Source organism: Rubritalea spongiae, from assembly GCF_042652385.1.
Classification (GTDB): Bacteria; Verrucomicrobiota; Verrucomicrobiia; order Verrucomicrobiales; family Akkermansiaceae; genus Rubritalea; species Rubritalea spongiae.
The window spans coordinates 111,513-169,183 of the sequence record NZ_JBHSJM010000001.1 but is presented as its reverse complement, the minus strand read 5'-3'; the positions used below and the strand labels follow the sequence as shown (position 1 = coordinate 169,183).

The 57,671-nt window shown below is 47.1% G+C and carries 43 protein-coding genes (2 of these 43 cut by a window edge); 21 read left to right on the top strand and 22 right to left on the bottom strand.

Annotation, left to right across the window (positions count from 1 at the left end):
* On the bottom strand, window positions 1-2,520 hold the 5' portion of the coding sequence (locus ACFPK9_RS00940; protein WP_377092632.1) for a pentapeptide repeat-containing protein. Its footprint begins 1,200 nt before the window's first position; the window shows 2,520 of its 3,720 coding nt (coding positions 1-2,520); its start codon is at window positions 2,518-2,520; its stop codon lies beyond the left edge, outside the window.
* Between the two features lie 232 nt (window positions 2,521-2,752).
* Here ACFPK9_RS00940 and ACFPK9_RS00935 point away from each other — a divergent pair, with 232 nt between their 5' ends.
* The 14 genes from ACFPK9_RS00935 (at window position 2,753) to ACFPK9_RS00870 (ending at window position 29,146) form a co-directional block, all read left to right on the top strand.
* Window positions 2,753-5,257 carry a hypothetical protein gene (locus ACFPK9_RS00935; protein WP_377092631.1) on the top strand — a complete coding sequence of 835 codons (2,505 nt, stop codon included), beginning with the start codon at window positions 2,753-2,755 and terminating at the stop codon, window positions 5,255-5,257.
* Between the two features lie 33 nt (window positions 5,258-5,290).
* The gene (locus ACFPK9_RS00930; protein WP_377092630.1) at window positions 5,291-6,139 is read left to right on the top strand and encodes a hypothetical protein; all 849 of its coding nucleotides are present in this window, start codon (window positions 5,291-5,293) and stop codon (window positions 6,137-6,139) included.
* Between the two features lie 128 nt (window positions 6,140-6,267).
* Window positions 6,268-8,403, top strand: a complete 2,136-nt coding sequence (locus ACFPK9_RS00925) for a phage tail sheath C-terminal domain-containing protein (protein WP_377092629.1) — start codon at window positions 6,268-6,270, stop codon at window positions 8,401-8,403.
* A gap of 49 nt (window positions 8,404-8,452) precedes the next feature.
* On the top strand, window positions 8,453-8,920 hold the full coding sequence (locus ACFPK9_RS00920; RefSeq protein ID WP_377092628.1) for a phage tail protein: 468 nt from the start codon (window positions 8,453-8,455) through the stop codon (window positions 8,918-8,920).
* A gap of 11 nt (window positions 8,921-8,931) precedes the next feature.
* The gene (locus tag ACFPK9_RS00915) at window positions 8,932-9,396 is read left to right on the top strand and encodes a phage tail protein (RefSeq protein ID WP_377092627.1); all 465 of its coding nucleotides are present in this window, start codon (window positions 8,932-8,934) and stop codon (window positions 9,394-9,396) included.
* Between the two features lie 20 nt (window positions 9,397-9,416).
* Window positions 9,417-9,611, top strand: coding sequence for a DUF5908 family protein (locus ACFPK9_RS00910; RefSeq protein WP_377092626.1), 195 nt, complete (start codon window positions 9,417-9,419; stop codon window positions 9,609-9,611).
* Window positions 9,612-9,616: 5 nt separating this feature from the next.
* Window positions 9,617-10,288, top strand: coding sequence for a CIS tube protein (locus ACFPK9_RS00905; protein ID WP_377092625.1), 672 nt, complete (start codon window positions 9,617-9,619; stop codon window positions 10,286-10,288).
* A gap of 2 nt (window positions 10,289-10,290) precedes the next feature.
* Window positions 10,291-12,087 carry a type VI secretion system tip protein VgrG gene (gene vgrG / locus ACFPK9_RS00900; protein ID WP_377092624.1) on the top strand — a complete coding sequence of 599 codons (1,797 nt, stop codon included), beginning with the start codon at window positions 10,291-10,293 and terminating at the stop codon, window positions 12,085-12,087.
* 22 nt (window positions 12,088-12,109) lie between these two features.
* Window positions 12,110-12,409, top strand: coding sequence for a PAAR domain-containing protein (locus ACFPK9_RS00895; protein WP_377092623.1), 300 nt, complete (start codon window positions 12,110-12,112; stop codon window positions 12,407-12,409).
* The gene (locus ACFPK9_RS00890; protein ID WP_377092622.1) at window positions 12,406-12,831 is read left to right on the top strand and encodes a GPW/gp25 family protein; all 426 of its coding nucleotides are present in this window, start codon (window positions 12,406-12,408) and stop codon (window positions 12,829-12,831) included. The genes ACFPK9_RS00895 and ACFPK9_RS00890 overlap by 4 nt, the downstream gene beginning before the upstream one ends.
* A gap of 33 nt (window positions 12,832-12,864) precedes the next feature.
* Window positions 12,865-19,398, top strand: a complete 6,534-nt coding sequence (locus tag ACFPK9_RS00885) for a hypothetical protein (RefSeq protein WP_377092621.1) — start codon at window positions 12,865-12,867, stop codon at window positions 19,396-19,398.
* 1 nt (window position 19,399) lies between these two features.
* Window positions 19,400-22,936: a hypothetical protein gene (locus ACFPK9_RS00880; RefSeq protein ID WP_377092620.1), complete on the top strand. Its 3,537-nt coding sequence runs from the start codon at window positions 19,400-19,402 to the stop codon at window positions 22,934-22,936.
* Window positions 22,929-27,602 carry a contractile injection system tape measure protein gene (locus tag ACFPK9_RS00875; RefSeq protein ID WP_377092619.1) on the top strand — a complete coding sequence of 1,558 codons (4,674 nt, stop codon included), beginning with the start codon at window positions 22,929-22,931 and terminating at the stop codon, window positions 27,600-27,602. Before ACFPK9_RS00880 ends, ACFPK9_RS00875 begins: the two co-directional genes overlap by 8 nt.
* A 191-nt stretch (window positions 27,603-27,793) precedes the next feature.
* Window positions 27,794-29,146, top strand: coding sequence for an IS5 family transposase (locus ACFPK9_RS00870; protein ID WP_377096525.1), 1,353 nt, complete (start codon window positions 27,794-27,796; stop codon window positions 29,144-29,146).
* A 24-nt stretch (window positions 29,147-29,170) separates the two neighbouring features.
* On the opposite strand, the gene ACFPK9_RS00865 is transcribed toward ACFPK9_RS00870, so the two are convergent.
* From ACFPK9_RS00865 to ACFPK9_RS00840, 6 genes are all read right to left on the bottom strand, one after another.
* The gene (locus ACFPK9_RS00865) at window positions 29,171-29,338 is read right to left on the bottom strand and encodes a hypothetical protein (RefSeq protein ID WP_377092618.1); all 168 of its coding nucleotides are present in this window, start codon (window positions 29,336-29,338) and stop codon (window positions 29,171-29,173) included.
* Window positions 29,339-29,341: 3 nt separating this feature from the next.
* Window positions 29,342-31,303 carry a hypothetical protein gene (locus ACFPK9_RS00860; protein WP_377092617.1) on the bottom strand — a complete coding sequence of 654 codons (1,962 nt, stop codon included), beginning with the start codon at window positions 31,301-31,303 and terminating at the stop codon, window positions 29,342-29,344.
* Between the two features lie 106 nt (window positions 31,304-31,409).
* Window positions 31,410-32,270: a hypothetical protein gene (locus ACFPK9_RS00855; RefSeq protein WP_377092616.1), complete on the bottom strand. Its 861-nt coding sequence runs from the start codon at window positions 32,268-32,270 to the stop codon at window positions 31,410-31,412.
* 4 nt (window positions 32,271-32,274) lie between these two features.
* On the bottom strand, window positions 32,275-32,439 hold the full coding sequence (locus ACFPK9_RS00850; RefSeq protein WP_377092615.1) for a hypothetical protein: 165 nt from the start codon (window positions 32,437-32,439) through the stop codon (window positions 32,275-32,277).
* A gap of 56 nt (window positions 32,440-32,495) precedes the next feature.
* Entirely contained in the window at window positions 32,496-33,854 is a 1,359-nt protein-coding gene (locus tag ACFPK9_RS00845; RefSeq protein ID WP_377092614.1) for a glycoside hydrolase family protein, read from the bottom strand.
* A gap of 89 nt (window positions 33,855-33,943) precedes the next feature.
* Window positions 33,944-35,164 carry a glycoside hydrolase family 75 protein gene (locus ACFPK9_RS00840; RefSeq protein ID WP_377092613.1) on the bottom strand — a complete coding sequence of 407 codons (1,221 nt, stop codon included), beginning with the start codon at window positions 35,162-35,164 and terminating at the stop codon, window positions 33,944-33,946.
* Window positions 35,165-35,342: 178 nt separating this feature from the next.
* Between ACFPK9_RS00840 and ACFPK9_RS00835 the strand changes: the two genes are divergently transcribed.
* A complete protein-coding gene (locus ACFPK9_RS00835; protein ID WP_377092612.1) occupies window positions 35,343-35,843 on the top strand; it encodes an eCIS core domain-containing protein in 501 nt (166 codons plus the stop codon).
* Window positions 35,844-35,862: 19 nt separating this feature from the next.
* Here ACFPK9_RS00835 and ACFPK9_RS00830 read toward each other — a convergent pair whose 3' ends face one another.
* The 3 genes from ACFPK9_RS00830 to trxB all read right to left on the bottom strand — a co-directional run bounded on the left by ACFPK9_RS00830 (window position 35,863) and on the right by trxB (window position 39,888).
* The gene (locus tag ACFPK9_RS00830; RefSeq protein ID WP_377092611.1) at window positions 35,863-37,203 is read right to left on the bottom strand and encodes an ATP-binding protein; all 1,341 of its coding nucleotides are present in this window, start codon (window positions 37,201-37,203) and stop codon (window positions 35,863-35,865) included.
* 78 nt (window positions 37,204-37,281) lie between these two features.
* Entirely contained in the window at window positions 37,282-38,814 is a 1,533-nt protein-coding gene (locus tag ACFPK9_RS00825) for a YifB family Mg chelatase-like AAA ATPase (protein ID WP_377092610.1), read from the bottom strand.
* A 120-nt stretch (window positions 38,815-38,934) separates the two neighbouring features.
* On the bottom strand, window positions 38,935-39,888 hold the full coding sequence (gene trxB / locus ACFPK9_RS00820) for a thioredoxin-disulfide reductase (RefSeq protein WP_377092609.1): 954 nt from the start codon (window positions 39,886-39,888) through the stop codon (window positions 38,935-38,937).
* Window positions 39,889-40,051: 163 nt separating this feature from the next.
* On the opposite strand from trxB, the gene dnaG reads away from it, so the two are divergent.
* The 3 genes from dnaG to ACFPK9_RS00805 all read left to right on the top strand — a co-directional run bounded on the left by dnaG (window position 40,052) and on the right by ACFPK9_RS00805 (window position 43,789).
* Window positions 40,052-41,884, top strand: coding sequence for a DNA primase (gene dnaG, locus ACFPK9_RS00815; protein ID WP_377092608.1), 1,833 nt, complete (start codon window positions 40,052-40,054; stop codon window positions 41,882-41,884).
* 62 nt (window positions 41,885-41,946) lie between these two features.
* Window positions 41,947-42,570, top strand: a complete 624-nt coding sequence (locus tag ACFPK9_RS00810; RefSeq protein WP_377092607.1) for an RNA polymerase sigma factor — start codon at window positions 41,947-41,949, stop codon at window positions 42,568-42,570.
* Window positions 42,571-42,607: 37 nt separating this feature from the next.
* Window positions 42,608-43,789, top strand: coding sequence for a PQQ-dependent sugar dehydrogenase (locus tag ACFPK9_RS00805; RefSeq protein WP_377092606.1), 1,182 nt, complete (start codon window positions 42,608-42,610; stop codon window positions 43,787-43,789).
* On the opposite strand, the gene ACFPK9_RS00800 is transcribed toward ACFPK9_RS00805, so the two are convergent.
* The 12 genes from ACFPK9_RS00800 to ACFPK9_RS00745 form a co-directional block, all read right to left on the bottom strand.
* Window positions 43,779-44,246, bottom strand: coding sequence for a rhodanese-like domain-containing protein (locus ACFPK9_RS00800; protein WP_377092605.1), 468 nt, complete (start codon window positions 44,244-44,246; stop codon window positions 43,779-43,781). The genes ACFPK9_RS00805 and ACFPK9_RS00800 overlap by 11 nt on opposite strands.
* Window positions 44,246-44,941: a DUF1573 domain-containing protein gene (locus tag ACFPK9_RS00795; protein WP_377092604.1), complete on the bottom strand. Its 696-nt coding sequence runs from the start codon at window positions 44,939-44,941 to the stop codon at window positions 44,246-44,248. The genes ACFPK9_RS00800 and ACFPK9_RS00795 overlap by 1 nt, the downstream gene beginning before the upstream one ends.
* 3 nt (window positions 44,942-44,944) lie before the next feature.
* Window positions 44,945-45,433 carry a hypothetical protein gene (locus ACFPK9_RS00790; RefSeq protein ID WP_377092603.1) on the bottom strand — a complete coding sequence of 163 codons (489 nt, stop codon included), beginning with the start codon at window positions 45,431-45,433 and terminating at the stop codon, window positions 44,945-44,947.
* 7 nt (window positions 45,434-45,440) lie between these two features.
* Entirely contained in the window at window positions 45,441-46,010 is a 570-nt protein-coding gene (locus ACFPK9_RS00785; protein ID WP_377092602.1) for a hypothetical protein, read from the bottom strand.
* A complete protein-coding gene (locus ACFPK9_RS00780) occupies window positions 46,007-46,657 on the bottom strand; it encodes an RNA polymerase sigma factor (RefSeq protein ID WP_377092601.1) in 651 nt (216 codons plus the stop codon). The genes ACFPK9_RS00785 and ACFPK9_RS00780 overlap by 4 nt, the downstream gene beginning before the upstream one ends.
* Before the next feature lie 294 nt (window positions 46,658-46,951).
* Window positions 46,952-47,935 (bottom strand): hypothetical protein, encoded by a 984-nt coding sequence (locus tag ACFPK9_RS00775; protein WP_377092600.1) that lies wholly within the window; start codon window positions 47,933-47,935, stop codon window positions 46,952-46,954.
* 19 nt (window positions 47,936-47,954) lie between these two features.
* Complete coding sequence (locus tag ACFPK9_RS00770) at window positions 47,955-48,539, bottom strand: hypothetical protein (RefSeq protein ID WP_377092599.1); 585 nt, start codon at window positions 48,537-48,539, stop codon at window positions 47,955-47,957.
* A gap of 442 nt (window positions 48,540-48,981) precedes the next feature.
* On the bottom strand, window positions 48,982-50,229 hold the full coding sequence (fabF, locus tag ACFPK9_RS00765; RefSeq protein ID WP_377092598.1) for a beta-ketoacyl-ACP synthase II: 1,248 nt from the start codon (window positions 50,227-50,229) through the stop codon (window positions 48,982-48,984).
* 367 nt (window positions 50,230-50,596) lie between these two features.
* Entirely contained in the window at window positions 50,597-51,382 is a 786-nt protein-coding gene (locus ACFPK9_RS00760; protein ID WP_377092597.1) for a hypothetical protein, read from the bottom strand.
* Entirely contained in the window at window positions 51,382-51,798 is a 417-nt protein-coding gene (locus tag ACFPK9_RS00755) for an ExbD/TolR family protein (RefSeq protein ID WP_377092596.1), read from the bottom strand. Before ACFPK9_RS00755 ends, ACFPK9_RS00760 begins: the two co-directional genes overlap by 1 nt.
* A 6-nt stretch (window positions 51,799-51,804) precedes the next feature.
* Window positions 51,805-52,497, bottom strand: coding sequence for a MotA/TolQ/ExbB proton channel family protein (locus tag ACFPK9_RS00750; RefSeq protein ID WP_377092595.1), 693 nt, complete (start codon window positions 52,495-52,497; stop codon window positions 51,805-51,807).
* 429 nt (window positions 52,498-52,926) lie between these two features.
* A complete protein-coding gene (locus tag ACFPK9_RS00745; RefSeq protein WP_377092594.1) occupies window positions 52,927-54,246 on the bottom strand; it encodes an integron integrase in 1,320 nt (439 codons plus the stop codon).
* A gap of 775 nt (window positions 54,247-55,021) precedes the next feature.
* Here ACFPK9_RS00745 and ACFPK9_RS00740 point away from each other — a divergent pair.
* The 3 genes from ACFPK9_RS00740 to ACFPK9_RS00730 all read left to right on the top strand — a co-directional run.
* Complete coding sequence (locus ACFPK9_RS00740; RefSeq protein ID WP_377092560.1) at window positions 55,022-55,324, top strand: hypothetical protein; 303 nt, start codon at window positions 55,022-55,024, stop codon at window positions 55,322-55,324.
* A gap of 602 nt (window positions 55,325-55,926) precedes the next feature.
* Window positions 55,927-56,427: a hypothetical protein gene (locus tag ACFPK9_RS00735; RefSeq protein WP_377092593.1), complete on the top strand. Its 501-nt coding sequence runs from the start codon at window positions 55,927-55,929 to the stop codon at window positions 56,425-56,427.
* A 591-nt stretch (window positions 56,428-57,018) separates the two neighbouring features.
* Window positions 57,019-57,671: the 5' portion of a hypothetical protein gene (locus ACFPK9_RS00730; RefSeq protein ID WP_377092592.1), read on the top strand. It continues 46 nt past the right edge of the window; the window shows 653 of its 699 coding nt (coding positions 1-653); the start codon lies at window positions 57,019-57,021; the stop codon falls past the right edge of the window.

The following is a 57,671-nucleotide window of genomic DNA, read 5'->3' as shown; positions in this document are numbered from 1 at the left end:
AAGATCAGCATTCGCCAACTTAGCTCTAATAAAGCTCGCTCCGCGCATCGAGCACTTTTGCATACGAGCCTCAGATAAATCGCAATGGTCCAGATTAGCGTTATTCATGCGTGCGTGGTTCATCGTCACTTGACTCATCACACTGTGATCCATCTGAGCACCCTCCATGATAGCGTATCTAAAACTCGAACGGCTCATACGAGTATGACTCAATACAGCACCGCGAAGATTCGCTGATGAAAGATTCTGAACCGTCAACGTTTGACCTGCGAAGTTTAGATAATTCAAAGAACGCAGGAGCAGAGGCGTAGGTAATAGCTGTGAAACTCCATAAGCCAGTGACGACGACACATAGTCCACCCTTTGCCCATTCATGCGCATCAACCACGAACCAAGTTCCTGCGGATCATCTTTATCCCATCCTACATCGGAAACACGCTGAGTCACCTCTGCAATAGCGCCCAAAACAATCGCTAGGGATGTCTCAGAATTACATACTCCAGTGCAGAGCTCTTTATATCGCCTATGCCCCATGACCTTCTGAATAGGCACATCATACCTCACAGCATGTTCAAACATATCAGCAAACACCTCCTGCCATTGACTTTGCTGCTTCTCAGAAAAGCTCTCTAATTTCTCTCTCAGGAGGCATTTTAAAAAGAAAAAAGTACTTTCCGTAAGAGATGAAAAAGCTGTCAATGCAGTCCAAATGTGAAGTTTTTTCTCCACCGCAACCCCAGCCTCAAAATGAACTAACATTTCCGCCACTCTTAACATCCTTCTGGCTATCAAGTAATCCCACATGAGGAATTTCTGAATGCCACCAGACAACTCTAACAGGCCATCTTCTTTAAAAAACGTGCGCGCCATCTCCGCTATATTCTCAGCAAAGTTGAAATCCACCTCCCCACCGAGCACATCAACCAATAACTCTGAATTATTAAGTAAAGTACACAACTCTTTACCGTCACATTCCCATTGAGTTCCATGCCATTTCCATATAGCCAATTCCTCCAAGCATAGCATACTCTCATCCTCCAATGCACGTTGATGACCACCAAACTTCCGCATCAAAAATATGAAAACATGCTCATAAAGATCTTTCAGACTAGATACCTTACTTTGGCTCAGTCCTGAAACTCCATAGGCAAATGCGATCAGATTGTTAAAAAATGGCCGACAGGTAAGCGGATCCGCCCCAGGAGCATGAATGAGCTGTCGAGGGTCAGATAATGAGTTTCCAGTAACATCACTCCATTTATCCCACCATTGTTCATTCTGGTCGACATCCGAAAAACCACCTTGTGTCTCACTTGGCCACCATCTCTTCCATTCGCCAGCTTGTGAGAATGGCAAAATTTCGAGTAAAGCCTCCCCCCGAAACGCTTCAGCATGACTCTTGGCAATACTAGGCATACCTACGAAGGCCAGATGTATCCGACTACTACCAAGCTGAGTATTTAAACGGTCTGACATCAAACAAGCCTGCTGAACAAAATCATTTCCTCCCATCCTATCCGTGCAAGGCTTATCATCAAGGTGCTGCACTCGATCTAATAAGAGCAAAACACGATGTTTTTTGAGAAAAGAAATGTCCACTGGACTGAACTCAAACCGAAGGTGGTTTAAGCAATAGGAACTCAAACCAGCTTCTACAGAGTGACTCAGCTTAAGTCGATCCACTGGAAGATTGATTACTACAAGCCCCTGCTTGCGAAGCTCCATTGCATGCCTTGCCACAAACACAGTACTAAAAGTCGATTTACCCACACCCCGATCTCCAATCACAGCTAATTTGTGATGCTTAGCTTCCCTGTCTATGGACCATTCATGCATGTACTCGCATAGTTTTACCCCCACACGCTTGGCTGTCTCTCCCTCACCTAGTTCTTCATCCTCGCCCAAATAGACTGCTCGTACATCTTGATAGACTTGCTCCAAACTATATCCCAAAGCAGGCAACTTTTCACTATACCGATGCTGCACACCAGCCACATACGCACACCACTTTGCATCCCATTGTTCATCGTTTGGGCCAAGCGGCTCGCTCTCACTCAAATGTGACCGTTGCGTCCCAAGTATGCGTCCCATTCTTTGATGCAACTCAATTTGTAGCTCACCGTACTGAGATGACTCATGGATTTCGATTCTTACCGTCCACTCAAGATAGGCAGAAATAGCCCAGTCAATAACCAGCTCTTCATTCACTTCTTTCTCAAATACTCCGCAATGCTTCGCTGCCTTCTCTATAAAAACATCCAAATCATTGGAGGATAGCTTTGTGCAACTAATCTTCGCCCTGTGTTCTTCATGCTCCCTCAAATGCTCCGCGCAGACGACAGCGGTAGGATTCAACACTCTCTGCCATCTCCCTGACAGAGCCCCCTCCTGCATCTGGTCCTGCACGGTAATAACAGGTAAGATAACCAAAAATGAAATTAACTCATCTGCAATGAGACCCACCTCGTCTCCATCTGTTGAGTGATCAATGTTTACGGGTGAGCTAGAATCAATATTCATAATCATAAACGGATTTAATCTGTCAGAAAAAATCAAACACAAATCAACTAACAAAACAATTGATAGATCTTTAATCATCTAAAAATCAACAATAAAAAATAATTTTAAATAAAATTGACGAAGTGACACTCAATGATAGAGATCTACAACTAATAGTTAGATTGTTAGATAATTGTTAGAATTATGCGAAACAAGATACTATGTATTTCCAGTAAAAAACACTTATTTAGTCATGCCAAACAAACCCACGACGCAAAGCGACAAGCCAAACGATCAAGATGCTATCTCGGCGGGAAACACCGCCATGTTACCAGTTACAACAGATCTCTTTTCTGTAATCGACGACCTCGGCAAACAGCAGAATGCCGAGCTTGCATCTGAAGATGCTGCCCTCACCGCTTTCCTAACAGCTGAAACAAACCTCAGCAACGCGACTACTCAGTTCGCTGGTCCATCACCTCGCTTCAACGCCCCTACTTGGGAAGGTAGTACAGCCAATCCAAAACGTGCGTCCTACAAAAAGGAATTTACTCCTATCATTCAAGACGTCCTTAGCGCACCAACAGCGCAGAGTGATGAAATGGCGATTGCCGAGCAGCAACTTGAAATCGCGATTAAAGAAGCATTCCAACAGCAGGCACAATCCAAAAATCTCGTTCAAGGCGGCAAGTTGACATTCAAGGACGACACGCGAGCGATGCAATGGGTAGCCGACACTATCATTTCGCTCTCAGGCACTATCCCAGAAGACGTGCAGACCAACTTGGCTAACGCGATGATCCTACGCATCAACGCCATGACCGCAAATACTCTCTACGCGAATCTTCAGTCAGAAACTGACTACTGGCGTACCATCACCGCACTCGAAGTATCTGGAGGTTCCACCACTGGCTACCTAGAGACTGCAATTGGTCAGGTAGAGGTTTACCTCATGAATCTTTGGTCATCGAATTCTGATGCCAAATCGCTCGATATGAGCACCATCACAGCAAACACGAATGCTCTGATCAAGGACAGTATCCAGGACAGTAATGCTCAAGAAGCTTTTACTGCACTTTCCCCAAGCGAACTGAGCTACTTTCAAAATCGCATCCTAAAGGCTGCAAGCAAAGCGCTCAAAGCCCTACCAAATCCTGCTCCCACCACAGCACCTCAAGACAATAACTATAAGCTCGTTACTCAAGCGCTCACCAACTACTCCAAAACCAGCAACAATCCATTCCTCAAGGCCTTCCCACAAGCCAAAGGTGAACCATCTTGGGACGGCGACTTCTGGGCCATCGTTGAATCAGCATTGGTAGGCAGCCCAGCAGCCTCTGAAGCAGCGAAGCAAGCAAAACTCAATCAAATTCTTAGCGCTCTCCAAACCAACTACAAGACTCTTCCTCGTAATCCTCTCAATCCAAACGAGCCGATCACCGACGAGACAGAAATCACCAACTGGGTTGAGAACACAATCACTACCCTCGCTTCTAAGAAGGTCGTGACGCAAGCTCAGGAAGACATGCTCAAATCTGGCCTCATCGACGAGGTCATGCAGCTATTCCCTATCCCAGATAAAATTTCCTTCTACGAAACATTCCAGGACAATCTCGTAGACGCGCTTCTCAATAGCCCTGAGCTCACCACTAGTACCACCACTCTTGAAGACACCAATCCAGAGGCAAACAAAAAAGAGACTAAGGATGATCCTGACAAAGCAAAGAACCTAAATGAAGCCAAGAAATCAGAGACTAAGAAGATCAAGTCATCTGACGGCACCGGCCTCCGTCACACCATCAATACCGTAGCTGGCACCGCCAACCTGCAGACTCTTGCTCAAGGCGTGATCAACAACCTTAAGCCAGGTCAACAAAACTACGTGGCTGAAGTCATTGCCGACCCAAATCTCAGCAAACAACTTGAAAGCGTCTCCAAGGCACTCACCTCAGCACTACTCGATGAAACCAAAAAAATCGTGGATAAGGCGGTAAACTCCGTTTTCATAGGTCTTTCCGAACAAGGAATCCAGGGACAGATGATCTCCACCTCCTACGACTATCAACTCATCAACCGCATCAGTAACTACACCTCCACATTACTAGAGCAACTTGATAAACACTACGACGAAGACGTACCAGCAAACAGCTCCGAATCTATTGCTGCAGCTCAAGCCATCACTGCTGCATCTGTCAGTTACAAAAACTACGCTGACGACCTACACGCTCTCAGCCAAAGCTATGAAGACGCAGGTAGCATAACAAACGCCGAATCTGGACGCAGCACCCAACAACTCGATATCTACTTTAAGGGGAATAAGAGCACCGGTACCGAAGCCGAGTGGGCTGCAAGCTTGGACGACATTGCAGATGCTGTCTACGGAAGCAGCTCGAACAAAGAAGCCCTTATCCTCACTGCTGAATACGACGCAGTACGTCTCGCTGCAGACGCAGCTGGCTTCAGTAGCAATCTCAATGACGAATTCCTACAGGATAGGACCAGTGCAGAGGCCGCGCTCAATAGCCTCCGCACCAATGCGGAGCAACTCTTCAAAACAGCGCAGTCCTCATACGACAAGCTCTCTGGAGAATACTTTGATGCACTCAGCACATACACAGCATCGAAGGAAACATACTTGATCGATGAAGCACTCAGTACTGCCTACAGCAGTGCTCTTGCTGGTCTAACCTCTATCATGGAAACAGGAAATGTGTCTTATGAAGCTGATTCAATGGCCACCCTTTCAACCAACAGCTAAACCCACAAAAAAACTCTAACATTTTAAGATATTATGTCAGCAACAGCTTCAACATCTCCCAAAAAGCCAGCCATTAATGATTCCATGGCGGGCACCAAAGCACAGCAATACATCAACAGTCTCTACCAAGAACTACAAACTGCTACCAACAACTACAACTCGCAGAATACCATCCTAGGTAAATATGTAGCTCAGCAAAAAGATTACACCACCAAACACGCAAACGCAGAAGCACTCTTCGAACGCCTTCAATCTAATCTAAAAGACGCTAAACAAGCGCAAAAGGATGTTGAGAAGGTACTCATATTCTTCGCCGGCCAGCAAGCTGCTGTCGCAGAGATGGTGGGTCACGCTAAAGACATGTCCACACATGCATACGAATCACTCAGCTTCCTTGTGCATCAAGGTATTGGTCGAGTAAATGCAGCTAATACAGTGATCAATGCGGACAATCAAAAGTTCAACGACAGCAAACATTCCGACAATCCCCCTCCATCAAATGTATCCCAACCGTGGACTAATTCCGTAACCAATGCCATTGGTTCAGCTCAAGCATCAGGATCAGCGGCTGTATCAGCCGGCCAAGATGCATGTAAAGCAGCCTTCCAAGCCTATATCACAAACCAGAGTATCTATTCACGTACAACATCGTACCTAAGTAGCTTTAGCTCTTTCTCTAAGCAACTCCTCAGCCTGCACAATCGTCTGGTGAAAGAAACATCACTCGCCAAGCACCAAACGATTCAGCTTAAAGCCCAACTCGATATGATCAACGAGCGCGTCAAGGCCCTCAACATCGCCGTCGAGAACAAGAAGACAGCGATGGACGAAGCGCAAAACAAATACAATGCAGCGCAACAAGGCGCCTCATACGCCGGCTAAAGCCAGTTACAATGACGAGCCAAGCACATGACAGGCTCTCATGAGCCTGTCATTCGCCTAAACCGGTTTAAACAAAACCCACCCAGAGACTCGCATTGATTGATCAAACTCAAATTCAGGTTAATTCTATGATGAATGCAAATAATCCTATGACCCCAGGGGTCTATACGGTTGAAAAAAGTGCTTTCCCACCAGCAGTGGCTGAAGTGCCTACAGCCATCCCTGCCTTTATCGGCTACACTGAGTTCGCTACTAAAAATGGCAAGCCACTCACCGAGCCACTTTTGATTCAGTCCATGGCTGAGTACAACCAGCACTTTGGAGGTCCACCACCATTTCAGTACCCTATTACAAAGCTCGACTCGCCAACGCCAGGTGTCGCTCCGGCTGGATACGACTTCGAGATTAACGACAATTACTACAAAGTTGGGACAGCCAGCCCAGGCAATGCTTTCTACCTCTACCATTGTCTACAATTATTCTACCAAAATGGAGGTGGTCCTTGTTACATCACATCAGTTGGCACCTACTTCTCGACAGTCCCAAGTCTCACAGGTGGAGCACCTACTGTAACGCCGACCGAACCTGAAAAAGAGGATTTCCTAGCAGGGCTGGAACTACTTCCCCGTATTCAAGACCCAAAACCAACAATGATCCTCACTCCAGATTCACTGCTTTTGGGACAATCCGACTACTACACGGTACAGGAACAAGTTCTCATGCAATGTGGTGAACTTAAAGACCGTGTGGCAATCATTGATATCTACGATGGTTTTGAAACGAATGCTGATGCTGGCGTCATTGATAATTTCCGCAACATGATAGGCAATAACAATATGAGTTATGGAATATCCTATTACCCATTCCTCGACACTACGATCGTAGATGCCAATCAAGTCACTTATGCCAATGTAGATCAAAGCAAGGGCAACCCAGATGCTACTCCATTAAGCGACATTTTTCCAGGTGCTCAACCATTGAATAACTTAGCCTCCATGACGGAAGATCTAAGCAATGTCGAACAACTCACCATCCCTGCGCCTTATAATTTTGGCAATACAACCCCACCTACTTCAGTACCTGCTAAAGCCGCATCAGGTGTGGTTTCCTATCCCAGCTGGACAGTAGCCTTCAGTGCAGCCACTCCACCAACCCCTACCGACTTTGCTACCAACCTCAGATGGCAACTCAACGTCATCTACTCGATGGCATTCACACTCACTCAGCTCGGAGCGAATAAACAACTACCTTATCCAGCAGTAAGCATCACTTCCGCAGACCTCATCAACGGAATCAACGCAATGATGAAGCCAACAGGTTACCTCATGGGACTCTTCTGTACCCTAGGTGCGTACGACGCCAACTTCACCTTATCAGACGGCAAAAAAGGTCTCGGAATCATTACAAATAACACACTCACTAAATTGTGTTCCGCCACCACCCCGGCTTCTCAGCCTCCACAAATAGGGACAACAAATCCATACCCTAGCTCTGCCACCACAGCCGCAGCTCAGTACAGCATTATCAACGCGCAAATCCAGAAGGTTTACACAGCGATGAGTAACGCCATCAGTCAGGTGACCACACTCGCAAACACATTGCTCTCGCAGTACAATGCATCCTTCGAGAATCAAAACGCCGACTATAAAAACCTCATGGCTGGTATAGCAAAAGAAGCCTCGCTACTACCTCCAGGTCCAGCGCTCGCTGGCGTAATGACTATGGTCGATGACAGCCAAGGAGTCTGGGTCTCCCCAGCCAATATCAACATCAACTCAGTCAACCAACCATCCGTATCGATCAATAATGACGAACAGGCCAGCCTAAATGTAGACGTGATTGCAGGTAAATCCATCAATGCTATTCGCGCCTTCACAGGACGTGGACCCGCCATCATTTGGGGTGCTCGTACACTTGACGGAAACAGCCTAGACTGGCGTTACGTCAGTATCCGCCGCACCATGATCATGATTGAACAGTCCGTCGCAAACGCAGCCTTCCAGTTCGTCTTTGCTCTCAATAATGCATCAACATGGAAGACTGTAGAAGGAATGATAGCAAACTTCCTTCACAATCTCTGGAGCGCTGGCTGCCTCCAAGGAGCCTCACCTGAGGACGCCTACTCTGTCTCAGTTGGCCTTGGAAGCACAATGACTCCAATAGACATTCTAGAAGGCATCATGCGCGTCGAAGTTAAGGTCGCCGTAGTACACCCTGCCGAATTCATCATCATCACCTATGAACAAGAAATGGCCAAGAGCTAAGAGTTCAAAGAAAAAACAACCTATAAACTTAACTCTCAAATAACCTATTATGGCTAACAAAGACGGCAGCAAAGAAAATGCGATATGGCCAATGCCTCAGTTCTACTTCCAGGTGAAGTGGGGCTCTACTGAAATCAACTTCTCAGAAATCAGCGGACTAGATAACGAGGCTCAAATCATTGAATATCGCCACGGAAACAGCCCAGTGTTCTATCCGATCAAAATGCCAGGATTAGGCAAGGTGAACAACGTCACCATGAAACGCGGCGTATTCGTAGGAGACAACACCTTCTGGCAATGGTTCTCCAAAATCAAACTCAATACTGTGGCTCGAGTCACCGTCACCATCAGCCTCCTGAATGAGGCTGGTAAGCCCACCATGACTTGGACTCTGCGTAATGCGTGGCCAACAAAAATTACGAGCACAGGAATGAAGTCCGATGATAGTTCAGCAGCCATTGACCAATTAGACGTGGCCTTCGAAACCATGGAAATTGCCAATAAAAATAACCCTTAATTCAAACAGCTTTGCCTGACCAATCGTCAGCCAGATCCATGTACCCCGCTGTCAATTTCCATTTCGATGTGAAATTTAATGGCGGAGGTATCATGGCCGAGGGTGGATTCCAACAAGTCTCAGGCCTCAAGGCTAAACTGGGATCACAAAAGGTTAAATCTGGTGGAGGGGCGAACCCATATTTTAAGCTACCTACACCCTCAACCTTCGATAATATAAAACTCTCTAGAGGGGTCATGGTTGGTTCTTCTCTCAGGCACTGGGTCACTCAAGCGATCTACAATTTTGAGTTTACCCCCATTACAGTAACAATAATCCTGCTAGACGAAAATCAGAACCCCGTTATTACTTGGACTGCTTATAATGTTTGGCCCGTGTCATGGTCGGTAGACGACCTCAACTCAGAAAACGGCAAGGTAGCTATCGAAACCTTCGAACTAGCTTTCGACCGAATCACGACCAAATTCAAAACCTAGTCCCTCAAAATCTCCACTCCATGCCTGTAGAAATCAGAGAAGTCATTATTCGAGCCGAAGTAACTCAAAGCCAAAAGCCGAACAGCTTCAACACAGCTCCCACTCTAATCACACCTGAGATGAAGCGACTTATTCGTAAAATCTGCACGGATGAAATCAAACAAGCCAAGGAAATAGTCCAACGCCAATCTGGGCTAGATCGTTTTGAACGATAGCAGTCATGCCCGAAAAACTCACCATCACTGCCTACAAAGACTACAACTATACCGACTCCACCGGACAGTTCGAAGTCTTAGTAAACCCGTCAAATTACGACACGAACCAAAGCATTAATTATGCTGAGGAACAAGCACTCGGCAGCCCAGGTTCAGAACCTCGCTTTCAAAATATTCCATCTGAAGAGTGTAAGCTCACTCTAATCTTCGATGGCACAGGCATCATCGCCTCTCCTCCAGCCAGTCTCAAAGGAAAATCAGTTCCAGAACAAATCGATGCCTTCCTCAAGGTTACTTCAGATTATTCTGGCAACATCCACAGTCCTCCACCACTAGAGCTCGTCTGGTCAGACTTTACTTTCAAGGGCATCCTCGCCGACATGAAGGTAAACTATAATATCTTCAAGCCCGATGGGACTCCCGTACGTGCTGAGGTAGATGTAACCTTCAAAACCGCCTCCTCCACCCAGGAGTCCTTGCTTCAAGCGAAGAAGTCATCGCCCGACATGACCCACATCAAGACGCTCAAAGCTCAGGAAAGTATGCAACACTTATGCCAGCAAATCTACGGCGGTGAGAACTATTTCGTTCAAGTAGCATCAGCCAATAATCTCAACCACCTACGTGGAAATAAAGTCGGACTACAACTCGTCTTCCCCCCACTCACGAACAAATAACCATGACTTCCCAAAATAATGAAATCGTGACCACCAAGATCTTGGTGAACGACTCTCCCATCGACGATAACATACAGATAAAGGAAGTGTTCGTACAGTCATCCCTAAATCGCATTGCTTCAGCGAAGCTCGTGATCATTGACGGCGACACAGCCAAATCTACCTTCGAAATAAGTAGCGGTAGCACCTTTAAGCCAGGCAACAAGATCGAAGTCCAAGCTGGTTTTGGAACACAAACCAAAACTATCTTCAAGGGAATCATCACCGCGCAGTCAATCAATGCCACGCAGCTCCGCGGTTCTGAGCTAGTGGTCGAATGCCGTAATGAAGCACTAAAAATGACTCTCGGCCGCAAAAGTGGCGCCTTCACTAAACAGAGTGATAGCGATGTCATGAGCACGCTTGCCTCGCGCAATAGTGTCACAGCATCAGTAAAATCAACCACCCCTGAACTCGAACAATTAGTCCAGTATTGCTGTACCGACTGGGATTTTCTCCTCACCCGAGCAGAGGTCAATAGTATGGTAGTAGTAACTGACGATAACAAACTCACCGTCACCACTCCAGAAATTGGCAGCTCAGTGCTCACCCTTACCTATGGGCAGGATATTGTTTCAATCGATAGTACACTCAGTGCGACCCACCAATTAGAATCTGTTACAGCACAGTGTTGGGACTATACCACCCAACAAATGGTCAGTGCCAATGCTAGCGCACCAAGTGAACCAGACCAAGGCAACATAAGTGGCGACACTCTCTCCGAAATTCTCTCACCCAAGAAAGTAAACCTAGTTACCACATCAAACCTAGAAAACCAGTCGCTCACTAACTGGGCCAATGGAAAATTCCTCAAATCACGCCTGTCTAAAATCCGCGGCACGGTCAAATCATTCGGGACCGCCTCTATCAAACCCAATACCGTGATTACTCTCAAAGGACTGGGTGACCGCTTCAATGGCGACGCCTACGTCTCCGCTGTCGAACATACTATTGAAGGCGGCAATTGGTGGACCAGCATAAGTACCGGACTCAATCCCCGATCGTTTACCGAAGAATTCGAACCTAGCTATCAGCCTGCTGCGGGGCTCCTCCCCGGCATCCGTGGTCTGCAAAACGCCACAGTAAAAGCAATCACTCAAGACCCAGATGACCAAATCCGTATTCAAGTCACCGTACAGAGCATGACCGCCGACTCACAGTCCGGCGAGCTCTGGGCTCGTTGGGCTCAACCCTACGCCTCCAATGGTGCAGGATTCTTTTTTATGCCCGAAATTGGAGATGAAGTCGTCGTCGCATTCCTCAATGAGGACCCACGATTCCCAGTCATTCTGGGTAGTTTATACAGCAGTCAAAACTCCCCACCCACTCAACCAGCTGAAGACAATCCTATTAAAACCATCGTCACTAAAGAAAAACTTACCATCGAGATGGATGATAAAAATAAAGTGATTACCCTCAAAACCCCTGGAAACAACCAATGCATCCTCAGCGACCAGGATCAATCGATCACCATCGAAGATCAAAATAATAATAAAATCACCATGAGTTCGAGTGGAATCGAAATCAAAAGCGCCAGTGATATCACGCTCAATGCAACAGGTGAACTTAAAACCCAAGCCGCTAGCCTCAGCGCTAGTTACGAAGGTGAGGCACAAATTACAGCAGATGGCTCAATGAGTCTCACCGGGCTCGATGTCACTCTCACTGGCAATGCCTCCTTCAACGTCTCTGCACCAGAAGCTCAAGTCTCCGCCGATGCTATCTTGACTCTCGAAGGGGGCATGATCAATATCAACTAACAACTTCTAACAAACACTAACAATGCCTCCAGCAGCCACACTTACCAGCATGCATGTATGTCCTCAGGTAACACCAGGCATACCACCCATCCCCCATGTGGGCGGGCCAGTGTTAGGACCTGGAGCTCCTACGGTGCTAATTTGTGGAATGCCAGCAGCACGAGTTGGTGACATGGCTCTCTGCGTGGGCCCTCCAGATAGTATTGTTACCGGTTCTGCCACAGTCATGATAGGCGGCGCTCCAGCGGCATACTTAGGAAGTGAGACAGAACATGGCGGCACGATCGTGATGGGAGTACCAAACGTGATGATTGGAGCATGAGTACAGCAGAAGACAATATCATAGGAACAAGTTGGGCTTTCCCTCCTCGCTTCTCCCGATACGCCAAGTCCTCGGTGATGGTCACAGGAGCTGAGAACATCGCCCAAAGTCTCAATGTGCTCTTTGGCACCCAGAGAGGTGAACGCCTACTAGTTCAAGAATACGGATGTGATCTATCCTCCCTAATCTATCGACCAGTCAACTCAGCCACAGCCGCCACCTTAAAGAACCAAATCGAGCGCGCTATCATCCTCTATGAACCACGCATCATCATCCAGAAACTAGTGATCGACACCTCCGACACTATCGATGGAAAACTCAGCATCCATCTAGAATGGCTCGAGGAAAAAACAAATAACCGCCGTAACATGGTCTTCCCCTTCTATGCTGCTGAAGGAACGCTGATACCAGCCAAGCCCTAGCCCAAAAACCCACGATGGCTCCCACTCTCTACTATGCTCAATCGCCCAACCGGAACCACCCAATCAGCTCGCCTATCTGCACAAGATATGCTGGTGACTCCGAACGTAGTAGACAGCTCTGATGCCCAATTTCTAAACTTTGTTCAGGACTTTGCTAAAGTCCTTCTCTACTGGAACGAACAAGGAAATATCGAGGGACACTGGCAATCTTTTTTTCAATCCGATGTAAGCTTTATACTCGCAGATATAGGTCGTTACCAAGTAGCTCCGGTGCGAAAAACAATGAGAGAGCTCAAGCAGCGCTTTCTTGAAACCTCTAGTTACCCTGAACAAGAGCAACTTCTCATCAATTACTACGAGCTTCTTCTTACCGAAGCACAAACACTAGGCCGGTGGTACGAAAGACTTACTCACGCCAACAACTCTGACCCTAGCCTCAATGCATTCTTTCTAGAGCGCACCCAGAGTAATCTCCACGGTGGATTTGGATCTATTCTACAGAGTTATGACGTTCTCTGCAATGTCCTTGACACAATGCCGAATAAATTAGCTGGGAACAATGTATCTCTAGAAACTGAATACGTGGTGGCACTCTTCACCCCCTTACTCAATCTAAGCACACCCAAACAAAACTATCCAGGAAGCGGTAGCCCAACAACCATCGAAAGCTTTTGGATTTACTACGAGCAATTACTCCATTCCTTACTTACTACCATCACTCAGGTACTAGATGCCTCCACTGAATTTCTAACGGAGTCAATCAAAACCCCAAACCACAGCCCACAAGTTGCATTGATCCTTGGGTTCTACGCACTCATCGGACCAGCACGTGAGCAACTCAACGCGCTTCCCGCTAAACAATTAGATTTCTACCTAAGTAAAGTACTCCAACAGCATCCACTCAGCTACACTCCCGACACGACTTTCCTCACCTTTCAAATAGCAAAAAACGCCAGTCCATTCATCCCAGCTGGCACCTCTTTCCTTGCTGGAACTAGCAGCCTTGGTACACCTATCCTCTATAAAACGCTCAAAGACCTCTCTCTTAATCAAGTCCAGCCAAAGGCCTTCCACAGCGTCTACAATGGCACCAAAAGCACTTCACTCAAAGAAGCGGTCAAAGGTATAGTAACTGCAAATCCTGTAGCAAATTCGTCCGATGGACTAGGAGCTAAAATTACAAAAAAACCAGCCTCTTGGGCAAGCTTCGGACTCACAGCCCAGCAGCCACCTAATAACCTCGTCAACAACCCCGCAAACCTAGGCTTCGCACTCGCATCTCCCGACCTCTACATGTCGGATGGACAACGCCGTATCCGTTGCTCGCTCTTCACCAAAGACCAAGATATCTCAGCACTTGCCACCGCAATAAAATCGTTGGAACTACCCGAGCTTAAAGTTCCTAAACTCAGTGACACAGAGCAAACACAGCTGAACACTTGGACCCAAAAGTACAAACAAGCACAAGAGCTTCGAAAGGAAATGATCGAGCAACTCGATCTCCAAGAAGATAAGACACCGTCTCCCCAAGAGCCCGCTTCTGACGCTTCCCCAGCCACTCCATCCCCAGAAAGTAAGCCCAAGTATAACTTTCTCCGCAAGATCGAGCATTTATTTCATCCTCAAAAGCCACAAAATGCGCCTAATTCCTCCAACCAAAGTGCGAAGAAAAAGACAGAGGATCCCACCAAATCTCTTAAGTTTCCGCAATTAGAGCAAGAATTTGACACCCTAGAGATCAGCTTCAGAGCTGCTTTTCAAGACTGTGCAAACACAATTGCCAGTATCAACAAGCGACAGCCTCTTCCTCTCGATGATTGGTTGGACGCCTGTATCGAATACGTAATTTTTCGAATTAAGTACCAGCTACTTAATAATCACCACGCGTCAAATCTCACACATCACGCCAAGTCTACGCAAAACCTCCCTCACGCGAGCTTTGTCAAAAACCTCCAAAAGACATTAAGCAAGGCGCTCAGCCCAAAAGCTGACGCATTGGATAAACTGAAGACACTTGCAGACATGACCGATCATGCTGACCTCGCTAATAAGCTCACAGAAGTCAGCGACAGTCTCGACACTCTCGCGGAAGAAGTCTCTGGTGGTTCTCCGGGCAAGGGTTTAACTTCAGCTTTCCAAGTCACTGACTTCTTCAAAGACTTGCAAAAAAAGAGTAAAAGCACTCTGAAAAAAACACAGGCAACCATCAATTCTGAAATCCAAAATGAACTTCAGAAACTTGGCGACGAAAGCCATACAGGACAACTCAAAGAGCTAGAACTTCAGTTAATGGAAGGTCTAGACCGTACCAAGGCTGTTACGCATTCCATCTTCAGTCAGCAATGGCTGCTACAAATCCACAAACAGATCGAAGCGCTAGAAACCCAACTCATCAACGCCTCCGCTCATGCCCTATCAGTAACACCTAGCAACTTGACCCAGCAGAAGTGGCAATTACTCTCAGAAATGGTGCCCTTCCTGCAAATACTCAAGCAAGAAAGCCCAACCAATGCTACGGCTGCACCCTCAGATAAAACGGCTGCACCCACTGAGAAGCCTAAGGGACTCTTCGAAAAAGTAGAATCAAACGTCCAGCATACAGAACCACCCAAACCAAATAAAGATGTCGACCACAGCGGCCAAGAATCAGCTAACTCATCACTAGTCAGCTCGATAGAAAGCAAAGTCGAAAATGTAGCGAAGTCAAAACTCTCAAGTACTATGACTTCAGGAGTTCACGAGTTAGAACAGTTCATTCCGAAACATAGTGAGGCGCTCGATGACACAATCAACACCCTCGTTCTAGCCCATAAAGGATGGAGCCAAGTCAATGAGCTCTTCGGCGACCTCAAAAATGATGCAGACAAGCCGCTACTCAAACACCTTGAATCACATCATACACCACAAAATCTTAACAAACGATGTTCCTCGATCCTCGGACTGACTGACAAGGTTCTTAATTTCGTTACCCCCCTCGCTTCTAAAAAACAGCAACAACAAATTAAAGGGCTGCACGGAAAGATTACCGACCTCCAACAAAGGATCACAACCATCAATCAAAGTCACCTCCAGCAGACGACTAAACTCAGCACCTTAATCGATAACAATACCGATAAACTGCAGAACCAACAAGATCACATCGCACAAGCACTACAGAATGCATCCTTGCTCAAAATACTTGGGCAGCAAGCTGTCAGTGACCTACCAAAGCTCGAAAAAGCTCTTCATCAAACAAAGCAGCAAGAAGTAGCACCATCCGTACAGACTGATCAAAATACTGGAACCTCAGCTCCCCCCACTGACCCAATGGTCAGCGCCTTGCTCGACCTTAACAAACGCCTCCGTTACTGGGACAACAACGATCAGAGTGAAAACTCAACAAATACTAGTAACAAATCCTCAGCGCCTCTCACTCCCCCCAGTGAGGATACTCCAGCAACGAACACTAATACAACACAGTCTCTCCCTAACGCTGCACAACCAGTCGCACCCGATGCTCCATCCATTTTCCCAACAGATCTCAACTGGCAGACACTCGACACTTTCTTAGAAGCAGCCTTTCAAGTCCAATACAGTACGACAAAAGGTTGGACTGCCCCAAGCAACTGCACCATCAAATGGACTTATCAACTCCCAGAGAAGAACGCCTCAGATAACAACCCAAGTGTGAACGGCATACTCTGTGACATAGCGATTGATACACAATCAGTCGCGCCAGCAGCTTGGGATGCGAAAAGCTGCGGGGGAAACCTCGGCGCCAGTGACCCAGCTCTTCAATTCATCATCAACCAGTCAATGAACTTAGTTGATGTCAACGATGATACAACCACACTAAACCCATACCCATTACTTGTACCGTTAGAGCTCACTGGAGTCGAGTTGTTAGGTGACACCGCTGGCACACGTAACTTCACCGTACAAAATCAAATCTCTGCTCTCAACCCGAAAAAACCATTCGCCCCCTTCGGAGAACAGGCGATTCAAGAGTCAGAGTTCTACCTTGGCAACAACGAAGCATTCTGCAAGAAGCTCGACTACCTATGCCAAGAAATCGAATGGTTCAATCTGCCAAAAGCTGCTGTTGGTTTTGCCGAGCCTTATGATCTCTATAACCGCTTTGGACCTAGCGGCACCTGCTACACCAATGCTAGCTTTACTTGGTCAATTGATATCCTCTCTCAAGGAGCCTGGAGCCCACTCAGTGCATTCCCCCTTCAAATCACTGACCAAGACACAGCAAATTCGTCGAGCAAGGAAAACACCAGCTCAATCTTCGCGTGGTTACAGCTTCCTTTCACGAGCAGTACACTCTATCAGGATCATACCAACTTTGAACCCGAGCGCCCACCGCTTAAAAAGCCAAGTGCACCCACATCAACCAGTAGCGAAACACCTACGCCCCTCACGTGCAGTCACTACATCCCTATGCCGCAACTCCCAGCGCTACCACTGATGTCACCACTGAATGTAGGCCCCTTGCTACCGAGCACTTTGCTCGTCATCGATCCCAAGGGGCTCAATCAAAGCTCAAACACCCAGTCTCCAATTAATTTTTCTAGTAAACAAACATGGAGCGACAAAAGTCAGAGTGGCTTCCTCCGCTTCACCTTGCAGCAACCAGAATATGCCTTTGGTGCTAGCCTTTACCCTGAAGTATTAGCTGCAGTCAACGGAGCGAACATGACGCGCATGGTAGATCTGGTTGCCTTCCGAGCTCTATGTAAAAAAGACCAAGATGCCTTAATTAAAGTCTGGCAGAACGAACTCGAACTCCAAGCTGTTAAATCGAAAGCTGAGGAAACAGCCGATAAAAAAGAAAAGAAAGACAAACCTACACCTCCTCCTAAAACGAAAAGTCCATCATTCATCCACAGCATCGCAAAAAGCTTAGAAAACGGTCTCGTCGATGCGGCAATTGACGGTATTGGAATTGCAGAAAAACTCACTGCAGCAACACCTCAAGGAGAATTAGTCAAGACACTCGGTAGCTTCGCAGGCAAGGAACTCCACCACCTCACGAGCTCAGACGAGGAAAAGCCAACACAACAAATCACGCCGGTGGTTGATCCCAACGAGGTTTTCAAACCCATGCCGCCTCCACCGCTTCCTTGGGTACCTAAAATTAAATCTATCCTCAGCAACTATGGAAGCCATCAGAGACTCAAATTATCCGCCCCCTCAGATTCTAACATCACCTTCTACCAGCTACAGCCATTTGGCTGCGACGCCCCCTTCACAGATCCTAGCATTCCTACTGATAGCATCCCATTATTTGCTTCATTCGACGCACAAGCCTATCTCTACATTGGACTGGAAAATGTAGAGGCCCCACAGACGATCACCTTACTTTTCGAGTTAGATGAAGCTACGGGCAATCGCAAACTACCAGCTACCAGCCCAGAGCTTTCCTATCTCACCTTAAATGGATGGCAAACACTCCCTGAGACTCAATGGCAAGATGGCACCGCTGGTTTCATCAAGTCTGGGGTACTCTCCGTAACCCTCCTAGACTCCCCCACTAGCAATACTCCCCTTTTCGAAAAAAATCCTACGTTGACTTGGCTACGTCTCAGTGTGACCGAATACGCCAGCGCAGCTTGCCAAACCTTAAACATACTCTCTCAATCTACACAAGTGATCTACTCGAGCGGGGCCGATCTCACCACTCACTTCGATGCCCCACTTCCAGCAGGTACTATCAACAAACCCGAATCCCCCATCTCGGGTGTCACTAAAACTATCCAACCTCTTGCCTCCAGCGGTGGTATCCCCGCCGAGAGCATTCCACAGTTCCTAGCGCGCGTTGCAGAACGTATGCGCCACAAAGACCGTGGAATTACCAGTTGGGATCTCGAACATCTCACTCTCCAGCAATTCCCAAATATCCGTGCCTGCCTCTGTCTCAATAATACCAAAATTGGTTCAAACTATAACTCCACGACACCTGGAGCAACAACACTCGTCATCTTTCCTAAAATCGACACTCAGCAAGCTCCTCTTTACCCTCTAGCTGAGCACTCTTGCATCATTAATACTCAGAAATTTCTAGCGATGCGCACTGATGCCTTCCTCGACCTAACTGTCACGAACCCAGATTATCTATTCTTGGTCGTAAAAGCATCCCTAAGTTTCAATCAAGGCTACGACCCTAGCCACTATTTAAAAATTCTCAATCAGCTACTTATCGAGATCATTGCTCCATGGAGCACAACGGGTTCCACAATCAATCCCTTCGAAACCTCCACCACTCGCGATACCTTATTACAGATCATCCAATCCCAAGAATACATTCAATCTGTTCAATCAATCGCCTTGTGCTTAGCCAAGACGGCTGAGGGAGACGAGTCCGAGCCATTAATCGTTAAAGGAAGCCAAAAAATTGTAGCTCCAAATGACTGGGGTATCATCAGCTCAGTCAATCAACACAAACTGACCATTGGTGAAACAAAGCCCAACAAAACGATCCTTCCATCGAATCGCTCTGCAGTAAAAGTCACAACCACCAAGCCTTCGCACCCCCTCGACAACTCTTTGGGTAACACCATCTTCATAGGAGCATCCTCATAAAATGGCCACCACAGACACATCTTCCAACATCACTGGGCCAGACCAACTCCCCGAGGAGCTCAATTTTCGTATTCTTAAACAATTAGGCTTGGACACTATCATTGAGTCAGGGTCTCAGCAGTGGACTGATTATAACGAACACGATCCAGGAATCACACTCCTTGAGATCCTCACACTTGTCGCCACCGATCTTTCTTATCGTTCTCAGTTTCCTATCGAAGACATCTTAACCATCGGACCTACTCAGGATGACCAAGCGAATTACTTTCCCGATCAGTTTTATACAGCCTCGGAAATCCTCAGCACGAGCCCTGTCACGATCCATGATTTCCAAAAATCACTCATCGACATACCAGGAATTGCTAATGCCTGGGTTGACCCATGTACATCTCAAGACTCCTCAATAAAGGGACTCGTCAATATCACTCTATGCCCGAGTGAAAACTTACAGAAACGACTCTCCCACTACCAGAAGATGCGAACGGAGCTTAGTCCCGTAGAGATCGCCCAATTAAAAATTGATTTACAGACTCTTCAGCAGATTCCTGAGGGAAAAAGCATCCCCATCCCCCGAAACTTAATTACTCTCCTAGTAAACCTCTGGGGGCTACCACCGCGGGATGCAGCCGACCTGCGGGTAGCCCTCGATGCCTACTTCCACGTTCTACCCGAGCAACTACCTGAATTATCCAGTAAACTTGCCAGCTTCACTCTACCACAAGGGATCGATGGCGGCTCTCGCGAAAAAAGATTACAACAGCTCTACGCGTTGCTAGAAAACCTATTCTTTGGCAACCGACTTCCCGATGATCATTGGCTTCCAATCACTCTGCGCTCCTCAATTGAAAGCATCCGCACCTCAGCCGAGGCTCATCAAGCAACTCTTAGCGCTGCGCAAGATATCTACCTCGAACACCGACCACTCGGAAGAGATATCAACCAGATTACGCTGCTGGAACCCCTTCCTGTACTCTTCAATCTCGATATCCAATGCAGCCCTGAAGCTGACCCAGAAAGCACCATTGCCAATGTGCTTTTTACTCTCAAACAATCACTGTCATCCGCTATTCAGTTTCTCAGTTTAGAGCAAATGATGGACTTACAGGATCAAGATACCAATGAGGTATTTAATGGTCCTAATCTTCAACACGGCTTCATTGATGTTAATAAACTAGATAACCGCAGCCCCTACCTCATAGCCAGTGAACTATGTAGTGCGATCAGACAGCTCCCTAGTGTACTGCATATCAATGAACTGCTTTTCGCTTTTAGTCCAACTGGTAGAACACCTGGTGCCTCTGAATGGACAGATGCAGCAGTCGTCCCCCTCACAAAACTACCTGTACTTGGCCCACTTTCTCAGAATAAATGCAATCTCAAGCTGTCCGAGGAACAACTACAATATGCCTTTGACACCCTTATTTACAGCCAACCTGCAGCGAAACTCAGCCCTCGCACACGCGACCTCGAAATTCCTTCTGGTCACTTCCGAGACACGGCCCACTACACCAGCATCCAAAATGACTTCCCAAAAATCTATGAGCTCCAGCCCTATGGCCCTAGCGACCCAGAACCTTCACGTACACGCATTGCCGAAATTAGACAGTTCCAAGCCTACCTGCTCATTTTTGACCAAATTTTAGCAAATTACTTCACCCAACTCTCATGCCTTGGTCAGCTATACTCTTGGTCGCCAGATGTCACCTCGACACGTTTCTTCCAAGGCCTAGAAAAAGTAGTCGATCAACTCAATGATCTTGTCGACCCCGACACCTACGCAGCTGACACTCGCGAGATCATGGAAACTGAGCAGGACTTTCAACTGCGTCGAAATCAATTTCTAGAACTTCTTCTTAGACGCCTTGGTAGAGGCTTAAGCAGCGACTTGAACACAATATACCACACCCCTAACCAGCAGCAGACAGGAATAGATATCAAACAACAGTTCCTTGCAGACTACCCAAGTCTAAGCTCAAGACGGGGCACAGCACAAAACTACAAACACTCTCAAACATCGTTACACCTATCGGGCCTAGCAAACACCATCAATACACTCTGCGGCTTCCCCCCCTTAAATGAACAGCACCGGCTCTTCCTCGGCATGTTCAATCAAGCTGATCTCAAGGACATGCCCTTGCTCAATGCTTGGATGCCGCACTACTCCATCACGAATTGCCAGTCACAGCCAGTGGACTTCAACACCATGCTCCCTGTCGCGGTCGACAAGAAAAACTACCGATTAGACCGTAGAAACCTCCCCCTCAGTAAAGAAGAGCAACAGCAATGGTTAGGATTCACATTGATAGCAAAAAAGCTGAAAGTGAACCAAGACCTTACTAGTCTGCTAGAAGACACACCAACACCTAACAGCATCCTCGTATTACTGTATCAAGACAGTTTCATTTTCCGTGTCTACAATGATTCTAGCCGATGCACGCTCAATCTTTCCTCGCTTCAGCTACAGCATGTGAAGTCACAGCTCGAGAACCTTAAAAAGTCACTTGAACCCTACTGGAATAGTGATCAAGTAGCCGATGCGGATAAAAAGGACATCATCCTTCAAGTCATCTTTCTCGTGCAGCAAACCCATCGACTCATCCTGGCGGGTTCCCTCCCTGATGGCTCCTTCTTAAATCCATGCCAACTCAACCAAACTTTTGCCAATGAAGATAACGCGGCTCCAGTAATCGAGTCACTCACCCAACTCTTCCGGAAATACGATGCCATCAGCCGTCAAGTTACGATCATCGAACATTGCCTACTACGCCCATCGCATAGTGATGCAAAACAGTTCATCTTTCTCCAAGATGAACAAGGATCTCAATGGGCTAAGAGTGAGCACCCGAATAGCCTGGACGACATCCAACAATTGTCCATTGGAGACAGAGATTTCCTTACGTACTCCATTTTAAAAAATGGATCTAACAAATACTACCAAACCGCCTGCCTCCCCCCATTTGCGACTGAATTACTAGAAGACAAACCTGATAGTCCAACTTGGATCAACTTCTCCATCACTGCTCCTGACTCAAATACAGGATTAATCCAAATCACTATCAGTTATGGAGAGAAAAATCACCGCGTTTCCTTATCTAGCACAAACAGTTACGACTCATCCGATGACGCAGAAAACATAATCCACTCATGGTTGGCCTACGCAGCGTCTCAACAAAGTCACAAACAATTAGCATGGGGAACTACACTTAACCCCACATCGTCACAAGGACTCCCTAGCTTCCTCCAACAAGATCCTTATTCCTCCGTCGCAACCGTCCTCCTGCCTCAGTGGCCAATACAATTCCGTGATACTAACTTCCGGCAAACCCTCACATCTCTCATCCAGAGAGAGGCTCCCAGTTCGATTTACCTTAACATCCTCTGGGTCAACCTCCCTTGGTTCCAAAAATTCCTCTCACTTCATGAAACATGGCTCACACTCTATCAGACTCCCGATGTAGACCCTAAGTTATTGTCTGCTTCTGGGCGTCCCATCATAGATCTGATTCTCGAAGAAACAGCGCGCCAGAACCATGGATGAACACCACCGTATTGAAAGCTTTCGATTCATACTCGAAACCCCAGACGGTATCGACACTCATGAACTGCAAAATATAGTAAGCCGCAGCTTTCAAGATCAGCTACACCCGCAACTCAGCCAGCTACTCAGCGAGGCGAGTCAAGGGCATGCTTGCACCCTCGATACACTTGAAGTCGACCTCGGCAGTATCGACATCAACCAACTAGAACACGAGCTCCCCGAACGCGCAGTTCAGGCTATTCGTGCCCAACTCCGTCAATCAATACAAGTGCAGTCAGTTCCCCCCTCTAGGGCTGCTCCTTCCCAGACATTACGCACAGCTATCTATCTGATAGAAAATGCCGCAACCCCTTGGTGGGCGCCTAACGCGCATCTGCATTCACTTGGAGAGTGGATTCTTGATGCTATGAACGATGCGCCTACCGCCTTGCTCGAGTATTTAAATGAGAACCTGCAACATCAGAAAGTGCGCACGCGCTTCACGCAGGCTCTAACCCCGAAGCAAAGAGAAAAATTCTATAAACGCGCACGCCGCCAATCGAGCAGCCCACAGCATCAGCACATGATTGATGAACTCGAACTCCAGCTAGAGACACCTCTACCAGACGCTCTGGAGAAACTCCGTGATTTTCTATGGGACCCACCTCAAAGTATCTACCCTAGCCAACTAAAAACCTTAATTGCCGCTGCAGCACAGACGTATTCAAAACAAAGTATACGTCAGTTACTCGCCCTCCACCTAAGTTCAGCCAGCCGGCGCCACGCGATAGTCGAACGCCTACCACAACAAGCACTAGAAGAAATTATTCGCCAGATATCCGCCAGCCAATCGCACTCGCTCATTCAACAAACACTAACGACCCTAGAGTTAATCCAAGACGGCTTCAAAAGCCATGAATCACACCTCAGAAGTGCCCGACACAGTCTATGGAGCTTGAGTATTCTGAGAATCTTGGAAACCGGCACTAGCCACTACCATCTCCATGCCTTACTCGATGCTTTCCCCAGTCATCATTCGATTGATCGTAAAACGTTGATTCAATCAGTATCCCGATCCCTCGAATACAAAGAATACGCATTCCCACCCGACCTAGTCGAACAAGTGGAAGAATGGCTCAGCCGTCAACCTGAACTATGTGTAGAAGACTCCAGTTTCACCCAAGAAAAATCCTACATAGAAGAATCTATATCTACCAAAAGTATAGTAACACCAAACTCACCATATCAAAAGCGCCTGCTCCAGCAACTAGATCAATTATTCAAGACACTAACACTAGAGAACAGCCCTCTGCTACAGGAAAAGGTGCAAACTTCACTTCGAAGTTATAAAAAAATCCTAGTAGAAAGACCAAACACGGCAGAGAACATCATTGGCCTCTATCAAGAGATCGCCACAGCTCACGGCATCTCGCTAGACGCGATACTCCGCTTCATCACGGAGCATAATCTACCCGAGCCTCTACGTACATTACACACCGCCATCAGTTCCCAAGTGGAGCCCTCTGCGCCAGCAGCAAGTTCATCCTTGCAGAGGGCTATAGAAGAACAAGCTCCTGAAAGCCAATTAAAACAGATTCTTACATCATTGGAAGTCGAGCATCTGAGGCACGCCCTCCAGCATGCCCCCACTTGGAACGCTTTTCTCAACGCGCCTATAGCCACACAAATCACTATTCTCAGCTCGCTATCACCTCCAAACATCGAATTCTATCAAAAATACCTCCCCCAACTCTGGTCTTTAAAGCAAAACAAGAGCTCCCCTGCTAAAATCCCCGCCAGTAAGCTCTACCATGCGCTGATGAAAGCGATGTTCTATCAACCAATCAAGCAGCGCTCCACTCAAAAGCAACAGTGGCAGGAAGTACTCACCGAGACACAAAAGCTTCTTCCTGTCAGCAATGCTACCTGGCAAAAATCGATCCGCCCTTGGATCGACCATCAACTCGATCCGCATGCAGTTTCAACCAATCCAAAACAAACTACACAGACTCAGAGAGACCCCTTGCTAGCCTTGGATCAACTAATCGAAACTCTTGAACAAGGTAAGTCCATAGATCATGGGACGTTGGCTAGCCACACAGAACAGGCACTACTACAAGCGCCAAGACAACTGAAAGAACACATCCACAAATACTGGTTCCGAAGCAAGGCATGGCGGCTGGTAAAATTCCCAAAGCCACTTGCCTCCAAGCTCATCGACTTACTCGCCCCCTCCCAGCAACTCACCAACCTCTATACTCCATGGAAGCAAGCGCTCAATTCAGATTTTAACAAAACAATACTTTCTGAAACCGATTTCCTTAACAGCACACTGCATTGCCTGATAGATTCTATTAGAACATCTTTCCCTACTCCCTCGCATGCGCAGTTAGTCGAATCACTCGCAGAGCAACTCAGCGATAATGAGTCCTACCGAAAGCGATTAGTTCAAATAACATCCGACATCGATACGCCTAATTCCCCCCCATCTTCACAAGCCGCCGAGACTGTAAGTAAAGCCGTAAGTAGTTACCCAGAAGGAAGTATCGAAGCTGTCGACTCGACACAGCCACCGTTACGTTCGCAGCCGAACGAATCTCCAAGCGACACCCCCGCCATGGTAGAGCTCTGGGCTCAGATGCTAGAAAAACTCTGGGAAGATGACCCAATGGCTGTGATCCAACATCTGGGTGATGCTATCCTCAGTGGCAATCATTCTGAGCAAAGCCTCAAAACTGTACCGCTAGCACTCGTTAGAGACTATATCGCCACCATCTATCCACATCTAACTATTCGGATGCATGCGATCTTAGACCAATTAGCAGCCCTGCAATTAGCAAACAACTTGCCGGGAATAGATAATAAAAAGCAACTCGATGCCATCCTCTCATACACCTTGTTGCTCGCACTCAACGCCAAGCGCCGCAGCACCCACCACTGTGAGTCACTAACACACCTCATTGTGCAGGCTCTCGCCGATGTAGAGGGTACATCCCTCACTAACTACTCCGAACAGCTACTAGTATTAAGAAATCAAGAAAAGCAGCTAATCTCTAACAACAGCGAGTTATTTATCCTACTCGAATACTTTGCGGGGAAAATAAAAAAGCCATTCTCCAAAAAATTAGGAGACAGTCTAACCTCTCCCCACTCCCCTGAGCTAGTCACCATTCTATGCCTCACCCAGACCGAGTTGATTACGATTGATGAGCGGAAACTCACTGTAGCCATTCATTCCTTGAATTACGCAGAAACACATCTAGCGCGCCAACAACTCTTCCAAGAAGCTGCAAGCTTCCTGCAGCAAAGTCGCATCCTCAACACGCGATGCCAGATGGACATACTCAACTTACTGGCACCGAAACTGCAGCCACTTTTCCAAGCAGCTATTCAGCGCCTAACCCACGTCCTCCCCATACGCAGTAAGCAAGAACTCAGCCACCTCGCCCTAAGAGCGGTGATCGAGAAGCCAGATGCCGAGCTAAGAATAGTACTAACACATTACTTCAACCTTCTCGGCCAAGAGCTCGATGTGATTATACCAAAGCTCCTTAAAGTAGAGCTGTCTCGCCCTAAAGCAGGTAATGCAGAGCTCGATCTATGGCTCTACGCAGAGCTCGAAGCTAACAAATATCAAACAAAGCTCCCCAAATGGAAAAATTTCGATAAAGCGCGACAAGAGCTACAAATATGGATTGAGACAACCCCCGAATCTCTACACAGCATAGAAACGGTCAAAGCACTCACCAAAATCCATCAACTAAGCAATGAACAAAAAGCGCTAGTACGTGACTTGCAGCGCATCCTCATCGCCACCAGCACAGAAAAACGACACGTCGACTTTTCGCCACTCACCTTGAGCCTTTTGCAGGAGTCCCTACAAAAAATCAGCACTAATCTGATCGGCCATGCAGCTCAACTACGAGGAGGAGAGAGTCATGATTGGATCGAGCAACATTGGCAGACAATCCAAGAAATCTCACCAAGCTTCGAAAATCCATGTACTCTCCGCCAACTGCATCGAGTAGCCTGTAACTTACTACCAGACCGAGCTATTTCCCTACCAAACCTCCCAGGCTCGATACCGACGCATTTCAAACAGATTCCAGCAGAACCTAACATGCTGCAGAGAGAGTCACAAAAGGAAGGAACACCAGCTCCTGTAGTAACCGAGATAGAACGCGACGTCTGGCTCATTGAGAATGCGGGTCTAGCACTCTTCGCACCCTACATCGAGATGCTCATCGACCGCGCTGGCTTATTGGAACACCGTGCCTTTCCTACCTCCGACCACGCTATCCAAGCCGTCTTCCTACTGCAGCATGTAATCACCAGCGAGTACAAGGCTAATGAGCCTGAGCTCCTGCTCAACCGCATCATTTGTAACCTCCCACTCGAGCAACCACTCCCTCGCTCAGTCGAGCCCGATCCCTCTTGGCCCGAGCTCGTCGCTGGCCTCAAAACAGCCGTCATCCACCACTGGAGCACCATTGGAGATACCTCCCACGAAGGCCTCATTCAAACCTTCGTCAAACGCAGCGGCTCCCTGCGCTATGAACAAGAAGACGGCTGGAGCCTCCACGTCGACTCCGGCCCCTACGACATGCTACTAGAAAGCCTTCCCTGGGCCATCTCAAAAATCCACCTCCCCTGGATGCACGAAGCCATTCGAGTGGAGTGGATTTAAACTGATAATCTGAACGAGACACCGACGCCCTAGCCTCCAAGTTTCCGTCAATGGAATCATAGCCAGTTCAGTAGTCCCCCGTTAAAATCATTCAATCCTAAGCGTGCTCTTATCCAGCACGCTTTTTTCTTTAAATGATCTACAAGAAATCGCCTTCTCAGCGCGTAAACCTTGTAGATTTTTCTAACAGTATGCGCCCACCAAAGCATTCCAATCAACCTGAAACCGCCCACCTGTTCCAACCTCTGCTCATCGATATTCTTGACCCGACCCACGAGCTCGTCGTCTTAGCAGCGAAAATCGACTGGGACTGGATCGACGGACAACTCTGCGAATTGTACTCGACCACGGGGCGCGCCGCCATTCCCACCCGACTCATGGTTGGCCTGCATCTACTCAAACATGCCAAGGCTCTTTCCGACGAAGAAGTCTGCCGACAGTGGAAAGAGAATCCCTACTTCCAACTCTTTTGTGGTGAAAAATATTTCCAGCACCGCTTCCCGATCGAGCGCAGCTCCATGACCCATTGGCGCAAACGCATCGGTGATAAGAAACTCGAAACCCTCATCAGTGAACTGCTACGAGTTGCGCATCAAACAGGAGCCCTGGACATTGAAAGCCTGAGCAAGGTCATCGTCGACACCACCGTCCAGCCCAAGAACGTCACCCATCCCACCGATGCCAAGCTCGCTTTGCGCGGACTCACAGAGCTTGTCAAAATGGCAAAACTCCACGGCATCAAACTGCGCCAATCTTACGCGAAGGAAGCCAAGCGACTCGCCATCATGGCTGGTCGCTACGCCCATGCCAAACAGTTCAAACGCATGCGTAAGACTCTCAAAAAACTCAAGGGACGCCTTGGCCGCGTGGAGCGCGACATCTCCCGCAAAATCAATGGCAACGCGGACCTCGAAGAGACCTTTCGCCTGCCATTTTACAAAGCCTTCCTCATCCGCACGCAGAAGCCGCGCGACAAGGTGAAGATCTACAGCTGGCACGCACCGGAGGTTGAATGCATCGCCAAAGGCAAGGCGCACAAACCCTACGAATTTGGCATCAAAGTTTCGGTGACCACACCGATGGAACGCTCTGCAGGCGGTCTGTTCGTCCTGCACAGCGAAGCCATCGAAGGCCGACCTTACGACGGCCATACTCTTAATCGGGTCATTCAGGCAACCCGAGCCATCAGCGGCATCAAACCCGAACGAATCTACGTGGATAAAGGCTATGTCGGCCACGACTACCCAGACAAGCGCGCAGTCTTTCGCAGCGGACAAATCCGTGGCGTGACCCCCGAGATCAAAAGAGAACTTTGGCGCCGCTCCGCGGTCGAGCCAGTCATCGGACACATGAAAACCGACGGTCACCTAGGACGCAATTATCTCCACGGCAAGGATGGAGATAAGATCAATGCAGTCCTGTGTGGCGCAGGCCACAATATGCGCCTTCTGCTCAAGTGGTTCGCCACTTTTTTGCTCAAAATCCTCAGTACAATCTTTCCACAAAAAAGCTCCGGCCACAGACCGGAGCTTCAATGCGCTTGAAAAATGCTATTTTTAACGTGGGACTCAGTAATCCACATACTCGGAGCCTGCTGGCGGCGTGATTTTATCGATCTGACAGACGCGTGGGTTCTCACGGTCAAAGGCATTACAGGCTTCGATACTAGCCGCAATCAGCTGCAGTACCATCTCTTTATCCACAGCGTGAATACTTGTGATATTCTGGGTTTTCATGATTCACTTGCCCCAGAAATTGATTGTCCTTGCTTTGTGTGCGTCATGTTTCATGCGTTGATCATATGCAATTTTCCCATGCATTGCTGAGTCAACAGCGATGCGAGCCTCACCAGCTAGATGTCGACTCAGTTTATCAGGCCAAGTATGAGATTGGTTGAGGATATACTCACATTCACTCACACGAAGCTTGTGGATCAACTTCAGTAGATTCACCACGCTGGGGTCTTCTTTATCCGCTACTTTATTGCCCGCCTCCACTGGTGCTGCATCTACACCATGATAGGTCTCAATCTGGGTAGGAACTGCTTTGACCCCGATCCCATCTAATGCGTTATAGACATCATCAATTCTTAACGAATTTAACTTATTAAACCCCTCAGTGTCGGGATTCCAATAATGCGCCACTGCATCACGAAAGCTTGTGACTCCATCCGCCAACATGGGATTGCGATCCCAATTGCTCTCTGTGTGGGGGTATTCTGCGTAAATGTGCTTGAAGATGGCAAGCTGTCTGGGAGAAAAGTGCTTTCCTTCAAACACTTGATTTTGATGAGAATTACTCAATGCAGAGTAGGTCCCACCACCAGCACCTTCTTGGTAAGAGTAGGCTCTATACTCAGTTTTATAACGCTCAAGATCTCTTTCTGCCTGAGAAGCAAGCAACTTCTCTTTTGCTAATACTATGCCCTGTTTTGCTGGCCTTATTCTTTGGCTCATCTGCTGTAACCTTTGCATATCTTCTGTCGTTGATTGCCTAGGTTTCCCGTTAGGTAAGACTGTAATTCCGTATGCTGCCCAATCGATACCATGCTGCGTCATATGGATATCAGGGTGGCTCATGGAACCGTTATGTTCCAATACACTGCCAGTGGCATCGAGGACTTCCCCCGCATCCCGATACGGCCTGTAGTTGTCTCTACCATTGTGCTTGTCAGCGTCGTGTTGGACTTCATGGACAAGTACTTCTTGCACTTCTTTTTGAGACTTCAGCCTGACGTTCGTGATCGCTACATGACCGTCCGTCTGCCACCCTCCCGTGCGAGCCCCCCCAGCTTTGAGTGTCACATTGGTTTGATTTGTCAGGTCATGCGAATTGTAACTCACTGCTGGACTCTTGATGTCTCCAGCAGCCCCCGCCATAGCTGCTGGGAAGAAGGCTCGATCACGAGATGGATTCATAGCAGCCAAATGCAGTCGTTCATAGGAATCACCAGTCGAGGTTACCGGGTAAATTTTTGTTTTATTTGTCGTCTGAATCCACTCACATGAATTCCGTAGCCTTGTATCTAATGATTTCTCACCAGCCTCTATGGAACTCTTCAGAAATTGTCGATCAGCTGCTTGCTCTTGATTTGCGGATTGTTTCCCTTGTTGCTTAACGAGAACCTCTTCCACTGGAATAGAAGCAAGCAGATCTCTCAATACTAGTCGACGTTTGTCAGTGGAGGAATGCCCAAAAAAGCCTTTCTCAATCGCTTGATTCAGCGCCCCATTTGTTGCTTCCCATGCTTGGATTGCGGAGCGAATCATGCCGAGGCGACGCAACTGCATTCCATAGTTATTATTGGGAGTTTGACCTGCAGAATAGTAAGCAATGGTCTCATTCAAGACCCTATCGTACTCATCACTTGTAAACAAATTGGCACTTGCTCGACTCTTCATCGCCGTGGCTGTGAGTAGATGAGTGCCTTTCAGCTGCAATGTCTCGCCATGACCAGAGACTGGATTGATTTGATCCGCAATTTGTTGCGATGACCGATTGTTAATTATAGCTTGGCATTGGGAGACTTGTTGAATCGGAGCTAAGACAGAAGGCGAGGCTGGCAACTTGCTTTGGACAACAGCTTCTGGCCGATTATCCAAAAAAACAAGACTCTGATTACCATCAGGCTTTTTCTGAGCAATTGGTCCTAGGATCGCTCCCTTTTTATTATCTGATTGCTTCGCTACTCGGTCGTACATCTGTCTCGTTTCTTATTTTCTCCTACCGCCATTCGCCATACTAGATCATCCGTCATATTCATCCTCTCAAAGTGCATTCAAATTCCATGCTAAACAAACGCATCAATTATGGATTTTTAGCCAACCATGGGAGAAAGTCATCGTTGAATTCACTTTTACCCATCAATTCGTATTTATTGTTTTTCTTCTCAGCTTTAATTTCGGAAATATGGTCATTGCCCACTTTCCAAACACCCATTTGCTCACCAGTCCACCTGTCTGCATTGTCTGCAGCCGCACCCTGCATTGCTGAAGATCTCAACTCATTCACCGTAGCTTCAGATCTAATGTCACTTTTCCCTAACACGTCTTTTGCATAAAGTTTGGTTACTTTATGAAATTCAGTAATGAAATACCCTAAGTCATGAGTTGGGATCTCTTTGGCTAATTTCTTAAGCGCCTCGTATGCAGTCTCAGCCTTCATTGCCTGCTTTTGTTCGGCTGTCTCGTGTAATGCATAGAATAATGCCCGCGCAGCCTCATCGAGGATTGAGATCATTTCATTTTTTTGTCCATCCCACTTCGAATCCTCAAGCTTGGAAATGCCATGATCTTTGATCATGGCTAGCAGCATCTCCGCTCGCAGTAGCATAGGATCTCCATATCGGTCATCTTGAAATGCCCAGGCGCTCGTCCTAAACTGACTCTCGGTTTTGTATATCGCATCTTTTCCTAACATCGCCTTTGTATATGCTTCCTCTTTTGCCCTGCGCGGTTTAGATTCTGGATGAGATTCCCCCACAACATTTAGCTTTTTTTTAGCTAATGCTTTTTGCTGAATCACTTGACGGTTTGATACATCTTGTAGTTTTTGCTGGGTGACAGATGTGGAGCGATTATTGATAAAAATCGGCCTTCCAAGCCCCTTCAGCTGAGTCACCGAAGGGGAATATTGGTTACTTTGATTCTTCTCTAACTTCTCATGCATGCCACTATACCTCAGCTAAAAGTTTCTTCAAATTCTCTACTCCACCAAACTTGCTGAAGAGTTGCGCGCCGGTTTGCTTGATGGCATCGAGCGATTGCCGGCGATGCTTGCTGCTGGGGAAGAAGCAATTGGCAACGCCGAAGGAGGCAGTACGATTTACATGAAACATATTCAGCATCAAATATCTAAGTATAAACAGGTATACATCTATCCATCATCAATCACCTAACCAATACTACAGGTACCAGTGCCATTCGGTGCGACCCATTCACCTTGTATCGTTGAGCCAGCTGAGATGGACGACATCGAAATGCTGCAACCTCCATACCACTGAGTAGGATCTGCGGTATCTTGATATGAGAGACTTACAAAGGTTGCTTTGGTCGGTACTTGCACGCTTGTCACTGGATCGCCTGGATCCATCGTCAAGAGCGTATGCCAAACGGTACTATCTAAAATGGTCGCATCAGTCGTGAAGCTCCACGCCACCTGTGTCGCGGGAGATATCGCATTGCTCACGTTCACTGAAATAGTGGGTCCCCAACCGATTACATAGGGATTTGTTGGGTCACAGGCTACCGTACCTAAACTATTTGCTGTACCAGTAAGTGAGGTGACAGCCTTATAGGCTGGCCCCAGCTTATCACCACCACTCCCTGATATCAGCGTACCATCAGGTTTGAGCATCCCCCATCCAGCCGTTCTATTGTAATAACGAAAAGCAAAGCCACCGGAAACAACATCCGCCATGTTCATGCTTCCAGAACCTGATGTTGGCTTCACCTCTTTCACCCCATAGAGGTAAGGCACTTGGTCCCAGTCTCTGGGATTAAAATCAACAGGATTTGAACCAAATTCAGTAAACACTATCGGCACAGGGTTCTTTCCAACAAATGCCTGAGCAAGCTTATAATACGCATCGACTTTAGCGGATGTCGGACCGCCAGCCCAGCGCTCACAGTTATACCCTACAAAGTCGAGGCGTTCACTGGCATCACCACACATGTAGGCCAAGGCGGCAGGAATAGTATATTGAGGGTCGTCACGCAATGCGGCTGATACAGGAACTGCTCTATAGTTCTGGCTGGCCATATAGGCTTTCAGAGCTTTGGCTCCAGCACGAATTCTATTCGGCACCCCGTAACCCGGAAGCTGCCCGGCTGAACCAATCGTCTCGTTGCCGATGCTAAATCCCATCACATTGGAGTACTGGCAAAACTCATCGGCTATCGCCTGCAAGCGCTGGTTATAAGCCGCCAGCCCACTGAGAACTGTCACGCTGCTATTCACACATCCCACCAGCACGTATATCCCTGCATCTGCTAGCAGTTTCATCACCTTGCTATGACTTTGACTAGGGTCGACCTGATACACGCGAATAGCATTAATTCCCATTGCCACAAAACCGTAATCAGTGCTGGGATCTACTAATTTTGTAATCACACTGATATTCTCCTGCGTATCAGAAATAGGGTCTACTCCGTCCGTTGGCTGATAACAGACCCCTTTAGGTGACCAGCGCTCGCCGTTGCACATAAAAAAGTTCGAACTGATAGTGATTTCTTCGTTTGAGGTTATGCTCATAATATATTTTGTTAGATTGATAATGTGTATTCTAGCCGCGTTGTGTATGCGCCCTAGAACTCCTCTGAGTATGATTTAGGGTAAATGTATCAGCTGCCATTGAGGAGTTTCTTAAGGTTAGCCACACCACCAAACTTGCTGAAAAGCTGCGCGCCGGTTTGGTTGATGGCATCTAGCGATTGTGGGCGGTGGTTGCCACTGCCCGGGAAGAAGCAATAGGCGATGCCGCTAGAGGTTCCGCCGTCTTTCGGGCTGTCATTGACACCGAGCGCCTTGGCGAGCGCCACGGAGCCTTCGCCGAGGCTGTTAGGTGGGCCTTCATCCGCGGCGATGACGTAGACTACCTTGCCATTGTCGAGATTTACCACAGCGCCCAGGTCGCCCATCGCGCCGCCAAAGTTGTTATGCTGCAATGGCAGGACAATAAAGGGTATTTCAGAGGCATTGACGTAGGCCTGAGGACTAGTAGGCGGGTAGTTCGGATCCTCGAGTGAGGTGGTCGAAACATAGTACCCTGGAGCTGGATCGTTCGAGCCTTGGATCACCGGCGTACCAGAGCCTTGGCCATTCTCTGTGGCAATCCCCCACCAGTTGCCTGGAGTTCCGGCATTCCCGAGATAATCAAGCCCTTTATCGCTGTCAGGTTTCGGGTGATAGGCGAAGGGTGAACCATCGGCATCCACATTGAGCCCGCTTTGGTAGATCACCGCATCGAAGGGTGCGGTCTGGTAAACGGTGACGCCACCCACGGTGGTGAGCACGGACTTCTGGGTTGCGGCTGGCGAGGAGTCACTGCTCAGGTCTTGGTGCTGTGGATCCTTGACTGGGCGTTGCTGGGCTCGCTCATGCTTTTTCGAGGCACTAAGGTCTGGGTGCGCAGGCCCAGACGCTTTTGCGGGATTGCTATCAGTACTTGCAGTCTGCTTTGCTTCAGGCGCAGCCTGCGTAGGTTCTGAAGTGCTTGTTGACTCATTTGTTGGCCAGCTCTTCTGATCGCTCTCTGAACCCCTCGTACTCACCTCCTTAGCAAAGCTGCTGACCTTATCGGCGAGCTCGGTGACGTCGTTGAGTGCCTTGTTGGGCTGCTTTGGAAGGAAGTCGGACACCGCACTCTCCGCAGCACTGACCTTGCCCGTGACCTTCTGTAGTTCTGACCTCACCTTGCCAGCCTCGCTAGAGACATCGCCTCCTACCTTGTGAGTTTCCGATCCAAGCTTAGCCACATCCTGAGAAATTCCCCCTACCGCTGCAAGAGCCTTCTCCTCAAGCACCACATAGCCCTCGATCCAGTCGACGATGATCTCACTCATCTTAATCACTGAACGAACTAGGCGCTTCTTCGGAAATATACTAAACAGACTCATCTAACAGATTTCACACTCCTAAGTAACCTAACAGAAGTCAAATAAATAGAATTAACAATACAATGTTTTTGTTAGAAAGTATTTGCACGATTCTTCAAGAGTTTGAATAATGCCCTTGATGTTAATGAGTGAACCCTATCAAAAACACGCGAGAACCGCTGCCTCTGAGTCAATCCAGCTCAGTGCTCACCCATCTGCAGTGTTAGAGAACTTTGGGATCACTGATCAACGTACGGCACAGCTCCAAGCCCTAACCGACAACCGCTCAGTAGCTACTCAAGCAGCCGTCGCGCAAAAGCAAAGCGCCCCGAACCAAACTGGAATGCCGGACAAGCTCAAATCAGGTATCGAGTCACTCTCTGGGCACGATATGTCGGACGTGCGCGTGCACTATAATTCGAGTAAACCAGCGCAGCTCAATGCGCATGCCTACGCGCAAGGCACACAGATTCATATCGCACCAGGGCAGGAGAAGCATCTACCCCATGAGGCTTGGCATACGGTTCAGCAAAAACAGAACCGCGTGAAACCGACACTCCACAGCAATGGAGCGGTAATCAATGACAGCCCAAGCCTAGAGCGGGAAGCCGACATCATGGGCGCCAAAGCAATAAACCATTCATAAGCAAGTAGCAGCTCTATTACTAGCTAACCACCCTACCATCTTTCTGTAACTCCTTCCGAACTGCAACATCGACATCCTTGGCCCTCACTTCCACATCAGAGCGAGCAGCAACCATAATAGCAACACTGCGAACAACGTTGACTATCTCTCCACCAGCTAATTCATAACGTCGGGAGATCGCTTCCAAATCCACATCGTCAGCGATCTTAAGGCACTGTTTTAGAGAACTTTCCCATAGTCTGAGCCGCTGTTCAGGTTTCGGTACAGGAAAATAAATCAATGACTGGAAACGGCGCATAAACGCAGGATCCATATTCCCCTTAAAGTTAGATGCTAAAATTACTAATCCTGGAAAATCTTCCACACGCTGAAGCAAGTACGATACCTCTTGATTAGCAAATCGGTCATTAGATGATTGAGTTTGAGTCCTTTTACCAAATAAGGCATCTGCCTCATCAAAAAAAAGAACCCAGTTTTTGTTTTCAGCTTGGTCAAATAACCCCGCCAAGTTCTTCTCAGTCTCGCCAATGTACTTACTCACTATCATCGATAAGTCGATTCGGTACACATCACGACCTAAGGCATTCCCAATCAATCCAGCTGTTAGCGTTTTCCCCGTCCCAGGAGGCCCATGAAATAGCGCTCTGTAACCAGATTTTAAAAACTTTTTCATCCCCCATTCCTCAGTAATCTTCTCCTCATGCTGCATCCAAGTACGTATCTCCATCACCTGTGATTTAACACTAGGACTCAATACCAAATCATCCCAACTCAGGCGAGTCATCACACGCTTCGCTGGAAAGTCTGCACGTAAATCTGGATGATACTCTTCCTGCCATAAAAGCTCATATAATGCTTCCGAAGTAAACTTGAGCGCAGTCTGTAACGATATAACAGCTTCTCCTTTCTCAGGTCCTTCCAATATTCTATTTTTGAACAAGAAGTGAGTTGGTCGAAAAATTCTCATCACCGCGAGACGACGCCCTAAATCTCCCCCAGCCAATAAAAACAATGCCGTCTGAATGGTAGGCACGAAGCCTCCTAATTGACTATTCTCGGGACTTCCTCCAAATTCCGTATAGCGTTTCCCTGTGTTCTTATTTTCTGTAAATAAAACATCCAAGATCTCAGGACGAATCATCGGAGCTATGCTCAGCATTACTATAAAGCACTCATCCTGATTCAACTCATACCTCCTCATCCATTCTCTCAATCCAGAATTTTCATTTCCTGAGAGATCTAATGACGGCAACACACAACTATCTTCCACCAGCTCAAAATAGTACTTCACTCGTGTATCAATACATTCCTTTAGCCAATCAAGACAGTGGTCCAAAATCCTTGTAGCATTATTATCCATTATAAATCATTATAGGTAGGCAACTAACTTTATATAAAAAACACAAAACTGTTTAAAGATATACAAAAAACAGGAAAATTATAACTGCAGCTTCCGATCTAAAGCCCTATATTGCACTGATTCCATGATATGATGGATTTCAATATTCTCCTTCATCTCGAGATCAGCAAGGGTACGCGCGACTTTTAGGATTCGATTGTATGCTCTTGCCGAAAAATTTAGCTCTTGCATGGCCATTTCCAAATACTTTGCAGACTCATTATCAAGCAGACAATGCACCTCAATAAGGCCACTTGGCATATCTGCATTGGTTCGCGCGTTTCGAACCTGTTTATAACGTTTCGATTGAATTCTCCTCGCTTCGACCACCCTCTTACGTACGGCTTCTGATTGCTCACCTGTACTACTACCCCGTAACTCTTTATACTCTACTAAAGGAACTTCCACATGAATATCTACTCGATCTAACAAAGGCCCGCTAATCCTTTTTCTATAACGTTCAATCTGTACAGGAGAGCAGCGGCATTCGCGTTTCGGATCCCCATAATAACCACAAGGACATGGGTTAAGAGCTACGACTAACATACAATTACACGGAAATGTTACAGTGCCAGCTGCTCTGGAGATACACACATCTCGATCTTCTAAAGGCTGTCTAAGTACTTCTAGGGTTTGGCGCTTAAATTCTGGGAGCTCATCTAAAAATAAGACACCATTATGTGCTAAGCTAATCTCTCCAGGCCCAGGATTCGTTCCACCTCCTAACAGTCCCGCGTCTGAAATGGTGTGATGTGGTGCTCGAAAGGGTCGATCCACTCTAAACGCCCCATTTAAATTTCCTGAAACTGAATGAATCTTAGTTGTTTCTATCGCTTCATCTAAATCCATAGGAGGAAGGATACTGGGCACACGCTTGGCGATCATAGATTTACCAGTTCCTGGTGGCCCAATCATTAGCAAGTTATGATTCCCAGCCGCCGCGACTTCCAAGGCTCGCTTGACCTGATGTTGACCTTTGACATCGGATAAATCAGCAGAATCCTCGTGTTGATTATGAAATAACGATTGCTTATCAATTTCTATCGGGCTTGCCACTAACTCTCCCGACACAAGAAGCCAAGCTTCATTGAGACTAGTAACGCCATACACATCTATTCCATCCACAACAGCAGCTTCCTCAGCATTAGCTACTGGAACGATGAGCCTAGACCTGCCGCGCCTTCTCGCTTCTAACGCAATGGCTATCACTCCTTTCACCGGACGAACTGCTCCATCCAAACCTAGCTCTCCGACGATCGTGTACTGATCAAAAAACGGAATATCTTTCTCCATTCCACATGCAGTCATTCCTAGCGCTATGGGAAGATCAAAACTCGGCCCTTCCTTTCGTAAATCAGCTGGAGCTAAATTCACCGTATTAATACCATTTGCAAAACTAAGAGCGCTGTTACCGATGGCACTCAGTACTCTCTGCGAACTCTCTCGTACAGCTGCATCAGGTAGACCAACAATCTGCATACTAAACTTTTCTCGGTGAACATTATTCACCTCCACTTCCACCTCAGTGGACTCAACACCACTCAAAGCTGCAGAAAACAAACGCACAAGCATGCATAGGAAACTACACCAGTCATCTAACAATTAGCAAGGCTGTATCAGCTACTAAATAAAAAAGCACGGTCACCTAAGTAACCGCACTTTAAAAAATTCGGAGCCTATCGAACTAGTCTATTATAGGCCAGCGATGTAATGTTCAGCTTCAATCGCCGCTGCACAGCCCTGGCCAGCAGCAGTGATTCCTTGGCGATACACAGTGTCTGAAATATCACCCGCCGCAAACAGGCCTGGAGTCTTCGTGGCTGTTTTCCCTGGAATTTGAAGAACGTAACCACTCTCGTCTTTATCCACCAACTCATCGCTGAGGAAATTGCTGTTAGGGTTATGACCAATCGCCATAAATACACCTTCTACTGCCAGTTCTAAATTTGTTCCATCCACTGTGTTCTCTAATTGAACTCCACGAATGCGACCATTGTCATCGAGAAGGTACTCTGTGACTTGAGAATTCCACACTGGCTCGATCTTCGGGTGATCCAGTGCGCGTTGCGCCATAACCTTGGAAGCTCTAAGTTCATCGCGACGGTGTACGAGATAGACTTTACTTGCAAATTTAGTGAGGAAAGTCGCTTCTTCAGCAGCAGTGTCACCACCACCGATAACCGCCACGGGAACATCACGGTAGAAGGCACCATCACAGGTAGCACATGCTGTGAGTCCTGCGCCTCCCTTTACTAAATCCATTTCGCCCTCTATTCCGAGGTAACGAGCTGAAGCACCAGATGCAATGATTACAGTTTTGGATTCCCAGCTCATTGTTTCAGAACCGAATACCTCCTTGGCATGCACTGTAAAAGAACCTGAGCCATTCTTTTCAACATTGGTCACTTCTACGCTGTTCTGAACGCGTGCACCGAACTTCTCAGCCTGTTGCTGCATTTTCTGCATAAGCTCTGGTCCCATCACTCCATCGGGAAAACCTGGGAAGTTCTCCACATCAGTGGTGGTAGTAAGCTGACCGCCAGGTTGTGAGCCTGTAAGAATGAGAGGGCTGAGGTCTGCGCGTGCAGTGTAAATAGCTGCTGTGTATCCAGCAGGGCCTGTTCCGATGATAATAACGTTCTCCATAGAAAATCTGTGAGTAATAACTGGCGGGATTATGCCCATGAATTTTATCCCCGCAACCGAAATGATCGCTCATATCTATTATTAGAAAGCAAAATGATAGAGATCGCCTGCTCGCACGTTTTCGAGATTGATCAGTTCCCCACTCCCGTGCACAACAGCACACGTGGGACGCATTCCAGAGGAAACCATTCAAGCCATTTTAGATCAGACCGACATCGTCGATGTGATCTCCAGCTACATTCCCCTCAAGCGTGCTGGTGGCACTTTCAAAGCTAACTGCCCATTTCATAACGAAAAAACACCATCATTCAATGTCAACCCCGCACGCCAGTTCTTCTACTGCTTCGGTTGTGGAGAAGGCGGCTCAGCCATCGGTTTTGTCCAAAAATACGAAAACCTCCCTTTCGTCGATGCCGTCAAAAAACTAGCGGATCGCGCCGGTGTCCCCATCATTGAAGATGTCTACGACCCTCAGGCCGAAAAACGACGCCGTTCCAAGTCTCGTCTCGTCCAGCTCCACAACCAATCCGCTCAGTTTTTCCACCAACTCGTAAGAAAATCTCCAGAAGCACAGATCGCTCGGGACTATCTTAAGAAACGTGGTTTAAATGCTCAAATTGCAGAGCGTTGGCTACTCGGATGGATGCCAGAGGACACCCAGATTTTCCTCCAATGGGCCAAAGAAAATGGCTACTCGGGTCGTGAATTAATAGACTCAGGCATCTGTAACCTTAAATATGCAGATAACCCAAAATCTGGTATTTATGTAAACTGGAAAAATCGCCTTCTTTTCCCCATTCACAACGACTACGGAGACATTATCGGTTTCTCCGCACGCCAGCTAATCAATGACCCAAAAAGTGGTAAATACATCAACACGCGTGAAACCCAGTTATTTGATAAATCAAAAACTCTCTACGGATTAGACAAAGCTCGAAGAGCCATCTCTACCGAAAAATTTGTTCTGCTTTGTGAAGGACAAATTGATGTGATTGCCCTCTCAGAACAAGGTATCCCCAATGTCGCAGCAGCATTAGGAACTGGAACTACAGAAAAACATGCAAAAATTCTAAAGCGATACACCCAGAATGCCGTACTCTGCTACGATGCAGACGCTGCCGGTTACAAGGCCGCGACCCGAGCATTTAAAGTACTAGCTGCTGAGCAAATCCACGTACGCTGTGTCACCATGCCTCAGGGTGAAGATCCCGATTCATTCATCCAAGCCCACGGAGTTGACGCCTTTAAAAAACTTCTCCATGACGCACAAGAATTCTTTGACTACACATTGGATTACGAATCTGCACACTCAGATCTCTCTGACATTAGAAATCGCTCCAAACTAGCCAACGACCTCGCGGTCTTAGCTGTCTCTGTCACAGACAAAATTGCTCAAGATTCTATCGTCTCAAAAGTAGCCGCCAGACTCGGCATTAGCGATCAAGAGTTCCGATCTATGATTGTCAAAGCTGCCAAGAAAAAACGCTTTGATGAAAGCAGGCCTAACAATTATCGCGACCCAAATGAAGTAGTCCCAGAAATGATCGAACCTACCCCCATGGATGGAACAGTAGCTTATCTTTGCTTCCTTGCTCTCAGCTCTCTAGAAGCCCAAGATTGGCTCTGCGAACAAATTGAATCCCTCCACGATCCTCTCTCAGTCACCACTGGAGGACACATCCTTAGCCAAATCCTTTCGCGTAAGCCAAACCCAGCACAAGCCTCTTCCATTCAGAGCTTTCTCATGACCCTCCCCCCAGCCGACCAGAAAGCACTCCAGCGCAACTTCGCAGAAAACCTTCCGGACAATCCTATTAAAGCCGCAGAAGAAACCTCCAGCATGCTTATCAGCAAACAACTACAGCAGCGCGAAGCAGCCATCCGAACAGCTCTAAAGCAACCAAACCTAAACGCGGAACAACTCACCAACCTTCTTGCTGAAGCTCAAGAAATCAATTCGCTGCTTAAGAACTTACGTCAGCGCTTCATCCGCTAAACGTTTTTCCACCTTTTTGCAACTTATCCATTGATGCTAGGTTTCATCCCACCTATAGCATTATGGCCAATACTGCGAGCATAGCCCTAACAATGACTGACACTTCTTCTCACGACTCAGACGACGCAATCGATGTCGCCTTGATGATGCGCGTTAAGGAAGGTGATCATGCTGCATTTCAGCAGCTCGTAGAACGTCACCAAGACATGATCATTGGCACAGTTGCCAAAATGTTAGGAAATGCATCAGACGCGCCAGATATTGCACAACAAGTCTTCCTACGCCTCTGGAAATCAGCCAAACGCTACAAACAAAAAGCAAAATTTACCACCTATCTCTTCACCATCACGCGTAACTTGGTCTTTAATGAAAGCAAAAAACGCGCGCGTCGAAAGACCCATTCACTGGATGAGCGAGAGGACGAAAGCTTCCAACAGTTTGCTGATGATTCCTCAAAATCGCCAGATGCCGAAACCCTGCAAAGCGAACTCCAAGTTGCAGTGGACCAAGCGATAAATGGCTTACCTGAGAAGCAGCGCTTAGCCGTCATCCTACGTCGTTACGAAAACATGCCATACGAAGAAATCGCAAACGTCATTGGTTGTTCCGTTTCCGCAGTAAAAAGTCACCTCTTCCGTGCCCGCACAGATTTAAGAACTGCACTTCAGAGCTATTTAGAGGAATAATCTTTTCAGCCTGCTCTCGTATAGAATAATGCAAGGCATGAAAACTCCTCTAACGCTTTTATCCGTTTATACAATAGCATCGGCTCTGTCTAATGCCGCCCCTAAAGCGGAACTACTCATTCAAGACCTAGAACATCCTACCTTCCTCACCGCTCCCGCAGCATCTAACGACTATCTATATATACTCGAAAAAGAAGGACGCATCCGAGTATACGACCGGAAAAACAAAACTCTCCTAGCACAACCAGCTCTAGACATCTCGGATCAAATCGAGATCAAGATGAATGAACAAGGTCTGTTAGGCTTGGCCTTTTCTCCGAATTATCAATCTGATAAACGCTTCTACATTTATTATACCAACCAAGATGGTGACACCCGAGTCTCCCGCTTCACCATGGCTTCCCCCACCAAGGCCCACGAACAGGAAGAAATTTTATTAAAACAGGATCAAGACTTCAAAAACCACAACGGCGGCTGGATCGGCTTCGGTCCTGATAAGATGCTCTATATTGCCCTTGGCGACGGCGGCCGAGCCAACGACCCTAAAAAGCGAGCTCAGGATCTAACTACATTTTTAGGAAAACTCCTGCGTATCGATGTCAGCCCTAACAAGGGATACACGATCCCGAAGGACAATCCCTTTTCCAAAAATAATGTTAAAGATTTCCTAAAACCATTCGGCAAAGACAAGTCGATCAGGCCTGAAATCTTGTCTTACGGTCTACGCAACCCATGGCGCTGTTCATGGCATCACGACCGACTCATTATTGCCGATGTTGGGCAAAACGCGTTGGAAGAAATCAACAATGTAGAGCGTAAACAACTTTTTGGAGCAAACTTCGGATGGCCCCAATATGAAGGCTCGAAGCGAACCAAAAATGACAAAGAGGAAAAGTCCAACCAAGGCCACATGATTATGCCTGTCTACGAATATAAGCATGACACCACACCCAGCGGCGGCTTCAGCGTGACTGGTGGGTACGTCTACAATGGCTCAGTCAAATCGCTCAAAGGACGCTACCTTTTTGCAGATCATGTAAAACCTCACATTTGGAGTGGTGAGCTTGCTATCAACACTCTTAAAGATCTCCAACATCACCAAGCTGACTTTAGCCAAAACGGAAAACCCATTCAACAACTCTGCGCATTCGGAAAAGACCCACAAGGAGAGGTTTATCTCATCTCACATTTGGGAAATATCTATCAGATCACGGAGTAACCACAGAAACACCGCTAGCCATCACAGCTTTCCATCCGCCAAACAATACATACACCTCAGAGTGAAAGCCAGTAGTTCTAATCTTTTCAGCCACTAACTCACTGCTGCCACAGGCGTCCGTCCCACAATATACGACGAGCTTGCGCCCCTCCACTCCAGCCATACCAATGCGCTCCATCGTTTCTGGGACAGCAATCTGATTTTCTGCGTCCGTTTCAGAAATTAATAGAGCCTCAGGCAAATGTCCTTTCCTGTACTCTCTATCAGACCGAGCATCTACCCAGAGAACATCTCCGTTCCATTCAGACATAACCGTTTCTAAACACACCTGATCCGCTTTTAATTCAGCCTGCACACACGGCACTGAGTGGTCTGGGGCGCCCACTAACAGGTAAATCCCCCCTGCAGCCACAGCCGAAATCAAGACCAACGCTAAGCTTTCGTAGACCCAACGCATCACTTCTTCTCAGGCTTCACAGTCATAAATGTCTGCACTGTCTTATAGCGTGGATTCGCACTATCGGTCGTTAAACGAATCGCAGCAAAAGTCACCTTCTCGGTCGACTTCGGTTTCACCTTCAACTCGTATAATTTCCCCTCTTCTTTAATGGTAAACGTATAACTAAAGTTCGAACTAGAGCTCGTATGCTTGATCACTTTGATCGGCTCAGTGTGATCCACCTTCACCTCGATTATTTTCTCCACAGCGTTCTCCCCCACCTGCCACATCAACGACTGAGGAAACGCAGCGATTAAATACGGAATTGTTACCTGAGTGTTCAGCGAGATAGATGGCTTATCATCTGGATCCTGATCCATCCAGATCACGATCTTCTTCTCCACCGTCCCTTTAAAATTTCCTAATTCAAAACGCCCCTTGAACACACCTTTCTCATCAGGAGCTATCAATATCGATCCATCCTGCTGCTTCTTCCCCCCCTCCAAATGAGCATACATACAGCTACACGGTGCATCAAAGCGCTGAACAACCACTGGCTCATCACCCTTATTCTCAAAAGGAAACTCAACATTTACCTCCTTTGCATCAGCCGCTGCATCGACCTTTTCCTCTGTCTGGCTAAAAACGAGCTCGGCATAAAGGCTGTGTACACAGAGAACCGAGACTGCCAGCGATGAGATCAAATATTGCATAAATTACTGAATGAGTTCCACTAATTGAATAGATAAAATCAACCTACCGTCACGCCATTTCGGCCCAAATATATAGAGCGGCTTCCCTTTCTGTAGAGTCGGCCCAGCCTTCATAATCTTTTTCTTACTCTGCCAAAGTTCCAAATCGAGCTTCAGCATCTCTCCTTGGGCTGCACCTCGTGGCTCAAAACTAATCAGTAGTTCCTCCGATGGCTTAAGTGGCGCTAACCAATTCTCATAACTACGAAACACTGGCTGCCTATCAGAACCTAGCAATAGATAACTTGTGTATTTTTTATCGCGCAAACTCGACAATTGTTCCACCACTTCCGCTTCTACTTTCTTCGCTTTAGATCCTGCTAGTCCCGGATCTCCATTGGTCGCGTAGTAAACATGAACCTCCATCCGCCCGATCGACTCCTTCCCCAAATCATTCGCCCAGCAAAACTGGAGAAGACCAAAAACACTAAAGAGAATGAGAAAAAATTTCATAACAGATCTAGAAAATAGGTGCATTGCCCTCAGCTTTAGCAAGCAGCATCGGTGAAACCCCATAACTAGAATCACCCATTACTATATCGATGGATTCCGGGATATCATCGAGCCCCTCTAAAACGATCACCGTAGCGGCATCAGAATCGACCACTTCAGAAGTTACTCCCATCACCGGTGTATACACCTCTTCTGGTTGTAACAATTGTACCATCGCTGGATCAAGGGCTTTGACACGGGCGCCTAAGTAAAAACCTAAAGCCACCCCAGCGAGAGCTGCTGGCGCAAGCAGCCAATTTAATCTCTGCCAAAAGCTCACAGGAGTAGACTGCTTCGACACGTCGTACTCAGTTTCTAAAGAGTGGTGCTTTACCTGTTCATTAAAGAAGTCAGCATGTGGTGGTGCTTCATTAGCTGGAATCAACTCCGCTATTTCTTGCGCCAACGACTGCCAGCCCATTTCTGCTTCTAACTCCTCAGCATGTTCTTCTGCCCAGGCTTCCATCTCGCGCAGAGCATCGCCTTCGAGCTCTCCATTAAGCCATGATTGAATGGTTGCTTTCTCGGGTTTATTCATGGTTTTAGCAATGTTTGTAATTTTTTTCGTGCGTAAAACAAACGGCTCATCACCGTTCCTTTTGTAGACTGCATGACTTCTGCAATCTCTGCATAATCTAATCCTTGTACCTCTCTCAGAATAATCACTTCTCGGTGTTCGGGACTCAACTGCTTTAATGCTTTATCGATCTCGTCACGCCGTTCGTGCCTATCCATTTCCTCATCTGGCCGCGCCGGATTCCGTGGGGCCGTACGCGCTGAACTATCGATACTCTCAGCATTGAGTAATGAATCATCGAGCTCTCCTTCAGACTGCATCTTCTTCCGGCGCATAGCATCATAGACCACATTATGAGCGATACGGAACATCCACGTGGAAAAGGCCGCACGATTCTCAAATTTGGGTAATGCCTTCCACGCCTTCACAAAAGCATCCTGAGAATAATCCCAAGCATCCGCATCGTTATGTACCATATTCACTATCATCGCGTAGACCTTTCCTCTATGGCGAGTCACTAAGCGGTCAAAGGCTTCATAATTTCCAGCCTGCGCCCGTCTCACCAATTCTTGATCACTAGGGCCGTCACCAGCGCCACCGTTGCCGGCAGCTTCACTCGTCACGTCCCCCATCAAAAAATTGGACGAAATCTGGCGAGAAATATTCATATAATAATCAAAAAACTGCAGCATCTTCTGCTTTAACAAAGCTTACTCGTAAGCATTTAGCTTCAAAGCAGAAAATAGCACGTGAAGCTCTAAATCCTAATTATTTTACAGAACGCCATTTGAGTGATTAGATTGCTCAAATGGCCTTGGAGGGCGAAGCTTCTGACCATGCGAGAGAAAAAAGGAACCAAGTAAGCAGACTAGCTAGCCCTGACAAAACTCCAGCTTAAAGAACACACAGCACTACATTCATCCATAAAATGTTGCGCCTAATTTTCACTTTACCCCCCATCATTACTCACGAGACTCCTTTTGCTTATTAATTCTCAAAACAGGCACCGGAACATCCTTCAACTTTTGATACGTTTCCTCATCTCTCGTAGGTGAGACCTTTGGTGGCGTTTGGTTTGGAACCGGCGGCACAGCTTTTTTTAGCGCTCCTCCCGCCGCCACTCCGTCTTGAGGAATATTCATTTTGGGTCGAGTTAAATCCTGAGCTTCTGTTGATTGAGTGGAACCCACAACCTGCGGAGCAACTCCCACCCTGTCGGCATACAAGGCTGCATGGTCACCGCCAGATGGAGTTTTTGCTTCTGGTTGAATAGGCACCACCTTTCGATTCACATTCTTGCTTAAGTCTGGCTGCATCACCACCTGCAATTTCTCAAACGCAGGTACCAAGTCAGTCACATCACCGAGCGCCGCAGCCTCTGATGCATTCTTAAAGGATTCTTGATCCACTTCTTGCTCCAAATCCTCAAACCGAATTGGCTCGCCCTGTAATTCTCTCCCCTGCAAAGCAAAATGCATATGCTTCGCAATCCCCGCTTCTTGCTGCTTTTTCTCTAAAACCCTCTGCTCATCACACCAAAAGGAATCACCCTCAAACCCTATATCAAAAAGCTCTGCATTCAAACTAACAGCAGCTCCGTAACAACGAGACGCCAACATCGGATATCCTATTAAATTAAAAACATTCGCCATCGCTATCGCCTGTTCAGCCTTCCCTGAATTCTGACGTAATAATTCATACACCAATCGTATACTCCTGTTAGGCTTCGCTCGCGACAGCATTTTCACAGCAAACGCCACATCCATGTCTGTCGATGGAATCTCTGAAGTATTCCATACCATATCTGCTGCCATCGTGAACTTCCCTTCACTGTAGAGCTTTAACGCAGCCTCCTTACGCAACACCCAATTATCAGGATCTCCCTCAACCAAATTGAGATACATCTTCGTCTCTGGTGAAATTCGCTCTTCTGAATCTTCGCTCATCTTACTCTCGCTTTATTTCTTACTTCGGAAAATTAAATTTAGGGGCAACCGCCGCCTCATCCTCACTAGGAGCCACCGAAATATCCTCACTACTAGCCTTCACAACCGATGGCGCAACCTCGGTGATCCGTTGCGTGTACTCCATAAACGTCTTCGCCTTTCCTAAGAAATTCTCAATCGGTGTCTCAGGCCCCGGCATAGGACGTTGATCAGATTCCTCCCACGCTCCTAGCAATACTTTAAAATCATCTAACCAAAGCGATTCCTTCTCGAACTGATTCTCAAAATACATGCTATCGACACTCAGCGCAGCACCATAAAAGCGTGCAGCAAGCAACGGCATACCCTCTTGATAAAAAGCACTCGCCAGCGCCAAACTCTCCTCCGCGATTCCAGAACTGCGTTTCATAGATTCACGTAGAACTCGCATCGCATCCTCCTTTCGTCCCCGAGAAAGGACTTTCACACAAAATGCCACATCACCACTCCGAAAAGGAATTTCACCACCCTCCCATATACAATCTGCTGCTGCAGCATAATTACTATCCGCATACAACTTAACAGCTGTAGCCCTCCTCTCATCCCAACTTATTCCTGTAGTCATGTACGTTTTCAAGTTCTCTAAAATAGAATCATTAGATCCTACAGGAAAAGATGAATCTTGGTAAAGCAAGAATCTAGAGAAACTCTATATTAACAATAAAAACAATCACTACATGTTTATAGAAAATGAGTTAACTGGTAATTAATTTCACCGTTATCCTTACCACATACAACACTGCAAAAGGTCCAAACTAAGAATCAACACTAGCCAACTTGAAAACAAACATCCTATCGCTCGACAACACCTGAGCCTTGAAAGCCTCAACTGCCCCAGCTCAAGCGCTGAGCTGAAGGAGAAACCTTGAGACTATAGCTATAGATTAAAATAACGCTGTAGGCTTTGCCGATGAATCAGTAAAACTACTACTAAACCAACGACTACATAAAAAAGCCCGCCAACCTCAAAAGGCCGAACGGGCTAAAATAAAAAAATACAAACGACTCTACTTAAACTTCTTCACCAAAATCGTCGCATTGTGACCTCCAAAGCCAAACGAGTTAGAAAGCGCAGCATTCACCTCCATCTCACGTGCTTCATTCGCACAATAATCGAGATCACACTCAGGATCTTGATCTTGCAAGTTTATGGTTGGAGCTACCACACCATCTCTCATTGCCATCAAACACGCTGTCAGCTCAATACCACCAGCAGCTCCTAATAAGTGACCTGTCATCGACTTAGTAGAACTCACTACCAGCTTATCCTTAGCGTGATCACCAAATGCTAACTTGATAGCAGTTGTTTCAGAAATATCACCCAGCGGAGTCGATGTCCCGTGAGCATTCACGTAATCAACCTCCTCAGCATTCATCCCCGCATGCTTCAATGCCATGTGCATTGCACGACATGGACCAGAACCGTCCGGAGAAGGAGCAGACAAATGATACGCATCTGCGGAAACCCCATAGCCAGCAAGCTCACCATAAATTTTTGCCCCACGCGCTTTCGCATGCTCAAGCTCCTCAAGAATCACCACTCCAGCACCTTCACCCATCACGAAACCATCACGACCCACATCAAACGGACGAGACGCCCCCTGTGGATCATCATTCCGTGTAGATAATGCCTTCATGTTTGCAAAACCGCCTAAGCCCATCGGCAACATAGTCGCCTCAGCACCGCCTGCGATAAATGCATCAGCATCGCCAAATTTAATCATCCTCCATGCTTCACCAATATTGTGGTTCGATGTCGCACAAGCGGTCACAATCACCATATTAGGTCCACCAAAACCATACTCCATCGAGATCATTCCAGACGCGATGTTCGAAATCATCATCGGAATCACGAAAGGAGACACCCGACTAGGACCACGAGCAATCAACTTTTCGTGCTCGCGCTCAAGAGTCCCAAGACCACCGATCCCAGAACCAACCATCACACCCACGCGGGTCTTATCCACACCATCAGGATCCATGCCAGAATCCTCCATCGCCATCTTAGACGCAGCCATCGCTAGCTGAGTGTAACGATCTGCACGTCGGGCGTCCTTCGGGTCACTAAAAAATGGCTTTGGATCGAAATCCTTCACCTCACCACCAATCTTAACCGGATAGTCTGTAGTGTCCAACTGCGTGATGTAATCAATACCACTCTTACCAGCCTTCAGGCCTTCCCAAGTGGAGTTGAGATCGTTACCCAGCGGGCTAACGGTTCCGATACCAGTAATAACTACTCTGCGTTCGTTCATAAAAATTTGATTTCAAGGATTATTCACCCCTTAGCCACATGTGCAAGTCTCATCCTTCTCACTTCTCACTTCTCACTTCTCACTTCTCACTTCTCACTTCTCACTTCTCACTTCTCACTTCTCACTTCTCACTTCTCACTAGCCTAAACCTCTATCTCTACCGCGCTCATTCAACCTTCCACATTGCGGGCAAGCGACAATGCTCTCTCCCCCTACATCCTTATAAAGATGCCCACATACATCACAGCATAAAATCTCCCTCTCCGCCCTGCGCTCCCGCTTTTTCATGGTCGATCTCCTACCCAACAACAAAAACCCCACCATTAGCATCGCCAGCGCCAACACCGAAATCGCCATATCCTCAAAACTAATTTCCAACATGTGCCTTCACCTCCACATTCACGCTCACTTCTCCTAATTCCACTCCAGCACCATCCTCTACAGCTTGATAACTTTGCATCCTTACCCAGTTCTCTAATTCCCTATCAAACTCACTCACCTCCCAGTTCACTGGCGTACAAGTCAGCACGCTTCCATCCTCACGTAAACTCAAGGCAAACCTCCGAGTCATCCCATACGCCTGCCGAGGAATTACCATATCAAAACTTAATAGCTCCTGAGGTATCCTCTCCTTAATCGACCCGACCCCCTGTAATTTCACATCCAGCTCCAACACCATCGGCTTCGCCTTAACAGAATCCACCATAGGCAATGCACCCAAATCAACCTCACCATCCACTATCAATCGGGGGCTCGTCACTCCACCCCCAGCCACCACTGGCATCTCCCTCCACGGACTACGTGGCACACTCACCTCCTGATAAACCCTCTCCAGAGCATCATCAACACGTAGCTGGTGCCCCTCATCAAACTGCGGGTCCCAACGACTAGGAAATGGCGAATGCTGATCAATCCAAAGCGCCATCTCAGGAGAAACATTTTCTAACAATAAAATTTTAGCAGCCTGCCGCGACTCAGGGCGCGCCGATGGTAAATCCAAGCTCACTACCCAAAACGCCATCCCAAACAATCCTAATGTCATTAGAAATGCCATCAACAAACCACCTCTATTCCCCCCAAGACTCCCACGCCAAGTAAACACTAAGCCCGCATCTCGATCCCGCTGAAGCTTCTTCTTATGAGAAAACAACATTAATCTTGCGCCAGTTTAGCCCCCCATAAGGTGCGATAACCCTCACGTAGCAACTCATAACAAACATCCATCCCATAACTCTGCGCTGTCTTATCCACCTTCAAAAGAACCGCAGCAGCACCTCCTGACTTCCAACCCTCAGCCCTCAACTTCACAGCATCCAGCAAGCCGTCTCGCTCCACCCGCTCCTTACCTACCCAAAACTGCGGATCAGCACCGCCGGTGATACTCACCACAATCGGATTCGACACCCGCTGCAGCCTGAAATTCGTCTCAGGCAGCTCCACCTCAGCACCCGCCTGCGGAGCCAAAGAACTCGTCAACAGAGGAAAAAGCATCACCAACGCCAATAAATCAATCAGCGCCAAACCGTGCAAAACACCAGGCTTCTCTGGCAATGTTAGCTCAAGCTTCATTAATAATTATCGATTCACGCTCTCAGAATCAGCCCGCTCACCACGAGCCTCCTTCGCCTTATCTCCAAACGAAACAATATCACTCGTCGCTTCCCGAGAATCACAAATCACATTCACCATCTCTATGCCCGCACGCTCGATACTGTGCACCATCCGCTTCACTCTCCCCAAAAAATACATGTAAAATAAATAACACGGAACCGCCACCATCAACCCCAGCGCGGTCGTTATCAAACACTCATGCACACCATCATTAATCATCTTGGCCGATGAAAACCCGGAGCGCTCCTGCATCCCACCAAAAGTCTCAATCAATCCCAACACCGTACCCAGCATTCCCACCAAAGGAGCAATCAAAGCCACCGCATAAAGCGCCCTCAAATTCTTCTCAATCCGAGGCACCTCCAGCTGCCCAGCCTCACGCGCAATATCACGCAAATCCGTCCTAGGTAAGTGATGACGCATCAGCGTCGCATGCGCCACTCGAGCCACCGGCCCCGGAGCCCGCGCAGCCTCGTGTAAGGCCTCTCCATATGCTTTCTTACGCACATGATTCGCCAAACCTAAAATCAAATTCCCTACATGAATCCGATTCCTCTGAAAAAATAAAATGCGCTCCAGCACCACAACCGTCGCCACAAAAGTAAGCGCCAGTAATACCCAGACCAGTGATCCACCTTGGTTAATCAATTCCCACATCGTCCACCTACAATACCCAAACCCCAACCAACTGCAAATCCAGAATACACCCAAAATAACAAAACAATCTCCCACCACAAACGAAACGCATACCCAGCCTATGGAGCAAGTGAAGCCAAACCATAGACACAAAATAAGAAGCCGCTAATTGACTGAGACCCACGACCACCAGCTATGCGATACAACTCGCCCATCCCCCACAGAGTAATACAAAGATGACTCAACATTTTTACAGAACACATTAAAATTCAAAACACCACGAAAACCACTACAAATTTCTCAACAATTTATATTGGCAAACAACCCCTCACTAATCTTAGATCAAACTGTTGTGCTCGTTTTCTGCAGCACCGTGTCAATGCCCAATGGTTTCTGCACTTAAACAGATCGACCAAGGGCGGTAGCGTCCCTTCCACCTACCATCTAACTTTAAAACCCATCCAAAGGACTCTTCACACCACTGCCGCCAACATTTTTTACAACATGCGTATAAATCTCCGTCGTAGTAATATTGTCATGCCCAAGCAGATCCTGAATCGTACGCAAATCCGTACCGCCTTCCAGTAAATGAGTTGCAAAACTGTGGCGTAACACATGCGTAGTCATCCGTTTATCAATACCCGCTGTAGCTGCTGCCTTTTTCATACATTTTGAATAACCAGCCTCATGCATATGGTGCCTCCGAGTAACCCCACTAATCGGATCACGAGTTTCACGAATTGCTGGAAAAATCCAAAACCATAACCAACTCTGGCCAGCCATAGGCATCTTACGCGCTAAAGCATCAGGCAAATGTACCCCCTCAGCATTTCGTTCCCTGTCAGCATTATAAACCAAGCGCGCCTCATCTAGCTGAGCCCTCAACCTCTCCACCAAATTATCAGGTAAAACCGTCACCCTATCTTTCCGCCCTTTACCCTGGCGAACCGTCACCGTTTTTCTCTCCAAATCAACATCCTTAACCCGTAACCCCAATAACTCTTTCAAGCGCAATCCAGCACCATACTGTAACTCAGCAGCCAATCGATATTTTCCTTCCATACGCGCAAATACCCTTTTCACCTCATCAACAGTCAACACCGTAGGAATATGCGAACTTCTCTTTCTAAAATGCACCCCCAGATCCACCTCATTCCAGCCAGCCACATCTTTAAATAAAAAAGCCAACGAATTTAGCCCCTGCTTCTGAGTAGAATAACTAACCTTTTCCTTCTCAACTAAACGAGTCAACCACTTACGAGCCATTACTGGATCAAGGACCCTCTTACGTTCACCCACCCATCCAGCGTACCTCCCAGCCCAATTAGCATAGCATTTAATCGTCCTAGGTGACAAACCTCGCCTCTTACCAGTACTAATCACTGCACGTCTCACCTTTTCCTCTAGGCTCTTAGGCACATATCCATACTCTTGCATGCAGAGCTCAAGCCAACGCTTATACCACCGCATCCCAGCAGCCCACTCATCCAGCTGCCATGTCTCCCTTGGCTTTTCCATCACCTCAGCTCTCCAAAAAGCTCTCGCACTCGCCACCGAACTCTCTAAATTATTTCCAAGCCTCCACCCCTCATACCATCGTAAAATAAATGCATACCCACGCTTATCCTTCGGATTCAAATCCCTCGACGCCTCCAAATCATCACACCACTCCCCATGCGCCTCCTTATACTTATCCTCTCTATCTACCGCCTCACTTAAATCAACACCCACCCGATTACCCCTTTTATCATTAAATGGAATATTACTCATGTGAACATATTAACACTAAGTGCAATTCCAACTCAACCCTTTACAAGGGTAAATTTAGAAAAATATCCAATCCACACACTAAAGATCAATCATTCCAAATAAACCGCTATCAATAAGCAAACAACTCTCCATGATATACCTACACACCCCTTACTCTCCCACAAAAAAACCCCCTATTTCAAACCAATCCACAGCATCTACTTAACCTTTCAAAACCATCAACAATCAGATATCCACAATCCTCCGCAAGTGATCTAATACTGTTGTACCAAATTATTCAGCTTCGAGGACTATTTACCTAACAAGCTATTCTCAGGTGTTTTGTTGGTTAGAATGTCTGGATGAACACTGACTTTTATGCTACCCTCTGAGTTTCTTCATCTGAAGAAGCCGACTTCTTCGAGTGAATACACTCAGAGTGTTAGGACACGCTCCGTGTTCTGCCACACTTTCTAGAACCAGCACCTCTATAATCTAGTCAGTTCGTTCACTGCTCAGCTCTGCTGGTTCTTCTTGTGCGATGCTTACAGGTCATCATCGCGTTAACGCCCATCCTCAGCGTCTTGAAACAAAGGCATTAAACGTTGCTCAAGGCACAGAATACAATACAGCCTAATGATTGGGATAACCTTGTACAACAAGACGCTGCACCCGATGGATGCCCCGTTGACATGCGAGCCTCATTATGCGCTTCTACCTTAAATCTAAACTCAATGCACGCCTTGGGCATCCACGGCTGTGCTTCACGTTAGGCTAAATAGCTCGCGCATTATTCATGAAGAAAGATCGAAATATCAATTTGCTTAAATCTATTGGGAATACGCTGGTAGTCATCGGTGGCAGCTTCGTTGTATTATTGGCGTTCCAGACATCCACTTTCTTTAAGACAACTAGTATACACCTCAAACAAAACCTTCCCCAAGGTGAGCTGATTTCAAGAGAGGTCGCAAACCTTGCTCTTTCTCAATTAGCTGAGCGATTACACGACTACACGCAGCTATACATTTACGCATCTCTCATGATCATTCTTGGCATCATTTTAGTTTCCAAATCAAACACTAGGGATCGGCTGGCCTAACAAGACGCTGCACCCAACCGCTTACCGCGGTTGAGTTCCGCTCCATTTCTGGTAATTCTACCTTCAACCCACAATCTCACACTGGCCTCCAACGGTCGCGGTTGGTGTGCTTTACGTTGTACCAAATTATTCAGCTTCGAGGACTATTTACCTAACAAGCTATTCTCAGGTGTTTTGTTGGTTAGAATGTCTGGATGAACACTGACTTTTATGCTACCCTCTGAGTTTCTTCATCTGAAGAAGCCGACTTCTTCGAGTGAATACACTCAGAGGTTAGGACACGCTCCGTGTTCTGCCACACTTTCTAGAACCAGCACCTCTATAATCTAGTCAGTTCGTTCACTGCTCAGCTCTGCTGGTTCTTCTTGTGCGATGCTTACAGGTCATCATCGCGTTAACGCCCATCCTCAGCGTCTTGAAACAAAGGCATTAAACGTTGCTCAAGGCACAGAATACAATACAGCCTAATGATTGGGATAACCTTGTACAACAAGACGCTGCACCCGATGGATGCCCCGTTGACATGCGAGCCTCATTATGCGCTTCTACCTTAAATCTAAACTCAATGCACGCCTTGGGCATCCACGGCTGTGCTTCACGTTATGCTAAATATCCCTCAGCCCGTTCTAATCTCTCTGATACCAGCTTTATCTGCTTTATTCGGAGGTCTGATTGTCGTTTTAAGTAATCTCGTCCTCCATAATCTTCAGATGAAGAAGGAACAGAAGAAGCTCTACAGAGAGAAACTTGAAGAGTTAGGACACCTAATAGGCGAATCTTTAGAATGGATTTCAGACTTATCATCAGTTCAAAATTTAATGGATCTAGCAGATTTAAGTATCTGCCCTGAGGTTCGTAAGGCTGTGGTAGTGTCTAATATTTACTTTCCGGAACTCTCTCGATCAGTTCACGAATACAATAACCAACTTATAGCTCTTCATAACTTCTACGTAGACACATTCATCGTTGATCGTGAAAGCCCAGCTGGCGCGGATGCTAGTCGTCATCCACAGCATGCAGAAATTCTCGGCAAAACTATGCAGCACCGACAAGCCGTAGACGACGAAATCTGCAAAGTAGCTGCAAAAATTGTCCGTGCATAACAAGACGCTGCACCCAACCACTCACCGTGGTTGAGTTCCGCTCTCCTTTCTGGTAATTCTCACTCTAAACCCATAGCGCAGTTCCTCGGCAGAGTTCGTGGTTGGTGTGCTTTGCGTTCTGTTAAATTGTGCGCTTCTTTCAGATTCGATCTCCATTCGTATAGCTATTCTGATCGCAGCATAGAAAACACCGCTCGTCGCTCATCTCAATTCTCCGTTGAAGCGTAATCACTCGTGAAGATCTCTTTTGGTCGGCTGCTAAACACGGTTTCTCATTCCCACGGTTTCAGATTTTAAAGCACTTTTTTGATTGTTCCGATTGGTTGAAGTTACCGATTTCAGTTTCGAACATTTCTGCCATTTGGCCTTCGAAATTTACAGATTTCTCGATCATTCCTCAAATTTGGTTTCACGGCATCATCACAATATTCAAAACTGCAACTTCCCTAAATTGCCTTACAGAACAAGACGCTGCACCCAACCACTCACCGCGGTTGAGTTGCGCTCTCCTTTAGGGTAATTCTAACTTTAAACCCAGAGCGCAGTTCCCACGTAAAGTTCGTGGTTGGTGTGCTTTACGTTCTACTAAAAATGAAAACCATACACGTATTATTCTTAGCACTATCGTCATTTCTATATGCCAAAGATCCTCTGGTCCTTGCAATTATGCCGATAGATCAACCACAGCAAATTAAGCACATTGAATTACCTCCTAAACAAAATAAGGAACTCCTCACTTTAGCTGCTGAATTTGGGATTTCCCGCATCCATCAAGAATGTAATTCACCTAAATACTATTTTGGAGCTGAACTTGATATGGGAAGCGCTCATGAATTAGAGATTCGTGTAGCTATCGAAAGCCTATCAGAGCTTCCTAAGCCAATATACATAGCTATTATGGGTAAGGACGCTAGTCCTCAGAAAGAAATTACACAAACAAAGAAGTTGCTGCCTATCGATCAGCTAGGAGAAATTGAATTAGAACTTAAAACACGTGTTCCTAATCAACGTAGACCGGCTAAATCAAAAATGAAAATCTCAGGTAAAGACATTTTTGAGAAACAGGTTGACGATAAATATCTGGTTTCTGAGGTCACAGATTATATCAAACTATGTACTACAAGAGATTTTAAACCTAATAGTCAGTTACCAGATGAAGACGCTGTAATAGAAGTTAACTTTAAAAACAAGAATGGTCGCATAGAGTTTAATTTCACAGAAACAGAAGTCGAAGATATACCTAG

What these genes read in the sequence shown, in the direction of transcription:
- ACFPK9_RS00935 (WP_377092631.1), top strand. Translation starts at nt 2,753, where the DNA reads ATGCCAAACAAACCCACGACGCAAAGCGACAAGCCAAACGATCAAGAT.
- ACFPK9_RS00930 (WP_377092630.1), top strand. Translation starts at nt 5,291, where the DNA reads ATGTCAGCAACAGCTTCAACATCTCCCAAAAAGCCAGCCATTAATGAT.
- ACFPK9_RS00925 (WP_377092629.1), top strand. Translation starts at nt 6,268, where the DNA reads ATGATGAATGCAAATAATCCTATGACCCCAGGGGTCTATACGGTTGAA.
- ACFPK9_RS00920 (WP_377092628.1), top strand. Translation starts at nt 8,453, where the DNA reads ATGGCTAACAAAGACGGCAGCAAAGAAAATGCGATATGGCCAATGCCT.
- ACFPK9_RS00910 (WP_377092626.1), top strand. Translation starts at nt 9,417, where the DNA reads ATGCCTGTAGAAATCAGAGAAGTCATTATTCGAGCCGAAGTAACTCAA.
- ACFPK9_RS00905 (WP_377092625.1), top strand. Translation starts at nt 9,617, where the DNA reads ATGCCCGAAAAACTCACCATCACTGCCTACAAAGACTACAACTATACC.
- vgrG (WP_377092624.1), top strand. Translation starts at nt 10,291, where the DNA reads ATGACTTCCCAAAATAATGAAATCGTGACCACCAAGATCTTGGTGAAC.
- ACFPK9_RS00895 (WP_377092623.1), top strand. Translation starts at nt 12,110, where the DNA reads ATGCCTCCAGCAGCCACACTTACCAGCATGCATGTATGTCCTCAGGTA.
- ACFPK9_RS00890 (WP_377092622.1), top strand. Translation starts at nt 12,406, where the DNA reads ATGAGTACAGCAGAAGACAATATCATAGGAACAAGTTGGGCTTTCCCT.
- ACFPK9_RS00885 (WP_377092621.1), top strand. Translation starts at nt 12,865, where the DNA reads ATGCTCAATCGCCCAACCGGAACCACCCAATCAGCTCGCCTATCTGCA.
- ACFPK9_RS00880 (WP_377092620.1), top strand. Translation starts at nt 19,400, where the DNA reads ATGGCCACCACAGACACATCTTCCAACATCACTGGGCCAGACCAACTC.
- ACFPK9_RS00875 (WP_377092619.1), top strand. Translation starts at nt 22,929, where the DNA reads ATGGATGAACACCACCGTATTGAAAGCTTTCGATTCATACTCGAAACC.
- ACFPK9_RS00870 (WP_377096525.1), top strand. Translation starts at nt 27,794, where the DNA reads ATGCGCCCACCAAAGCATTCCAATCAACCTGAAACCGCCCACCTGTTC.
- ACFPK9_RS00865 (WP_377092618.1), bottom strand. Translation starts at nt 29,338, where the DNA reads ATGAAAACCCAGAATATCACAAGTATTCACGCTGTGGATAAAGAGATG.
- ACFPK9_RS00860 (WP_377092617.1), bottom strand. Translation starts at nt 31,303, where the DNA reads ATGTACGACCGAGTAGCGAAGCAATCAGATAATAAAAAGGGAGCGATC.
- ACFPK9_RS00855 (WP_377092616.1), bottom strand. Translation starts at nt 32,270, where the DNA reads ATGCATGAGAAGTTAGAGAAGAATCAAAGTAACCAATATTCCCCTTCG.
- ACFPK9_RS00850 (WP_377092615.1), bottom strand. Translation starts at nt 32,439, where the DNA reads ATGTTTCATGTAAATCGTACTGCCTCCTTCGGCGTTGCCAATTGCTTC.
- ACFPK9_RS00845 (WP_377092614.1), bottom strand. Translation starts at nt 33,854, where the DNA reads ATGAGCATAACCTCAAACGAAGAAATCACTATCAGTTCGAACTTTTTT.
- ACFPK9_RS00840 (WP_377092613.1), bottom strand. Translation starts at nt 35,164, where the DNA reads ATGAGTGAGATCATCGTCGACTGGATCGAGGGCTATGTGGTGCTTGAG.
- ACFPK9_RS00835 (WP_377092612.1), top strand. Translation starts at nt 35,343, where the DNA reads ATGAGTGAACCCTATCAAAAACACGCGAGAACCGCTGCCTCTGAGTCA.
- ACFPK9_RS00830 (WP_377092611.1), bottom strand. Translation starts at nt 37,203, where the DNA reads ATGGATAATAATGCTACAAGGATTTTGGACCACTGTCTTGATTGGCTA.
- ACFPK9_RS00825 (WP_377092610.1), bottom strand. Translation starts at nt 38,814, where the DNA reads ATGCTTGTGCGTTTGTTTTCTGCAGCTTTGAGTGGTGTTGAGTCCACT.
- trxB (WP_377092609.1), bottom strand. Translation starts at nt 39,888, where the DNA reads ATGGAGAACGTTATTATCATCGGAACAGGCCCTGCTGGATACACAGCA.
- ACFPK9_RS00810 (WP_377092607.1), top strand. Translation starts at nt 41,947, where the DNA reads ATGGCCAATACTGCGAGCATAGCCCTAACAATGACTGACACTTCTTCT.
- ACFPK9_RS00805 (WP_377092606.1), top strand. Translation starts at nt 42,608, where the DNA reads ATGAAAACTCCTCTAACGCTTTTATCCGTTTATACAATAGCATCGGCT.
- ACFPK9_RS00800 (WP_377092605.1), bottom strand. Translation starts at nt 44,246, where the DNA reads ATGCGTTGGGTCTACGAAAGCTTAGCGTTGGTCTTGATTTCGGCTGTG.
- ACFPK9_RS00795 (WP_377092604.1), bottom strand. Translation starts at nt 44,941, where the DNA reads ATGCAATATTTGATCTCATCGCTGGCAGTCTCGGTTCTCTGTGTACAC.
- ACFPK9_RS00790 (WP_377092603.1), bottom strand. Translation starts at nt 45,433, where the DNA reads ATGAAATTTTTTCTCATTCTCTTTAGTGTTTTTGGTCTTCTCCAGTTT.
- ACFPK9_RS00785 (WP_377092602.1), bottom strand. Translation starts at nt 46,010, where the DNA reads ATGAATAAACCCGAGAAAGCAACCATTCAATCATGGCTTAATGGAGAG.
- ACFPK9_RS00780 (WP_377092601.1), bottom strand. Translation starts at nt 46,657, where the DNA reads ATGAATATTTCTCGCCAGATTTCGTCCAATTTTTTGATGGGGGACGTG.
- ACFPK9_RS00775 (WP_377092600.1), bottom strand. Translation starts at nt 47,935, where the DNA reads ATGAGCGAAGATTCAGAAGAGCGAATTTCACCAGAGACGAAGATGTAT.
- ACFPK9_RS00770 (WP_377092599.1), bottom strand. Translation starts at nt 48,539, where the DNA reads ATGACTACAGGAATAAGTTGGGATGAGAGGAGGGCTACAGCTGTTAAG.
- fabF (WP_377092598.1), bottom strand. Translation starts at nt 50,229, where the DNA reads ATGAACGAACGCAGAGTAGTTATTACTGGTATCGGAACCGTTAGCCCG.
- ACFPK9_RS00760 (WP_377092597.1), bottom strand. Translation starts at nt 51,382, where the DNA reads ATGTTGTTTTCTCATAAGAAGAAGCTTCAGCGGGATCGAGATGCGGGC.
- ACFPK9_RS00755 (WP_377092596.1), bottom strand. Translation starts at nt 51,798, where the DNA reads ATGAAGCTTGAGCTAACATTGCCAGAGAAGCCTGGTGTTTTGCACGGT.
- ACFPK9_RS00750 (WP_377092595.1), bottom strand. Translation starts at nt 52,497, where the DNA reads ATGTGGGAATTGATTAACCAAGGTGGATCACTGGTCTGGGTATTACTG.
- ACFPK9_RS00745 (WP_377092594.1), bottom strand. Translation starts at nt 54,246, where the DNA reads ATGAGTAATATTCCATTTAATGATAAAAGGGGTAATCGGGTGGGTGTT.
- ACFPK9_RS00740 (WP_377092560.1), top strand. Translation starts at nt 55,022, where the DNA reads ATGAAGAAAGATCGAAATATCAATTTGCTTAAATCTATTGGGAATACG.
- ACFPK9_RS00735 (WP_377092593.1), top strand. Translation starts at nt 55,927, where the DNA reads ATGCTAAATATCCCTCAGCCCGTTCTAATCTCTCTGATACCAGCTTTA.